40 protein-coding genes (2 of these 40 running past the window's edge) are annotated in these 57,671 nt (G+C 41.3%); 22 read left to right on the plus strand and 18 right to left on the minus strand.

Annotated elements, in window-relative coordinates:
* The 11 genes from SD427_RS12870 to SD427_RS12920 all read left to right on the plus strand — a co-directional run.
* Window positions 1–788, plus strand: partial view of a glycoside hydrolase family 88 protein gene (locus tag SD427_RS12870; protein ID WP_320558209.1) — the 3' portion only. Its footprint begins 466 nt before the window's first position; the window shows 788 of its 1,254 coding nt (coding positions 467–1,254); its start codon lies beyond the left edge, outside the window; it ends in the stop codon at window positions 786–788.
* A gap of 52 nt (window positions 789–840) precedes the next feature.
* Window positions 841–2,484: a glycoside hydrolase 43 family protein gene (locus SD427_RS12875; protein ID WP_320558210.1), complete on the plus strand. Its 1,644-nt coding sequence runs from the start codon at window positions 841–843 to the stop codon at window positions 2,482–2,484.
* Window positions 2,485–2,565: 81 nt separating this feature from the next.
* On the plus strand, window positions 2,566–3,411 hold the full coding sequence (locus tag SD427_RS12880) for a rhamnogalacturonan acetylesterase (protein ID WP_320558211.1): 846 nt from the start codon (window positions 2,566–2,568) through the stop codon (window positions 3,409–3,411).
* 1 nt (window position 3,412) lies between these two features.
* Window positions 3,413–5,080 carry a glycoside hydrolase family 28 protein gene (locus tag SD427_RS12885; protein WP_320558212.1) on the plus strand — a complete coding sequence of 556 codons (1,668 nt, stop codon included), beginning with the start codon at window positions 3,413–3,415 and terminating at the stop codon, window positions 5,078–5,080.
* A 15-nt stretch (window positions 5,081–5,095) separates the two neighbouring features.
* Window positions 5,096–6,004 (plus strand): alpha/beta hydrolase, encoded by a 909-nt coding sequence (locus SD427_RS12890; protein ID WP_320558213.1) that lies wholly within the window; start codon window positions 5,096–5,098, stop codon window positions 6,002–6,004.
* A gap of 74 nt (window positions 6,005–6,078) precedes the next feature.
* On the plus strand, window positions 6,079–7,056 hold the full coding sequence (locus SD427_RS12895; RefSeq protein ID WP_320558214.1) for a pectinesterase family protein: 978 nt from the start codon (window positions 6,079–6,081) through the stop codon (window positions 7,054–7,056).
* A 106-nt stretch (window positions 7,057–7,162) separates the two neighbouring features.
* Window positions 7,163–7,900, plus strand: coding sequence for a rhamnogalacturonan acetylesterase (locus SD427_RS12900; RefSeq protein ID WP_320558215.1), 738 nt, complete (start codon window positions 7,163–7,165; stop codon window positions 7,898–7,900).
* A 133-nt stretch (window positions 7,901–8,033) separates the two neighbouring features.
* Window positions 8,034–8,375, plus strand: a complete 342-nt coding sequence (locus SD427_RS12905) for a cupin domain-containing protein (protein ID WP_320558216.1) — start codon at window positions 8,034–8,036, stop codon at window positions 8,373–8,375.
* A gap of 168 nt (window positions 8,376–8,543) precedes the next feature.
* Window positions 8,544–9,356 (plus strand): alpha/beta hydrolase, encoded by an 813-nt coding sequence (locus SD427_RS12910; RefSeq protein ID WP_320558217.1) that lies wholly within the window; start codon window positions 8,544–8,546, stop codon window positions 9,354–9,356.
* Between the two features lie 203 nt (window positions 9,357–9,559).
* Entirely contained in the window at window positions 9,560–12,034 is a 2,475-nt protein-coding gene (locus tag SD427_RS12915; protein ID WP_320558218.1) for a glycoside hydrolase family 95 protein, read from the plus strand.
* Between the two features lie 250 nt (window positions 12,035–12,284).
* The gene (locus tag SD427_RS12920) at window positions 12,285–13,400 is read left to right on the plus strand and encodes a polysaccharide lyase family 1 protein (RefSeq protein WP_320558219.1); all 1,116 of its coding nucleotides are present in this window, start codon (window positions 12,285–12,287) and stop codon (window positions 13,398–13,400) included.
* A gap of 125 nt (window positions 13,401–13,525) precedes the next feature.
* On the opposite strand, the gene pelA is transcribed toward SD427_RS12920, so the two are convergent.
* A complete protein-coding gene (pelA, locus tag SD427_RS12925; RefSeq protein WP_320558220.1) occupies window positions 13,526–14,554 on the minus strand; it encodes a pectate lyase in 1,029 nt (342 codons plus the stop codon).
* A gap of 5 nt (window positions 14,555–14,559) precedes the next feature.
* Window positions 14,560–15,756 carry a DUF4861 family protein gene (locus SD427_RS12930; RefSeq protein WP_320558221.1) on the minus strand — a complete coding sequence of 399 codons (1,197 nt, stop codon included), beginning with the start codon at window positions 15,754–15,756 and terminating at the stop codon, window positions 14,560–14,562.
* Between the two features lie 388 nt (window positions 15,757–16,144).
* On the opposite strand from SD427_RS12930, the gene SD427_RS12935 reads away from it, so the two are divergent.
* The 9 genes from SD427_RS12935 (at window position 16,145) to SD427_RS12975 (ending at window position 27,262) form a co-directional block, all read left to right on the plus strand.
* Window positions 16,145–17,554, plus strand: coding sequence for a glycoside hydrolase family 28 protein (locus tag SD427_RS12935; protein WP_320558222.1), 1,410 nt, complete (start codon window positions 16,145–16,147; stop codon window positions 17,552–17,554).
* A 13-nt stretch (window positions 17,555–17,567) separates the two neighbouring features.
* Entirely contained in the window at window positions 17,568–21,176 is a 3,609-nt protein-coding gene (locus SD427_RS12940; protein ID WP_320558223.1) for a DUF4450 domain-containing protein, read from the plus strand.
* 9 nt (window positions 21,177–21,185) lie between these two features.
* Entirely contained in the window at window positions 21,186–23,321 is a 2,136-nt protein-coding gene (locus SD427_RS12945) for a hypothetical protein (RefSeq protein WP_320558224.1), read from the plus strand.
* Window positions 23,322–23,746: 425 nt separating this feature from the next.
* Window positions 23,747–24,793 carry a GntR family transcriptional regulator gene (locus SD427_RS12950; protein WP_320558225.1) on the plus strand — a complete coding sequence of 349 codons (1,047 nt, stop codon included), beginning with the start codon at window positions 23,747–23,749 and terminating at the stop codon, window positions 24,791–24,793.
* Window positions 24,794–24,935: 142 nt separating this feature from the next.
* On the plus strand, window positions 24,936–25,379 hold the full coding sequence (locus SD427_RS12955) for a nuclear transport factor 2 family protein (RefSeq protein WP_320558226.1): 444 nt from the start codon (window positions 24,936–24,938) through the stop codon (window positions 25,377–25,379).
* Window positions 25,380–25,520: 141 nt separating this feature from the next.
* Window positions 25,521–25,979, plus strand: coding sequence for a hypothetical protein (locus SD427_RS12960; RefSeq protein WP_320558227.1), 459 nt, complete (start codon window positions 25,521–25,523; stop codon window positions 25,977–25,979).
* A 294-nt stretch (window positions 25,980–26,273) separates the two neighbouring features.
* A complete protein-coding gene (locus SD427_RS12965) occupies window positions 26,274–26,534 on the plus strand; it encodes a hypothetical protein (protein WP_320558228.1) in 261 nt (86 codons plus the stop codon).
* Window positions 26,535–26,561: 27 nt separating this feature from the next.
* On the plus strand, window positions 26,562–26,915 hold the full coding sequence (locus SD427_RS12970; protein WP_320558229.1) for a hypothetical protein: 354 nt from the start codon (window positions 26,562–26,564) through the stop codon (window positions 26,913–26,915).
* The gene (locus SD427_RS12975) at window positions 26,915–27,262 is read left to right on the plus strand and encodes a hypothetical protein (protein ID WP_320558230.1); all 348 of its coding nucleotides are present in this window, start codon (window positions 26,915–26,917) and stop codon (window positions 27,260–27,262) included. Before SD427_RS12970 ends, SD427_RS12975 begins: the two co-directional genes overlap by 1 nt.
* A gap of 10 nt (window positions 27,263–27,272) precedes the next feature.
* On the opposite strand, the gene SD427_RS12980 is transcribed toward SD427_RS12975, so the two are convergent.
* The 16 genes from SD427_RS12980 to SD427_RS13055 form a co-directional block, all read right to left on the minus strand.
* Entirely contained in the window at window positions 27,273–28,424 is a 1,152-nt protein-coding gene (locus SD427_RS12980; RefSeq protein WP_320558231.1) for an alpha-hydroxy acid oxidase, read from the minus strand.
* Window positions 28,425–28,427: 3 nt separating this feature from the next.
* Window positions 28,428–29,816 carry an FGGY-family carbohydrate kinase gene (locus tag SD427_RS12985; protein WP_320558232.1) on the minus strand — a complete coding sequence of 463 codons (1,389 nt, stop codon included), beginning with the start codon at window positions 29,814–29,816 and terminating at the stop codon, window positions 28,428–28,430.
* 579 nt (window positions 29,817–30,395) lie between these two features.
* Window positions 30,396–31,676: a TIM barrel protein gene (locus tag SD427_RS12990; protein WP_320558233.1), complete on the minus strand. Its 1,281-nt coding sequence runs from the start codon at window positions 31,674–31,676 to the stop codon at window positions 30,396–30,398.
* 201 nt (window positions 31,677–31,877) lie between these two features.
* Window positions 31,878–33,980, minus strand: a complete 2,103-nt coding sequence (locus SD427_RS12995; RefSeq protein ID WP_320558234.1) for a bifunctional aldolase/short-chain dehydrogenase — start codon at window positions 33,978–33,980, stop codon at window positions 31,878–31,880.
* Window positions 33,981–34,175: 195 nt separating this feature from the next.
* Entirely contained in the window at window positions 34,176–36,239 is a 2,064-nt protein-coding gene (locus SD427_RS13000; RefSeq protein ID WP_320558235.1) for a RagB/SusD family nutrient uptake outer membrane protein, read from the minus strand.
* An 18-nt stretch (window positions 36,240–36,257) separates the two neighbouring features.
* Window positions 36,258–39,302, minus strand: coding sequence for a SusC/RagA family TonB-linked outer membrane protein (locus tag SD427_RS13005; RefSeq protein ID WP_320558236.1), 3,045 nt, complete (start codon window positions 39,300–39,302; stop codon window positions 36,258–36,260).
* A gap of 331 nt (window positions 39,303–39,633) precedes the next feature.
* Window positions 39,634–40,722: an L-rhamnose/proton symporter RhaT gene (gene rhaT, locus SD427_RS13010; RefSeq protein ID WP_320558237.1), complete on the minus strand. Its 1,089-nt coding sequence runs from the start codon at window positions 40,720–40,722 to the stop codon at window positions 39,634–39,636.
* A gap of 451 nt (window positions 40,723–41,173) precedes the next feature.
* Complete coding sequence (locus SD427_RS13015) at window positions 41,174–42,337, minus strand: glycoside hydrolase family 88 protein (protein WP_320558238.1); 1,164 nt, start codon at window positions 42,335–42,337, stop codon at window positions 41,174–41,176.
* Between the two features lie 9 nt (window positions 42,338–42,346).
* Window positions 42,347–43,123, minus strand: a complete 777-nt coding sequence (locus SD427_RS13020; protein WP_320558239.1) for a rhamnogalacturonan acetylesterase — start codon at window positions 43,121–43,123, stop codon at window positions 42,347–42,349.
* A gap of 8 nt (window positions 43,124–43,131) precedes the next feature.
* Window positions 43,132–45,012 (minus strand): rhamnogalacturonan lyase, encoded by a 1,881-nt coding sequence (locus SD427_RS13025; protein WP_320558241.1) that lies wholly within the window; start codon window positions 45,010–45,012, stop codon window positions 43,132–43,134.
* Between the two features lie 263 nt (window positions 45,013–45,275).
* Complete coding sequence (locus SD427_RS13030) at window positions 45,276–46,079, minus strand: DUF4350 domain-containing protein (protein WP_320558242.1); 804 nt, start codon at window positions 46,077–46,079, stop codon at window positions 45,276–45,278.
* A 9-nt stretch (window positions 46,080–46,088) separates the two neighbouring features.
* Window positions 46,089–48,866 carry a glycosyl hydrolase gene (locus tag SD427_RS13035; RefSeq protein WP_320558243.1) on the minus strand — a complete coding sequence of 926 codons (2,778 nt, stop codon included), beginning with the start codon at window positions 48,864–48,866 and terminating at the stop codon, window positions 46,089–46,091.
* An 88-nt stretch (window positions 48,867–48,954) separates the two neighbouring features.
* Entirely contained in the window at window positions 48,955–50,277 is a 1,323-nt protein-coding gene (locus SD427_RS13040; protein ID WP_320558244.1) for a rhamnogalacturonan acetylesterase, read from the minus strand.
* 1 nt (window position 50,278) lies between these two features.
* Window positions 50,279–53,134, minus strand: coding sequence for a glycoside hydrolase family 2 protein (locus SD427_RS13045; protein WP_320558245.1), 2,856 nt, complete (start codon window positions 53,132–53,134; stop codon window positions 50,279–50,281).
* Entirely contained in the window at window positions 53,131–54,510 is a 1,380-nt protein-coding gene (locus SD427_RS13050) for a glycoside hydrolase family 28 protein (protein ID WP_320558246.1), read from the minus strand. The genes SD427_RS13045 and SD427_RS13050 overlap by 4 nt, the downstream gene beginning before the upstream one ends.
* A gap of 487 nt (window positions 54,511–54,997) precedes the next feature.
* Complete coding sequence (locus SD427_RS13055; RefSeq protein ID WP_027388074.1) at window positions 54,998–55,189, minus strand: cold-shock protein; 192 nt, start codon at window positions 55,187–55,189, stop codon at window positions 54,998–55,000.
* A gap of 516 nt (window positions 55,190–55,705) precedes the next feature.
* On the opposite strand from SD427_RS13055, the gene SD427_RS13060 reads away from it, so the two are divergent.
* Together SD427_RS13060 and SD427_RS13065 are read left to right on the plus strand one after the other, a co-directional pair.
* Window positions 55,706–56,203 carry a T9SS type A sorting domain-containing protein gene (locus SD427_RS13060; protein ID WP_320558247.1) on the plus strand — a complete coding sequence of 166 codons (498 nt, stop codon included), beginning with the start codon at window positions 55,706–55,708 and terminating at the stop codon, window positions 56,201–56,203.
* Window positions 56,200–57,671, plus strand: the 5' portion of a protein-coding gene (locus SD427_RS13065) for a carbohydrate-binding domain-containing protein (protein ID WP_320558248.1). 778 nt of this gene lie beyond the right edge of the window; the window shows 1,472 of its 2,250 coding nt (coding positions 1–1,472); the start codon lies at window positions 56,200–56,202; its stop codon lies off the right edge, out of view. Before SD427_RS13060 ends, SD427_RS13065 begins: the two co-directional genes overlap by 4 nt.

Here is a 57,671-nt window from a genome sequence, read left to right on the forward strand (position 1 = left end):
GTTTACAGATTGATGGGCAGCCGAGAACCAACGAAGGCTCTTTCTGGCACAAGAAAATATACCCTAATCAGGTCTGGCTGGACGGGCTTTATATGGGGATGCCTTTCTACACACACTATACAAAAGATTTCACCAAAGGTACAGATGCTCAAAAAGCATATGACGATATTGTTTTCCAGTTTGATTCTGTTCAGAAAAATCTTTTAGACAAAAAAACCGGGTTGCTGTATCACGCCTGGGATGAAAGTAAAAAAGAAGCATGGGCCGATAAAGAAACCGGACTTTCACCGAATTTCTGGGGCAGGGCAATGGGCTGGTACGGGATGGCCATGGTAGACGTTCTGGATTACCTGCCTGAAGACCACCCGGGAAGAGCAAGATTAATTTCTTATATAAAATCTTACGCAGATGCTGTGATTAAAGTTCAGGATAAAAAATCCGGTCTCTGGTACCAGGTCCTGGATAAGCCGCTGACCAATGGCAATTATGAAGAAGCCACTGCATCAGCAATGTTTGTGTATACCATGATCAAATCGGTAAACAAAGGATATTTGCCCGCCTCTTATAAAACTCCCGCTAAAAAAGGCTACGACGGAATCATTAAACATTTAATTACCGTTGACAAAAACGGTGTGGTAAACTTAAATAAATGCTGCGCGGTCGCAGGCTTAGGCGGAAAACCTTACCGGGACGGCTCTTACGAATATTATGTAAACGAAGAAATCCGTTCCAACGACGGAAAAGGAACAGGGCCGTTTATCCTGGCAAGCTTGGAATTTGAAAAATAAAACTGAGCACTGCCACCTTATTCCTATTACCTAAACAATGAACCCGGATTTTATGAAGACAAAAAACATTTTAAATATACTTTCAATCACCGTTTTTTCAATTGCATCAAATTATTTAAATGCACAGGAAAAGAACTACGTTTCCGAAGTCTGGACCGCCGACCAGGGAAAAAATTACAGAAACCCTGTTCTGTATGCCGATTATTCTGATCCTGACGCCATCCGTGTCGGTAACGATTATTATATGACGGCTTCAAGCTTCAACGAAGCTCCGGGACTGCCCGTTCTTCATTCAAAAGATATGGTCAGCTGGAAACTGGTGAATTATGCCCTTCCGGATGTTCTTCCGAATGAACATTTTTCCACACCAAGAAGAGGTGACGGGGTTTGGGCACCGAGCATCCGATTCCACAAAGGTGAATTCTATATCTATTGGGGAGATCCCGATTTCGGAATTTACATGGTGAAAACCAAAGATCCGATGGGAGCCTGGGAAAAGCCTGTTCTGGTAATGGAAGGAAAAGGCCTGATCGATTCCTGCCCGTTCTGGGATGAAGACGGACAAGCCTATCTGGTTCATGGCTGGGCAGGCAGCCGTGCCGGCGTAAAAAGTATTTTATCCATTAATAAAATGAATCCTGAAGGGACCAAAGTTCTGGATAAAGGCACGCATGTTTTCGATGGTCATGAGGCCCATCCTACGGTTGAAGGCCCTAAAATGTACAAGAGAAACGGTTACTATTATATTTTTGCCCCTGCCGGCGGTGTGGCAACAGGCTGGCAGCTGGTGTTGAGGTCAAAAGATATATACGGTCCTTACGAAGAAAAAGTGGTGCTGGAACAGGGCTCAACAAAAATCAACGGTCCGCATCAGGGAGCCTGGGTAGATACGCCTTCCGGTGAAGATTGGTTTTACCATTTCCAGGATGTTGATGCAGGCGGAAGAATTGTTCACCTACAGCCGGTGAAATGGGAAAAAGACTGGCCGGTCATCGGAATCGATAACAATAAAAACGGCATCGGGGAACCGGTACTAACCTATAAAAAACCAAATGTCGGACAGTCCTATCCTATTGTAACCCCTCCTGAAACAGATGAATTTGACGGTGAAAAATTAGGTTTGCAATGGCAGTGGAGCGCCAATGAAAATATTGTCTGGTCATCCAAACTTCCCGGACAGAAATTTTTAAGATTATTTTCGATGAAAGTTCCTGAAGGCGAGAAAAACCTCTGGAACGTCCCGAATTTATTAACCCAGAAATTCCCGGCTCCGGTTTTTGCAGCTTCCACAAAGGTTAAATTGATACCAGAAGATGCCAAAGAAGGAAAAACCGCAGGACTTTTGGTCATGGGATTGGATCATGAATCCATCGTCATTACCAATAAACCGGATGGATTTTATTTACAGTTAAGAAGAGCCGAAAAAGCAGATAAAGGCGGCGAAGAAAAGATTTTGTTTGAAACAAAATTAAAAGGGAACGAAGCCTATCTGAAAGTAAACGTGAACGAACCGAATGGCTTGTGCCGGTTCAGCTACAGTGAAGACGGAAAAAATTTCACAAAAGTGGGCGAAGTCTTTCAGGCAAAACCCGGAAAATGGATCGGCGCTAAAGTGGGCTTATATTCTGTAAGCACACAAAAAGCAAACCGTGGCGGTTATGCGGATTTTGACTGGTTCAGAATTACTAAAAATTAACTTCTATTGAAAATCTGGAACCCTGACAAGGTTTGAAAACCCGTCAGATTCATTAAAATGGAGTATAATCCCTCATCATTAATGACAAAAAAATTACAGAAGACCGTTTTATTTTTATTCGCTGTTTGGCTGTTATCTGCCTGTCAGTCACAGAACAATGCTCAAAAGGCAGCGGCAAAACACAGTAAAAAAGTCACGCATATTTACCTTATCGGAGATTCCACGATGGCGGATTATACCGGAGATTACGAGCCCGGAAAAGATTATATGAAAGTCCGCTATCCGATTACCGGTTGGGGACAGGTTTTCCAGCCGTTTTTTGTGAAAGACAGCCTGGCTTCTTTGAAGCCTGCGATTACAACAGATTATGTTGCGATTATCGACAGAGCGCACGGCGGAAGAAGTACCCGGACTTTTTTTCAGGAAGGGAGATGGCGGTATGTCTTTGAACATCTGCAGCCAGGCGATTATGTGATGATGCAGTTCGGGCATAACGACGGCTCCGAAAAACATACGGAACGGTATGTAAATATTCAGGGATATAAAGAATTTTTACGGCTGTTTGTAACGCAGACCATACAAAAAGGAGGAAATCCCATCATCCTGACGCCGGTTGCCCGAAATTACCCTTGGAAAGACGGGAAACTGGAAAATGTGCATGGGGAATATGCACAGGCTCCCATTGATATAGCCAAAGAAATGAATGTCCCCTATATTGATTTAAATACATCATCCATGGCATATTTTACCAAAAAAGGACAGGATTTCACAACAAACCATTACTTTATGAATTTCCCGGAGAATGTTTACGAAGCCTATCCCAAGGGGCAAAAAGACAACACGCATTTTCAGCCGGAAGGTGCAAAAGCAGTAGCGTCACTTGTTTATCAGGAATTAAAAAAAATAATTAAAACTCAGAACAAATAAAATGAAAAAGTCTCTTACCATAATAGGTTTAGCAGCAGCGATGATGTTTTCGGGGCAGCTGTATGCCCAGAACCTGGATATTTATAAAAACATTGAGTTTAAAATGCCTCAGGTCACTGAAACTTCTTTTGCAGCCAATACCGTTTCCATCACACAATATGGCGGTGTGGCAGGCGGAAACATAAAAAATACGGCGGCCTTCAAAAAAGCAATTGAAGACCTTTCCAAAAAAGGAGGCGGAAAACTGGTCGTTCCGAGAGGAATGTGGCTTACAGGCCCGATCGAGTTGAAAAGCAACATCAATCTTCATGTGGAAGAAGGGGCTTTTATCGTTTTCAGTAAGGACAAAAATGATTATCCTCTGGTGGATGTCAGTTTTGAAGGATTAAATACCATCCGTTGCCAGTCTCCGATCTCAGCAAAAAATGCAACCAATATTGCCATTACCGGAAAAGGCGTCATCGACGGAAGCGGTGATGCGTGGAGAGCCATCAAAAAAAGCAAGGTTTCAGAATCTGAATGGAAGGAAATCGTAAAATCCGGCGGCATTGTATCTGCCGATGGTAAGAATTGGTATCCTTCCGAAAGCTATAAAAAGGGATTTGAAAGCAGTTCCAGCTTCAATGTTCCTGATAAAATTTCTAAAGAAGAACTGACGACAGTTAAAGATTTCCTCCGTCCGGTAATGGTAAGCCTCGTAGGTTGCAACCAAGTATTGCTGGATGGCCCGACTTTCCAGAATTCACCGGCCTGGAACCTTCACCCGCTGATGTGTACAAATGTCATCTTAAGAAATCTGACAGTCAGAAATCCCTGGTTTTCACAAAACGGCGATGGCGTAGACCTGGAATCCTGTAAAAATGTGTTGATTTATGACAATACGTTCGATGTAGGTGACGATGCCATCTGTATTAAATCCGGAAAAGATAAAGACGGCAGAAAAAGAAATATGCCTACTGAGAATGTCATCATCAAAAACAATGTGGTGTATCACGGCCACGGAGGCTTTGTCATCGGAAGCGAAATGTCCGGAGGAGCGAGAAACATTCATGTTTCAGACTGTACTTTTATCGGAACGGATATCGGGCTCCGTTTCAAGACCACCCGTGGAAGAGGCGGAATTGTTGAAAATATCTACATTAAAAATATTGATATGATCAACATCCCGACACAGGTTATCGGATTTAACATGTTCTATGAAGGAGCATCTCCGGTTCTGGAAGACGGACAGAAACAGGAAGGGAACAAAGCTCCTGAAAAAGTATATCCTGTAACCGAGGAAACTCCGGTTTTCAGAAATATTTTCTTTAAAAACATCAATGCCGTTAATTCTTATGAGGCAATCACCTTATTCGGTCTGGCAGAAATGAACCTTAAAAATATTGTGATTGAAGATTCTCAGTTTGACACCAAAAAAGCAATGACCATTGTTGATGCAGATGGAATCCAACTGAAAAATGTAAAGCTGAAATATACTGAGGGAACAGGAGCAACGGTTTACAACAGCAAAAACATCAACCTTTCAACGGTAAAATTTGAATCTGCAAACAAGCCGTCCGTTAAGGTATTAGGAAATAAAACGGGAACCGTTTTGCTGCCGAAAGAAATTACGTCTGATAAAAGCGCGCTTTCTATCGGTGCAGAAGTTGCTAAAAATGCAGTTAAATAATAATTCCGTAAACGAATGATTTTTAACATAAAACATACTTATATTTCTATTTTTTTTATGGGGACTATGGCATTCGGACAGGTAAACCGGCCGAATGCCACTCCTTATACAAATGAAGCGACATATGAGAAACTAAAGAAAAAACATCCTTTTATCACTCCGATAAACCGGCCGGTCCCGCAAAACATCGGGATTGATAAAAATGTGGAATATACCAACGTTAACGGACTCTCATTAAGATCGGATGTATATTATCCCAGTGACCGATCAAAAAAATATCCGGGAATTGCCATGGTTCACGGAGGCGGCTGGATTTCGGGAAGCAGGGAAAATGAGAAGTTTATGGCGATGGAACTGGCTTCAAAAGGCTACGTTGCCATTGCGGTCGGTTACCGGCTGGCTGATGCTGCAGAATATCCTGCCGGAGTCGAAGATGTTGAAACTGCTGTTAAGTGGTTAAGGAAAAACCACAAAAAATATTCGCTGGATAAAAGGAAAATCGCTGTTTTGGGCGAGTCTGCGGGAGCCCAGATGGCAACTTTGGTGGGTGTGAAGAAAAGGAATAAAATTCAGGTCATCGTTAATGTAGACGGTATTGTTTCATTTATCCATCCCGAAGCCGAAGAAAGCACGTATGCTGCCTATTGGCTGGGCGGCGACAGAACAGTCAACCTAAAAAACTGGACGGAAGCTTCACCGCTGGAATATGTGGATAAGCATACGCCTCCTACCCTTTTCATCAACAGTTCCCAGCCCCGTTTCCATGCCGGAAGAGATGATATGATGAAAAAACTGAAGAGCTATAATATCCCGACGGAGTTTCATGAAATCAAAGATACCCCGCACTCATTCTGGTCTGCGGAACCCTGGTTCACAGAAACACTGAATTATACGGTGGATTTTTTAGATAAGGTTTTGAAATAAACTCAAGACTAAGACTGAGGCTAAGGTTAAGTTTAAGTTTAAGTTTAAGTTTAAGATCAAATTAAAGCATTTTTATGAGAAAAATATTTTTAATTCTCTTCATTTCGGTTGCTCAGTTTCTGTTTGCAGGAAATAATCCCTACATAAAAATTACCGTGGCCAAAGACGGAAGCGGTGATTTTACATCGGTTCAGAAAGCAATCAATTCAGTACGGGATTTAGGTCCGGCGGAAGCATTGATTTCCATTAAATCAGGCACGTATAATGAAAAAGTAGTCATCCCTTCTTCAAAACATAAAATTACCTTAGAAGGCGAAAATAAAGACAACACCATTATCACCAACAATGATTTTTCAGGGAAATTAAATGCGTTTAATGAAAAAATGACGACCTTCAATTCTTACACGGTATTGGTGATGGGCGATGATATTAAAATCAGCAATCTGACCATTCAAAATGGTTCGTGCAACGAAGGCCAGGCGGTTTCTCTCCACGTAGAAGGCGACCGTTTTATGATTAAAAATTCAAAGATCCTCGGATGTCAGGATACAGTATATTCAGCAACCAGCCACAGCAGGCAGTATTTTGAAAACTGCTATATTGAAGGAACAACCGATTTTATCTTCGGGCAGGCAACGGTTGTCTTTAAAAGCTGTACAATCAAAAGCTTAGCCGATTCTTACATTACCGCAGCGGCAACCGAAGCCGACAAAAAGTATGGTTTTGTTTTTTTTGACTGTAAACTTATTGCCAAAGAGGGCATTACAAAAGTTTATTTGGGAAGACCCTGGAGGCCTTACGCCAAAACCGTGTTCATCAACACCGAAATAGGAAAACATATCCTTCCTGAAGGCTGGAATCCATGGAAAGGCGACAAAATGTTCCCTGATAAGGAAAAAACCGCTTATTACGCAGAATCCGGAAGCAAAGGGGATGGCGGAAATATTTCAAAACGGGTAAGCTGGTCACACCAGCTTACAAAAAAAGAACTGAAAAATTATACCATCGGTAAAATTTTTGCTGACTGGAACCCTGTTAACAGCAATAAATAAGCAGCCGGTAGCGGGTGACTTGATTTCGATCACAGTTAAACCGATGCGAGCAAAGAAGCATTAAGAAAACCAAAGCTTCAAAGAACTAATAAAAATCAAATTTACAATGAACAGAAAATTAACCGTACTGTTTTTATTTTTATCAATAATCATAGGTGCACAAAAAAAGCCTACCCTGTTTTTGATCGGTGATTCTACCATGTCGAATAAAGAAAATCCGGATAAGAATCCTGAACATGGCTGGGGGCAGGTATTGCCGCAGTTTATGACTTCAGGTATAGAAATTCAGAATCATGCCATGAACGGGAGAAGCTCAAAAAGTTTCAGAACGGAAGGAAGATGGGACAAAGTGGAAAAACAGTTGAAAAAAGGGGATTTCGTGATTATTCAGTTTGGCCACAACGACCAGAAACTGAAAGATTCTACAAAATTTACCAACCCTTATACGCAATACAGGGCCAATCTGGAAAGATATGTGAATGAAGCAAGGGCAAAAGGGGCAACGCCCATTCTGATGACTTCAATTACCAGGAGAAACTTTAATGAAAACGGTGTCCTTATTGATACCCATAAAGAATATCCGCTGGTCGTAAGAATGGTTGCCGATGACCTAAAAGTCCCTTTTGTGGATATGCAGCTGCTGACTGAACAGATGGAAATTGCTTACGGCCCGGAAAAATCAAAAATGCTGCATCTTTACTTTAAGGCAGGGGAAAACCCGTATTATTCCAAGGACAAGGCAGATGATACCCATTTGTCTAAACTCGGAGCAGAAACGGTTGCAAAACTGGCTTTAAAAGATCTCAAAACCCTTAAAACAGGATTAGAGAAATATATTAAATAAGAATTCTATAGATTCCAACAGACCATACGAAATCTTCATGGATTCAAAAAGATCTGTGCAATTTGCAGGAGAATAAATCTCGCAAAGCGGCGGCGGAAGCTACCGTCACAATCAAATTTAATTAAATAAAAATATGAATTTCAAAAAAGAACCGTTCTTCGACGGCAATTCCGAATGGGAAGATTTAGGAGGCGGAGTATCAAGACAATTTGTAGGGTACAACTCACAGGTAATGATGGTAATCGTGAAATTTGAGAAAGATGCCATCGGAGCCCTGCATCAGCATTTCCATTCGCAGATCACCTATGTTGCTTCAGGAAAATTTGAAGTGACTGTTGATGGTGAAGTTAAAATACTTCAGCAGGGCGACGGATTTTTTGCCCAGCCTAATATTTTCCATGGTGTAAAATGTCTGGAAGAAGGACAGCTGATTGATGCATTCACACCGGTTAGAGAAGATTTTCTTAAGGATTGATCTCTTTCTCCTGCTAAACTTAATGTCCTGACCTGACAGGTCGGGCAAATATCCCTACAGTAATTAAAAAATCAACAGGCCATGCGGAAATCTGTCTTCATTTTAATAATTTTTATTTTCACTCAATTTTCGGCTCAGGAAAAAATCCTTGTCTGGCCAAAAGGCGAAATGCCGAATTCAAAAGGATTATCCTTAAAAACCGAAGAAAAAGACGGCCGGATTGTACAGATAAAAGAAACCGAACTTTTTGCTTTTTTACCTCCCAAAGAAGACAGAAAACAGATGTCGGTCATCATCATTCCCGGTGGCGGATATTATAAGCTCACTTATGATCTGAACGGTTTCCAGATTGCAAAATGGTTCAATACCTTAGGGATTTCTGCTTTCGTTTTGAATTACAGGCTGCCGATTTCCCCTGATGTCAAGCAAAGGGAACTGGCTCCGCTACAGGACATCCAGGCGGCTGTAAAATACATCAGAAAAAATGCCGGGCAGTATGGCATTTCGCCCGAGCAGGTCGGCGTAATCGGAACTTCCGCAGGCGGGCATCTGGCTGCCATGGCAAGCAATATCCCTACAGACTATACCGGCCTAAAAGGCGATTGGGCAACCATTCCTACTATTCCGGATTTTGCGATTCTGGTCTCTCCGGTGATCGATCTTGGGGAATTTGCGCATGTGGGAAGCCGCAACAGCCTGCTGGGTGAAAATGCCTCCCCGGAAAAAATCAAAGAATATTCCATGCAGAACCGGGTGACGGAGAAAACACCGCCTACCCTTCTGGTTCATGCACAAAATGATAAAACGGTCCCCGTGATGAACAGCATCCTTTATTATCAGGCCATGACAGAAAACAAAGTAAAAGGAGCCTTATTTATTTTCCCTGAAGGAGAACATAAGATCGGAATCATGAATAAAACCGGACTTACAGACCACTGGAAAACATTATGTTCAGACTGGCTGAAAACAATAATTAAATAAAATAATAATTCTGAATTGGGTTAAAAAATGTTGATGTAACAGCGTCACTTCGAGTAGATTTTTGAAAAAAATCGTATCGAGAAGTTGAGTTTAAGCAAACTTCTCGATACATTTTTCCTTTTTTCATAATGAAAAACACTCGAAGTGACAGCAGTTTTCATATCATAATTTCAGGATAATATTTCACTTTTAAAAAAATAAAAATGCTGAAACGCATTCAACATACAATACTTTTACTGGCTTGCGGAACTGTAATTTCGGTTTCAGTGCAGGCACAGCAGCATTTACAATTAACCTACGGCAAACCCGCGGAAAACTGGAATGAAGCTTTGCCCATCGGGAACGGAAAATTAGGGGCCATGGTTTTCGGCGGCGTTTCACAGGAACACCTTCAGCTGAACGAAGAAACCATCTGGGCCGGAGGACCGGGAAACAATGTTCCGAAAAACACCTTCGACAGCATTCAGAAAATCAGGAAACTGCTGAATGACGGCCAATTTGAAGAAGCGCAAAAACTTTCCAACACGACCTACCCAAGGGCTGCCCCGAAAGACTTGGATTACGGAATGCCGTATCAGACGATGGGCGATCTGTTTCTCGATTTCAAAGGCCATGAAAATTTTAAAAACTACAAACGGACTTTGGATATTGAAAAAGCGGTAAGCACGGTTTCTTATGAAGTCAACGGTACGAAGTTTAAACGTGAGTTTTTTACTTCTTTTGTAGACAATGTGGTGGTCATCAGACTATCATCCGGGAAACCAAACAGTTTGAATTTCTCGGTCAGCGCCTCTTCTCCACATCTGAAGAAATCTGTTTTTACAGAGAAAAACCAGTTGATTATCAATGGTACAGGTGGTTCAGCTGATCATAAAACCGGGGAAATCAATTTCAGAACAGTGGCCGTGCCTGTTATAAAAGGAGGAAAATTAACCTCAACAGAAGATCAGCTTGAAATTTCCGGAGCGGATGAAGTGGTAATATATGTTTCTATTGCCACCAATTTCAAAAAATACAATGACCTTTCGGGAAACCCTTACGCAAGGGTATCTGAATATTTACAAGCTGCTTCAGATAAAAAATATGATGCCGGATTAAAAGCGCACATTGAGAAATACCAGGAATATTTTAAACGGGTGAGCCTGGATTTAGGGACTTCGGATCAGGCGGATAAGGCCACGGATATCAGAATTAAAGAATTCAGAAGTACCAATGATCCCGATTTGGTGGCTTTGTATTTCCAGTTTGGCCGTTACCTTTTGATTTCTTCATCGCAACCGGGAACACAGCCTGCCAATCTCCAGGGCATCTGGAATTATCAGTTAAATCCTGCCTGGGACAGCAAATATACCGTTAACATCAATACAGAAATGAATTACTGGCCGGCGGAAAATACGAATTTGAGCGAAATGCATGAGCCGTTGTTCGATATGATTCAGGATCTGTCGGTAACAGGACAGGAATCTGCACGGGAAATGTATCATGCAAGAGGCTGGAATATGCACCACAATACCGATTTATGGAGAATCACAGGAATTGTAGACGGCGGTTTCTACGGAATGTGGCCGATGGGCGGCGCATGGCTCACACAGCATCTCTGGAATCACTATCTGTATACCGGAGATAAAATTTTCCTGAAAAAAAATTATGGTGTTTTGAAAGGAGCTGCATTATTCTACCTGGATGTTCTTCAGCAGGACCCTTCCCAGAAATACTTGGTCGTGTCGCCTTCCATGTCGCCGGAAAACACGTATATGAAAGGAGTCGGAATTACTGCGGGAACAACAATGGATAACCAGCTGGTTTTTGATGTTTTTAATAATTTCATCAATGCTTCAGAAGTTCTTAACGAGGATCGAAGTCTTTCGGATGAAATAAAATTGGCTTTAGACAGGCTTCCGCCCATGCAGATCGGGCAGCATGCCCAGTTGCAGGAATGGCTGAAAGACAGGGACCGTACCGATGATAAGCACAGGCATATTTCTCATCTGTACGGATTGTTTCCTTCGGGACAGATTTCACCGTTCAGAAATCCTGATGCAGCGGAAGCCGCAAAAAATTCCATGACGTACCGGGGTGACAAATCCACCGGCTGGTCGATGGGCTGGAAAGTGAACTGGTGGGCAAGACTGCTTGACGGAAACAGAGCTTTTAAATTAATTTCAGATCAGCTGTCTCCCGCTCCGATGGAAGCAAAAGGCCAGGCCGGAGGAACCTATCCTAATTTACTCGACGCACATCCGCCGTTTCAGATTGACGGGAACTTCGGCTGTACTTCCGGAATTGCAGAAATGTTACTGCAGAGTTATGACGGTTATCTTTATCTTTTACCGGCACTTCCGGATGCTTTGCCAAACGGTTCCGTAAAAGGGCTAAAAGCAAGGGGTGGTTTTGAAATAGATATTGAATGGAAAAATGCCAGGCTCACGAAATTTACAGTGAAATCTAAATTGGGAGGAAATGCCCGAATTAAAATCGCTAAAGGGATCCGCCTCAGATCTGAAACAAAAATAAACACTGCACAGGGCAAAAACCCAAATGAATATTATCAGGTCAATGCCATTAAAACGCCATTAGTTTCCGGCCAAGCTGAGCTGAAAGGTTTTGCCGTTCCGGAAACGCAGACTTTTGATTTTGTTACCAAAAAGAACAGTACGTATACTTTTAAAGTAAAATAACAAATTATCCAAATAACCTCAACATAAAGCTTTTCCTCAGCGGGAGGCTTTTCTTTTGTAAACCGGTATGAAATAAAACGTATCAGGTATGATGCAGAGCATACCATATTTTATAAATTACATAATATGCAATCGGTTTAACTTATTAAATATTCAACATTATAATTATGTAAACATATATATGGTAAAATATAAAAGTATTTTATATTTATTATGTAATTTCATAGTTCACAAATAACAAGTTACAATTATGAAAAACACCATTAAAGCCGTTTTCTGTACCGTAGCCTTGGGCACGGTTTTCGCCATGGCCGGATGTGGGCAGGAAGACCTTAAAAACCAGTCAGCGGAAAATGCAATTGAGGGCAATCTCAAAAATTCGATGGCAGCGAGAACGGTTGTGCCTTTGGCCAACTGTACAGCTCCGGGATGGGCTTCGCTGAACGGCGGGACAACCGGCGGCGGGACGGCTGCCGAAACAACGGTTACCAATTACGCACAATTAAAAGCAGCTATTGAAAACACAGCTGTAAAAGTGATTAAAGTAACCGGGACAATCACAATTTCTGCCCGATTATCTCTTCAGGATCAAACCGGAAAAACAATTTACGGGACAAGCGGAGCCAAGTTAATTTCTACTGATCAGACCAAGGATGGTTCAGGAATCATCAATATTAAAAGATGCAACAATATTGTAGTCAGAAACCTCATTTTTGAAGGACCGGGTGCTTACGATACGGACGGTTGGGACAATGCGATCCTGGATGACTGCAGAAATGTCTGGATTGACCATTGTGAATTCCGGGATGGCGTAGACGGTAACTTCGACATTAAAAACAAATCTGATTATGTTACGGTTTCCTATACGAAATTCCACTACTTAAAAGCTCCGAAACCGGGAGGATCAGGCGGAACGGATGACCACCGGTTCTCAAACCTCATCGGTTCAAGCGACGGCGCCACTGCGGATGCCGGAAAACTGAACGTGACTTTCGTTCGTTGCTGGTGGGCTCCGGGATGTAAAGAGCGCATGCCGAGAGTAAGATTCGGTAAAATCCATATCCTGAACAGCTATTTCAACAGTTCTGCAAGCAATAAATGTATCGCAGCAGGAGTGCAGGCCAATATTCTGGTGGAAAGAAACGTATTTGAAAACGTAAAAGAACCGATTAACCTGATGACTGGTTTTACCGCGGTAACACAGACAGGAAACAGCTTTATTAATGTAACCGGCAATACAGCAGGAAGCGGTACGGCATTTACGCCTTCTTATACCATTGTAAAACTGGCGGTGGGCGATGTGAAAGCAGATGTAACGGCAAATGCAGGCGCAACATTAACGGGAAATATATGTAACACGCTTTAAATCAAGCATAAACATATATCAATAACAGGAAAGACTGAGAAATTCTCAGTCTTTTTTCCTGCAGATGCATAGTTTAACAATTTTTACTGAATGTTTATCTAACTTTCCTATGAATCTGAAATCAACTATTGATCAGAAATTTTATTTTTTTCCAGCCACTTCGGATATTCCTTGTTGATAAGCTTTCCGGCAAAGTCGCCATACCAGCTGTATCCGTTTCTCCGTTCCTCGGAAACATCATAATAGTTATATTTTACGCTTCCGTCACGGTCTCCGAAAAGAGGTTTGTTGGTTACAATGTCATAAAACCTTGCCCAGATGACAGAATTTTTATCTTCTGCCAATACCCTTACCGTTTTGCCGTTCTGTTTAGCCACATTATAGCTGTAGCCTTCAATGTCATGGGCAGCAAACCACCGTACAGCAGACTTTACCGACTTTTCAATTTCGGGAGTAACGGCAGGCTGCATCATCAGAAACCTTACGATGCCTACCGATTCTGCAGTGGCAAGGGAAACAGGCTCGAAAGCTCTGGCCTTATCGGGCTGAAGGGTAACTTCGTTGTACTGATCGCCCCAGATCGAAGGAACCCCGTTCTGTAAAACCTGGGTTTTCAGGATACATTCAATGCCTTTCTGTACGGCAGTTTTTGATTTTTCCTTTAATTTAGGGTCAACGGCCTCAAAACCGTTTTTTCCTTCCGCTACCTGGTAGAGAACCGTCAGCGCATTGATCATCGCATTATCATTATACGTCACCTGCTTTCTGTACAATCCTGTATTCGGGTAATACTGGGGGAAGCCTCCGTTTTCATACTGCATCTGCAGAAGATAGCGGATCCCTTTTTCTGCAGACTTCAGATAATCCGGATTTTTTGTTTCAGCATACGCTTTTATCAAAGCATTAATTTCCCTTGAAGTGGCATTGTTGTCGATGGTGGCATGATCATCGCCTGTGGATTTTATCTTTCTCAGAAGCGTTTTATCAACCGGCAGGTCGTAATTCACTACCGATTTGTCTTCCAGCTGCTTGCCCCAGCCTCCGACCGGAAGCTGATACAAAAGCATTTTTTCAGCAAGCGTATCTTTTTTTATCTGAGCGGATAGATTAACGGCTGCCAATCCTAAAGCCAGTGTATAGAGTTTTAATTTCATCTTGATTATTTAATTTTTACCGACAGAGGATTTGCAATGATCTGAGCTTGTTTCTGCAGCATCTTTTCCCAGTCTTCCTGTGTCTGGACTTCTCCGGCTTTCTGCCATGCAAACCCTGCATAATACGTCAGCTTTTTCTGAGGTTTTGTTACAACCAGAAGGTTACTCTGATCCGGAGTTTCAGATTTGAAGGCAACAGACTTTTCAACAATGCCGGGATCTGCAACCACTCCTTCCCCAACAAAAGCATCATCAATTTTCTCCCAGTGCAGGTAATATCCGTTTGTGTCATTCAGTTTGGTAAGCCCTTCGTTTTTATGCAGACTGATGCCTACTGTATAATTCGGGACCGGTTTCTGTGCTTCAAATTGAGATTCAAACTTGGAAAAATGAGAACCTAAATCCAGTGAAATCCGTTTTGTTTCTTTCACTCCGAATTCACTCCACGGACTGTACGTTAATTCAAAAACTGTTCTCAGCGGGCCTTCGGCAATGGTTTTGGAACTTACGAAATTCTGTGAAACCTGCAGTTGATCATTCACCCAGATCCCGACCCCTCCCGTTCCGCGGCTGTCGCCTACATGATAAGGATCGTAGCCCTCGCCTCTTGTGTCTTTGTGGTAATACACAGGATCGGTAAGATACCCCTTATACCATTTATTGATAACCGGCTGGTCTGTCCTTTTCAGCCAGATATCAACTCCACTGGAAAGTGTGCTCCCTTTTACGCCTGCCAATGCTTCTTTTTGGCCTTTCGGGCCGTATACCCTGAATGCCACCTTATCATTTTCCCATGTGTAATCATCGGCTCTTTCCGGGACTAATCTTGAATAGGTTGAAATCCTGCTTTCAGGAACCTGGTTTTTTGCATCTGCAAATAAAGTATAAATATTTGTTTTTTTTGCGTCAATATGTACCTGAAAAAGCAACTCATCATTTTTACCGTCGCTATCGTAATCGATCCACTGAAGCGAAAGCGGATTTCCGTTGCCGTCATTTATCCTGAGGGCTGCTTCATTGTTCTTTTTTAGGAAGGATTTTAAATCTGAAACCGGAATGGCAACCACTTCACTCCTCGAAAAATCCAGATTATTTTTTACCTGAACTGAAGTTTGAGCAGATAAAAAGTTTATACTTATGCAACCGATTGCACAAATTACTCTGATAATTGATTTTTTAACGATCACCATATTTTGTTTCATTAATTAATGTATCAAAAATATAAATAATATGATAATTAAATCCATTAATTTTTATAAAATAACGCCGATACATCATACATTATACATTTTATTAATATTTATCAGTCTTCACACTGTTTATATACATAATATATTCAGCTTTTTGTTTGGATTGCAAAAATTGCAAGATGTTAATCATGTTTAATAAAAAAGCTTAAATAATATATTCATCAGGGATCTAACACATTTAATACCTTTGAAATCATGCAATCGATTATCTTTACTATTGATGATTCATCTAAAGTACAGACAGTGCAGGATAATTTTTTATTCCGATTGGTTTAGATTGCGATGAACAAAGGAATTAATTAAAGACAGACTCTCTTACACTAAACAATTTGCAGACTTTATGAAAAAGCTTACCTTGATTCTCCTCGTATTTTCACTGTCCATAACGCTATCGGCTCAGTATAAACCATGGACTTCCGCAAAACAGCCTTTAAAAGAAATCAAAGCATTAAAAAAACAGATTAAAAAGCCTGAATTCAGAAATGCTGATTATCTGATAACGGATTTCGGAGCTGTGGGCGACGGGAAAACAAAAAATACGAAAGCTTTCAAAAAAGCCATTGAAAAATGCAGCGCAGAAGGCGGCGGAAGGGTTGTTGTTCCCAACGGAATTTTCCTGACAGGGGCCATTTATTTAAAATCCAATGTCAATCTGCATGTAAGTGAAGGAGCAACTGTTTTATTCAGCCAGAACAGCAATGACTACCCTATCGTTTTTACGCGTTGGGAAGGAATGGAGTGTATGAATTATTCATCTTTAATTTATGCATACGAGGAAGAAAATATCGCCGTAACCGGGAAAGGGACGCTGGACGGAAATTCCGATAACGACAACTGGTGGTTCTGGTGCGGGGCAACAAAATACGGATATAACGAATCCCGCCCGGGCAGACAGAATCCGGCCCGTGCCAAGCTTCATGAATACATGGCGCAGAGAAAGCCTGCCAGGGAAAGGATTTTCGGGGACGGGTATTATCTGAGACCGAACTTCGTTCAGCCTTATAAATCTAAAAACTTTTATATGGCAGACGTTCTGGTAAAAAATTCCCCGATGTGGAACCTGAACCCTGTTCTGTGTGAGAATGTTCTGATTGAAAGGGTAAAAGTCATCAGCCACGGACCGAACAACGACGGTTTCGATCCTGAAGCCTGTAAAAATGTGTGGATCAAAGATTCTTATTTTGATACCGGAGATGACTGCATTGCCATCAAATCCGGAAGAGACGAAGACGGAAGAGATATCGGCAGGCCTGCCGAAAACCACATTATTGAAAACTGTGAAATGAAAGACGGCCACGGCGGAGTCGTTATCGGAAGCGAAATTGCAGGCGGAGCGAAAAATATTTATGCTGTAGGGAACCTGATGGACAGTAAAAATCTTGACCGCGCTTTAAGAATCAAAACCAGCTCAAGCCGCGGCGGAACCATTGAAAATGTATTTTTTTACAATACAAAGGTCGGGGCTTATCAAGAAGCCGCAGTGCGTTTCAATATGCATTATGAAAAGCCGGGGAACCATATCCCGACCATCAGGAATATCTGGGTTGAAAATTTAACCGTAGAAAAAGGCGGAAAATATGCAGTATTCTCTGACGCTTACGAATCTTCTCCCGTAACAGACTTTACAATGATTAATGCTAAAATGGTTGGTGTCCAGATCCCTTATAAAGTGGATTATCTGAAAAATGTGACCCTAAAAAATGTAACCGTTAACGGACAGCCATTAACTGAGTTAAAACCAAAACGATAACCATAACCATAAAATGCGGAGAACATCCATTTTCGCCGGACTGATTATTCTATCGGCATTTTCACACTCGTTTTCCCAGTCGAAACACTGGCAGAACAGCGAGCGTGAACTGCATTATAAAGAAGATAAAGGCGATTTTTTATTGGTTAACGGAAAATACCGGTTCAACCGCGCGCTGTATGGCGATAACCGTGCTTCACGTGTGGAAGCCGGAGATTTGCCGGAATTTGCATTGTATCTTCCGGGCATGGGCGGCAACCTCCAGTTCGTGATTCAGAAAGGGAACTCAATCAAGAAATTAATTCAGGCTGATCAAATTGAAACCCGCTACCGGCCGGGTTCCATGCTGTATGAAATCAAAGACCCGGTTCTTGGAACCGGAAGTTTAAAACTGACCGTTCTGGCACAGGCTAATGAAGAAGGCCTGGTTTTAAAAATGGAAACGGTCAATATAGATTCTTCAGCAAAAATCTATGCGGTTTACGGCGGTGCAAGCGGAACAGCGTTCAGCAGAAACGGCGACATCGGCGCAGACCCGGAATCCGGATTTTACCTGTTGCCGGAATATTGTCTGAACAATCAGTTTCAATTAAACAAAAATCAGTTTCAACTCAATTATTTAAATAAGAAAAAAGAAACTCAAACCGTTTACGGAAGTTTTTCAAATGTCAGTTCATTACAGCAAACCGATGCGACGACTTTAGAAAAATTGGCTGAGTTTACTCAAAATAAAACAGACAAATCTCCGATTGTTTACGCCTCTTATTCTTCACAAAAAAATCCGGTTTATATTCAGGTTGCCAAAGGGAAATCAGACCAGAATTTTTCGGATGAAGCGTTGAAGAACATTTTTGAAGAAGCTGAAAAATCCCGTTTGATGTTAACAAACCGGATTCAACTTAAAACTCCGGATGCGGATTTAACTCAATTCGGAGCTAATTTAGCGGTTGCCGCAGACGGAATCTGGGAAAGCCCGACCTTCCTTCACGGCGCCGTGGCCTGGAGAATGCGGCTGAATGCGTGGCGCGGCGCTTACACAGCCGATGCTCTGAGCTGGCACGACCGCGCAAAAGAACATTTTGAAAGTTATGCCAATTCGCAGGTTTTAAAACCGGATTTTGCGCCTGTTGAAATGGACACGATGCGGCACCTTGCCCGTCACGAAGAAAAAATGGGAACTTCAGTTTTCTCAAGCGGCTACATTTCCAGAAACCCGAATGACAACACAAAACCGCACCATTATGATATGAATCTGGTATTTTTTGACCAGATGTTCTCGCATTTCAATTATACGGGCGATCAAGCGTTTCTCAAAAAAATGTGGCCGGCGATGGTTCGCCATATGGACTGGGAAAAACGGAATTTCAAACGAGGTGACCTGTATGATGCCTATGCAGCGATCTGGGCAAGCGATGCGCTGCAGTATTCCGGCGGAAAAGTGACGCATACTTCGGCCTATAATTACAGAGCCAACTGTGAAATGGCAAAACTGGCAAAAATTATTGGTGAAAATCCGCAACCTTATGATCAGGAAGCTGATGCGATTTTAAAAGCGATGAAAAACCAGCTCTGGATTAAAGAAAAAGGATATTTTGCGGAATACAAAGATGCTTTGGGAAATCAGACCGTTCACGATCAACCTGGAATATGGTCAATTTACCATGTTTCCGATGCATTTATCCTGAATGAATTTGAGGAGTACCAGAATTTGCAGTACATCAACCATCATACGCCGAAAATTCCGGTGGCGGTAAAAGGAGAACAGGATAAAAACTATTACACGCTTTCCACCACCAACTGGCAGCCTTATGACTGGTCCATTAACAATGTGGCGTTGGCGGAAAATTTACAGACCGCTCTGGCATACTGGCAGGCAGGCAGAACTGAAGATGCGTACCGGCTTTGGAAAGGAAACCTGGTAGAATCGATGTATTACGGCATCAGCCCGGGGAATTTTGAACAGCTTTCGCATTACGATGCATTCCGTGGAGAACTGTACCGCGATTTTGCCGACCCGATTGGCGTGGCCTCAAGAACGTTGACGGAAGGACTTTTCGGGGTCTATCCCAATTTACTGGAGAATAGAATCAGCATCAAACCCGGATTTCCGAAAGACTGGAATTCTGCAGAACTAAAACTTCCGGACTGGGAATACCGGTTTACGAGAACTTCCAAGAGAACCGAATATCTGTTTAAATCAAAACATCAGGATCCGGTGGCGCTGGAAATGCAGATTCCAGTGAACTATTCCAACCTCAGATCGGTCAAAGTGAATGGAAAAAAAGTCGGTTGGAAAATTAAACCCAATTCCATTCTGCAGCCTTTTGTTCAGTTTGAAACGCCGCAGGGAAAAGATTTTAAAATTGAAATCAAGTATTCCGGAGAAGCACTAAAGAATGAACAGACTGATTATGTTAATTATATTTCTGAAAATCTTCAGCTGAATTTCGATTCAAAAAAGAAAATAAAAAATATCTACGACCCGCAAGGGTTGATTAAAAATCCTCTTCCACCGGAGGGGTGGATTCGACCAAAGGAAGAAGGCGGGGTAGTAACTCACAAGTTTGAACTTAACCAACAAGAAAGGAAAGGAACTTTTTTCGTGGAGGTTGAGCAAGGCGGGACCACCTGGTGGCAGCCGGTAAATGTGGATATCCGTTTTCCTTTGGAAATAAAATGGATGAATAAAAAGATTCAGATTCAATCAAGATCATCCAGTTCAATTAATGGAAAACTATCTATTAATGGTTTTAATCAAAGTTTTTCAGTTCAGAAAAATCACAATACAACCATTGAAATTCCTGCTGATATCTTAAGCAAAGGAACCAATGCTGTTCAACTCGATTACAAGGGAATCAAACAGAATATTGAAATTACGGACTGGAACATTGAAAACCAAGGTAATTTTAACAATATTTCATTAGCATCACAATATAATGAAAAAGTAACTGAGATTTTCAATCAGAAATACCTTTCCCCAAGGCTGGAAGTTTCGACCTTACAATTGCCGTGGCAGGGAATCGGAAACTGGTGCTATCCGTTAATCAATGCTCAGATCGATGACAGCGGATTGATGAACAAAAGAAAAAACGGCAAAGTCGGTTTCCTCGGAATTCCATTTTTAATTGATAAAACGGATAAAAACATTGCGTTTGTGAGCCAATGGGACAACTATCCGGATTCGCTTGAAATTCCGGTTTCGGGAAAAGGAAGGAAAATCTATTTCCTGATGGCAGGTTCCACGAATCCGATGCAGTCGCAGATGGTAAACGGAAAAATTACCGTTCAGTATTCTGACGGTTCCACAAAAGAACTGGAGCTGAAAAACCCAACCAACTGGTGGCCGGTTGAGCAGGATCTGTTTGATGATAATTTTGCTTTTGAAATTCCGGATGATAAAATTCCGTACCGGGTAAAACTGAAAACCGGAGAATTGTACAAAGGCGGGACATTAAGCAACTACTCAAGCATCAAAGGATTTACAGACCGGCAGGTAGACGGCGGTGCTGCAACGATCCTGGATGTACCGATTGACCCAAACAAAGAGTTGAAAACCATAAAACTAACGGCAGTGAGCAACGATGTAGTCATTGGAATAATGAGTGCCACTGTTCTTAAATAAATTTAAAAAATGAAGAAAATTGCAATATATCTGAGCCTTTTCTGTATCGGATTCTCATCCTTACATGCCCAGAAAATCGACCGTAAGAAGGTTGTTCAGCGTCATAATGTAGTCAACACAAAAGCAGATACGCTTTCTACTCTGACAGTCGGTAACGGGAAATTTGCCTATACGGTAGACATTACCGGAATGCAGTCGTTCCCGGAGTATTACAAAAACGGTGTTTCATTGGGAACCCAGTCTGAATGGGGCTGGAACAGTTTTCCAAATATGCAGAATTATACATTTGAGGAGACTTTAAAAGTCTATGATTTCAATAATGACGGGCGTAAGGCCTTATATAGTGTGCAGCTGAAAGAGCCGGAACGAAACAAAGGAGCCGTTGAATATTATCGGGTCAACCAACACCGCCTGCAATTGGGGAACATCGGGATTGAAATGCTTACGAAAGACGGCCGGAAAGCAAAAATCTCAGATTTGACGAACGTTAATCAGAAAATTGACTTGTGGACGGGAATTGTCACCAGCGAATTTTCTTTGGAAGGAACTCCGGTAAAAGTATGGACGGCATCTTTTCAGAATTCAGATAAAATAGGAGTGAAAATTGAATCGGACTTGATTTCTCAAAACAGGTTAAAGGTTTTCGCCCGCTATCCATCTCCGACCGGACAGTTTCTGGATGATGCGGCTTTTTACGGAAATGAAAATGACCATTCCACAAAAATCGTTTCTTCGCAATCTACGCAGGGACTGATTCAGCATACGCTGCAAAGCACGGATTATTTTACGCAGTTTAACTTTACGGAAGGCAAACTTCGTGAAGCCGGAAAACATTACTTTGTGTATGAGCCTTCTTCCAAAAATAAGACGCTGGAGCTGAGCGTTGAATTTTCTGCAAAACAACCGAAAAGCAGCAGGACTTTATTTGCCGATGCAGAGAAAGAAAGCAGTTCAGGATGGAAAAATTTCTGGGAAAGCGGTGCTGCCGTTGATTTTGAAGGAAGTACAGACCCGAGGGCCAATGAGCTTGAACGAAGAGTTGTCTTATCAGAATATTTAACCAAAGTACAGTGCGGAGGAAGCAATCCGCCGCAGGAAACGGGCCTAACCTTCAACAGCTGGTACGGAAAGCCGCATACCGAAATGCACTGGTGGCACGGCGTTCATTATGCTTTATGGGGAAGGCCTGAAATTCTGGAAAAGCAACTGGATTATTATTTCAGAACATTTGACAAAGCAAAAAAATTAGCGGAAAGGCAAGGCTACAAAGGCGTACGATGGATTAAAATGTCCGATAACGAAGGAAATGAAAGTCCGTCTTCCGTTGCTGCCTTCCTGATCTGGGAACAACCGCATATCATTTATATGACCGAACTTCTGTACCGCAACAGCAAGGATAGAAAAGTGCTGGAAAAATATAAAGATTTAATCTTTGCCACAGCAGATTTTATGGCGGATTTTGCGACTTACGACAAAGAAAAAAAACGTTATAACCTGGGGAAAGGCGTCATTCCTGCACAGGAAGTTTTCCCGGCGAAAGATACGTACAATCCTACTTATGAAGTAGCGTATTGGGACTGGGCACTGAAGACGGCTCAGCAATGGAAAGAAAGACTGGGACAGCCAAGGGATAAAAAATGGGACGATGTCATCAGTAAACTGGCTCCGCTTCCGGTTCAGGATGGCGTTTATTTATCGACAGAATCAGCGAAAGACTCATTTACCTATCCAAAATGGATGACTGACCACCCTGCTGTTCTGGGTGCGTTGGGAATGGTTCCCGAATCTCCGAAACTGGACAAAAAAACAATGAAAAACACGCTGGATATCGTTTGGGAACGATGGAACTGGGAGCATACCTGGGGCTGGGACTTCCCGATGACGGCAATGAACGCAGCACGACTCGGACTTCCGAATAAAGCTTTGGATGCTTTGTTTATGAATATCCAAACCAACACCTATCTGAAAAACGGACATAACTTCCAGGATAAGAGACTTCGTATTTACCTTCCCGGAAACGGCGGCGTTTTGACAACTGTTGCCATGATGCTTGAAGGCTGGGACAGCTCAACCGGACAATTCCCCGGTTTCCCGAAAGACGGCAGCTGGAAAATAAAAGCGGAAGGATTTAAAAAAATGCCTTAAACAATTTCACATTCATATAGTTTTTTTAAAGTCTGTTCTGAAAAGGGCAGGCTTTTTTGTTCGGATTTCCGGATTAAAGCCCTATTTATCCATAGTAACAGAGTAATGAAAATCAGCTGGTAATATTATTTTATACATTTTAAACAACCATTCACTAAGGTTATACTAAATCGTAAGAACGCAACGTTTATCTAAAACTAAGTCCTGAATCTGTAACTTCACTTGCAAAACCGGTGTTTTCATCAATATTAAGCGGATATCAGAAAAAAACCATAACATATTGAAAACAAAATTCTTATCCACGTAATTCCAATTAAACAAAGTTATGTATCATATAACATAAATTTTTGTAACTTGTCTTCACTCATTATACGGTCTTGTTAACAGATTTTTTAACTGAAACAACATCTCCCATCTAAAATATCATGTCAGATACACTTGAAATCAATATCAACGAAAACTCCAGGGTTCCGAAATACAAACAGATTGTAGATTCTATTCTGAACGGAATTGACGGAGGAAAAATAAAAATCGGGGAAAAAATCCCTTCCATCAATGAACTGAGCGAATCCTGCTTCCTTTCCAGGGATACGGTGGAAAAAGCTTATAAAGAACTTCGGAGAAGACAGATCATCGAATCTGTAAAAGGAAAAGGATATTATATTTCCCGGATTAATAAAAACGACATCATCAATATTTTTTTCCTGATCAATAAGCCGAGTACCTACAAAATGATGATCTACAATTATTTCGTCAATGCAATCGGTACCAAAGGCAATGTTGAGATGTACATTTACCATTGTGACGAAACGCTTTTCATCAATGCCCTGAAAAAAAACCTCGGCGGATTTGATTATTACGTCGTGATGCCGCATTTCCGGGACGAGCAGTCTAAGCATACGAGTTCCACCCAGGAAGTCCTGGATATGATTGAGCAGATCCCTAAGAACAAGCTGCTGTTGCTTGACAACACAAAACCCAATATTTCAGGGGAATACGGGTCTATTTTCCAGGATTTTGAACATGATATCTACAATGCGCTGGAAGAAGGCCTGGAGAAAATCAGGAAGTATGAGAAAATCATTCTGGTGTATCCGGACAAATCCATTCATCCATACCCTTTCCGTATTGTACGCGGCTTTGAGAAATTCTGCAAGGATTTTAAACTTGATTATGAGATTCTTGATGAGATTTATCCGGACATGGAATTGCAGGACAAAGATATTTTTATCACCATCCGGGAACGCGACCTGGTGAATCTGGTAAAGCAGATCAGGCAGAAAAATCTTGTGTTGGGCAAAGACATCGGAATCATTTCCTACAATGAAACGCCACTTAAGGAATTGCTTGGAATTACGGTGATTACGACTGATTTTAAAGCCATGGGAGAATCTGCCGCCTACATGATCCTTAAAAATAAAAAAGAACAGGTAAACAATGTCTTTAAATTCATCCAGAGGGACTCTTTATAAATTAAATTTTTTTCGGATAAATTGAGCAATCGATTGCACTAAATTTATTGACTCTGATTTGAAAATTTATCAAGGTGCAGTTTACAGAATGATCGAATGTATAAGATGTATAAAAATATATAAAGTTTAAAAAATATTTATTATGATTAAGAAATTAGTTTTTGCCGTGGGTTTTCTGATGGTAATTGCCGTATCCGGACAGAAAAAGAATGACCAGGAATTGGTAGCGGATGCTGCCGAAAAGCTGAGATCCGCCATGGTAAGCGGAGACCGGTCATCCCTTGAATCTCTTATTTTACCGGAGTTAACATACGGACATTCCGGTGGGCACATTGATGACGCTAAAGAATTTGTCGAAAAATTAGCAAGCAAAAAATCAGATTTCCTAACCATTGATATTACTAATCAGACTGTCCATATTGTCGGGAAGACAGCGATTGTGCGCCATCATTTTTATGCCACCACGGCTGACATGGGAAAAGCGCCGGGCGATGTGACGCTGGATACCGTACTGGTCTGGGTAAAAGTAAAAAAAGACTGGAAGTTACTGGCCAGGCAGGCGGTGAAATCGGAGAAGAAAAAGTAACTTATCAAGATGATTATTAATATAAATTCAAAGAGATAAATTTCGCAATTTCTTTTTATGTAAATACGTATATGAAAGTTTCAATATTTTTTTCCTCTGAACAGATTTTTTATTTTTGAAAAGGATATAAAATTTTAAAGCATGTCAGACATATATTTTTTTAGAAGTTTTGACGAGAAGGACATTGATTTGACAATAAATAATTTGATAATTAATACGCCCTACTATTTTGACGAAAATGAAGCAAAAAGTTTTGTAAATGATCTTATTTCATCTGTTGATAAAGTTTATTGTGTAGAGGTTAACAATACATTATGCTTAATAGCTGGATTTAAAAATGAAATTAAAAATAATAAAGCAATAGCATACATTGAATTATTGTATGAATTTTTTGAATATAAATTTTTGCAAGATTATTATGAAGATTTTTTCATAAAATCTATTATTCCAAAAATTAAAACTCAAAGAATTTTATCAAAATGTACAGCTGAAAACTATCATAGATTTGTGAATAATGGATTTAAAATTATTCGATATAAAAAAGACTATAAATGGACTGAAACATACAAAGCAGATTTATTCTTAATGGAATTTAAATGAAAACTAAATTGAAATATTTCTGTGGTAAAACAGTCTAATTTTTTTCTAATCGTTTTTGGTAAATTATATTTTCAATAAGTAAAAAGTTCTAGTATTTTTATACTTAACAAAAAATATTTTACGATAATTCAGATAAACCTACTTCACTCTGAAGCTCTGCAAATCTTCCGGCTTCTCACAACAAACTTTTCCACCAATTGGCCGGATTTCATTTCAAACCATTTTATTAGGATGATCACCAATTATATTTGAATGGAATTAAAATTGTAAATTAGCTAATCAGATATCAATGTTATGCAGAGAAGGTCAAACAGAAGAAACAGAAGAAAAATCATTGAAAGAGTGAAGGATCGAAGAATCGTTATTGAGTTTGCAAAAGATGCTTCATCAAATGCTAAACGTTCTTCAAAAGCATTAGATATATCTTATGATATTATAAAAGATGGTGCAATTTTTAAAGTATACGATAATAATATGATAAAAACTGCTAACTTAAAAAAGATTGATTCAAAAAGATCAAATCTGAAAAAAGGGAGTATCATATGTCTAAAGTGAAGAGATTAAGAATTTTTGCAGGTCCCAATGGGTTCAGGAAAATCTACATTATTTGATTCATTTAAAGTAAATCACAATTCAGGAATTTTTATAAATTCAGATCTGGTTGAAAAGGAAATATCAGAAAAAGGCTTCATTGATTTGAAGTCTTTTTGTTTAGAACTGACGCAAAATGATTTATTGTTATTTTTTGAAAATACAGATACCAGATCATTATTAAAAAAATCAGAACAATCAGGGTTAAAAATTGACATTGAGATAAAAGAAAATATTATTGTAAACAAATCCCGAAATACTCATAGTTATGTGGCTACTTTAATAACATCTTTTATACGAGGACATTTGCTTAAAAATCAAGATCTTTTTCATTTGAATCAGTAATGAGCCATGTTTCAAAACTTAATGAAATTGAAGAAGCCAAGAAATTGGGCTATAAAATTTATCTCTATTTTATTTGTCTGGATTCTCCGAAAATAAATATTTCAAAAGTTAGAAACAGAGTAATGAAAGGAGGACACGATGTGAATGCTCAAAAAATTGTATCAAGATATCAAAGTACATTAGAAAACCTGCTGCCGGCTCTTCGGCTCGCTGACCGAGCATATCTTTTTGATAATTCAAATGAAATGGTACTGATTGCAGAATCATATGATCAGGAACTAAAAATAAAGATCGACCCAGAAAAATTTCCAAACTGGTTTATCGAATATTTCATTAACAGAATTTGACTTTCCCCAGTTACTTCACCCTGAAATTCTGCAGTTCCTCCGGCGTATCACAACAAACCTGCTCCATGACCTGTCTGAACTGCATTTTAAGCATTTCGATAATATGGTCGCCGCCTTTGTTGCCTAAGGCTCCCACAGCATACATAAATGTGCGTCCCATAAAGGTAAATTCGGCACCGCAGCTTAACGCACGGGCAACATCCGGACCGGTTCTGACGCCGCTGTCCATCATAATCTTGATCTGCCCTTTGTACTTTTCGCTGATTTCTTTCACCACGGCAATCGTAGATTCCCCGGCATCCAGCTGCCTTCCGCCATGATTGGAGATGATCATCCCATCAAATCCCAAACGTACTGCTTCAGCCGCATCTTCATCGGAAGCAACGCCTTTAATCACCAGCTTCCCTTTCCATTGATCACGGATGGCTTTGATCCTATCTGAATTTAACCTGCCGGAAAATGTAGCGTTCATGAACTGTCCCAACTGCTTCACGTTCATGTTTTTGTCCATGTATTTTTCCATGGTCTTAAAACTGGGAACGCCGTGTTTCAATATTTCCAGGCACCATTCCGGTCTTGCCAACGCCTGGGAAACATTTCTGAAATTCAGCTGCGGCGGCATGGCCAGGCCATTCCTGATTTCTTTTGCCCGGTATCCGAACGTCGGAACATCTGCCAAAACAACGAGTACATCATAACCTGAAGCATCACAACGGTCGAGAATATCATTCCGAAGCCATTCTTCTCTCGGATGGTACAGCTGATACCAGGCTTTTCCTTCCGTTAATTCAGCAATTCTTTCAATACTGCTGGTTGTTACCGTACTTAAAATAAAAGGAATGTTATGCTTAAAAGCTGCTTTTGCTAAAATTTCCGGAGCATTCGGCCACATCAGTCCCTGTAAACCAACGGGAGAAATCCCGAATGGTGCAGAATATTTCACGCCGAACAATTCCGTTTCCATATTGGCTTCCGCATAGTTGTTGTTCAGGTAGCGCGGACGAAGCAGGACATCTCTCAGTTCGTTTGTATTACGGTCCCGGTTGATATTTTCATTGCAACCGCCATCCAGGTATTCGAAAGCAAAACGGGGCATTTTTTTCTTGGCTCTTTCAATTAAAAGTTCAAGGGAAGCATAATTGGTATCAAATGGAAATGCCATGTTTTATAAATTAAGAATTAAGGGTTGAAGCACTTTCATCTGATAATGCTGCTGTAAAAAAGTTTCGTCTATTTTCTTGTTGGAAATTACCATGGATGCGCCCAAAGCCGATCCTAATGGGGAATGTGTTGACATCACGTTGTAGTGCTGGAAATGGTGGGACATCAGTTTCATAAAGACATCGTTGTCCGTAAAACCGCCGTCGATATAAATGTTTTTGATCTCTGAATTCCCGATGGCATTGGCAATGGTATGGATCTGCAAATCCATCAGTTCAATCATCAGCTGATGGTACGCTTCTTCAAAAGTCGCGAACGAGTTTAAATCAGTTGCCGTAATCATTTTACGCTTCAGAATAATACCTTCAAAACGGAAATAGATATTCTTGTTTTTCATAAGGCGCAGGTACAGGTCCTGATCAAACTGTACTTCCCTGTGGAACCCGTATTCTTTTCCGTAATAGGCACACAGTTTTTCAACCTGGATTTTGTATTCATTGCCCATGAAAAAACGGGATGCTTTCACGCGTTTACCGTCAATCCGCATGTAATTCAGGCAGTTGTTTTCGATATCTTCATCCGTCAGGCTTTCGTCATTAAAAGGATTTAAAGAAATACTCCATGTCCCGGTTGAGAGCAATAAAAACGGTTCTTTTTTGCTTAAAATATAAGGCAGCAATGCGGAAGAACTGTCATGGATTCCGACCCCGATCTTCATTTTTTTATTTCTGTAAGAGGTATTGATGCTCGCAGAAGTCGGAACAATGGGTCCCAGCAAAGCATCGATCCCTTCTTCGTATACCCAGTCGTGATAATCTGCTTTATCGTAATCCCATAAATTGGTGTGGCAGCCGATTGACGTAAATTCCGACACACAAATCCCTGTAAAAAGATAAGATAAATACTGAGGCAGATGAAGGCTGTACCGGATTTTTTTAAAAACTTCCGGATGTTTGTATTTCAGCCAGAACAGCTGCAACCCGGAATTAAGCATGCCTGTCTGGGGCGATGCCGTTTCACGGGCAATTTTCAGCTTGTTTCCGTGTTTTTCGTAAAACAGGTCGAGGATTTCCTGATCCATCGGCTTTGTGTAGTTGTACAAAGGGGTCAGAACATTCCCTTTGTGGTCCAGGTGTACAAAGCTGGCTCCGTAGGTGGAAAAATTAATGGCTTTTACATCAAAATTTTCATCTTCAAGCATGGCATTAAAATTATCCTTGATCCAGTTCTGCAGTGCGGCAAGATCTTCAGCAGGGTAACCATCTTCATCGGCAGTAAGAGGAAGCTCGGTATATTCCCGCACAACTTCTTTGTAGTTTTTATCAAATAAGAAAAACTTTTTATTGGTTTTCCCAATATCAAATACAATGGTTACCTTCTTTTTTTTGGACATTCCTGAGATGAATTTAATGATTTATGATAAAATGGTTATTAGTTTTTTTTATGTGATTTACAGAGCCTGCTAATATTTTTAACAGCCCGTTCGTTGCCGTTAAGTTTTGCCGATCCGGATACATAATTAATATATCAGTAAGGGCATTCCGCTTAACAAAGCATGCAAGGTTTCCCATTGCGTTTATTATTTAAATGGTTATTAGTTTTTAAATCTGATTTACAGATCCTGATGTTTTAAGGCAGAATTTACTTAGTTTTTTTCAACAGCATGCCGCTTTTAAGCTTGTAAAGGAGTTGTTGTACTTAATAAAGCACGCAACCGTCCCCCTTATGCAGACTGACTTAAAAAACAACATTTACCTATTGTCTTCCAGACTGTTAAAATAATTTCAAACCCATTAAGGAGTGTTTAGACGGTACGGTGCGGCAAGAAAAAATCCACTGATTCTTACGCGGCAAGCCATGCCTGAAACCATGTTCATCTAAACACTTCAACCTTAATGATAAAAATATAAGGATACTTATAATTAAACTTCCGGTTGCACCCGAACGTTGGAATTATCAAAATTCAGCCGGCTTATAACCCGGTGGCCTTGGTTTCAAAACCTCTTTCGGCAATTAAGTTTTCTCTTACCTTTAAGTTTCTGTAGGCCGCAACAGGATCCAGCGCGGCACCGGTTTTCGCTCTTGCCGCCTGTAATAACGGACGCACATCCGTTCTGTAGGCATTCTGCAAAATTTCCTGCGCGCGGACAACATCATTTTCCAGCTGTGCCGTTTTTAAGGCTTTCTGATCTACCAGAAGTGCCTGTGCATAAGCGATTAAAATAGCTTCCAAAGACTGTAAGAGATCTTCCAACGGATCTTTGATGTTATGGCTCGCATCGATCATCCAGGCCGGATAAGGATTGTTCGGATTGTTTTCCATGCCGTACACCAGCTCATTGAAAATCAGGAATAAGGCATAAGGCTTAATGGAACCTACCGTTAAATCATCATCCCCGTATTTGCTGTCGTTGAAATGGAACCCGCCCAGTTTCCCTTTGTACATCAGGGTGGCAACAATCTGCTCGATATTGGTATTTGGTAAGTGGTGACCTAGGTCTACCAGTGTATATGCTCTTTCACCGCAGGCATTGGCCAGCATAAAGGACGTTCCCCAATCCTGGATGGTGGTCGAATAGAAGTTCGGTTCGTAAGGTTTGTATTCAATAAACAGTTTCCAGTCTTCCGGCATGCCTGCATAGATTTCCTTTAAGCTTTTCTCTGTATTTGACAGAGCGGTCTGGAAATTCAGCTGTCCCGGAAAGCTTGCGCCGTCTGCCAGCCAAACGGTAAGGCTTTTGGAACCCAACTCTTTTCCGATCCTGATCACTTCCTTATTATGCTCTACCGCAAAGGCTCTTGCATCTTCATTCACGGCGTTCAGAGAACCGAATTTATAGGATTGTTTTCCTCCCGGCTGATCCTGGAACGTGTTGGAGTTCATCGCATCAAACAAAAGACCGTGGGCTTCTGCTTTTTCTTTTATGGCTTTGATATCAGTAGGGATATCCCATGGAATATGTAAAGAAACGGCTCCTGCAGAATGTGTTAAGGCATGAATCAGCCCTACATCATCCAGTTTCTGCTCTAAAGAGGAAGGTTCGCCGCCGTACGAAAACCTCCCGAATCTTGTTCCGCCTGCACCTAAAGCCCAGCTTGGAATGGCAACCTGGAAATCAGCGATCTTGTCAACGATTTCAGCAACATCGGCTCCTGATTTTGTTAATTTATTCTGTAGAAAATCAAAGTCTGAATTAAAGTTTTCAACTCCGTTTTTATTATATTGTTCAATACTCTCTTTTCCTATAATCATATTTTGATTTTAATTTTAAAAATTGATTTTTTAACCGTCAAATGATAAGTCTATTTAAACCATTAAGATTTATTAAGTTGTAAGGCTAATTAAGGGAAATAAATCTCTTAAAGCACAAGCTTAAATTGCCTGCATTATTCTTAATGGTTTAAAATTTTATTTAAGATTAAACCGCAATTTAATCATTATCTGTTTTAAAATTTATCTCGGGAAAGCATTGGCCATCCCGCCGTCTACATTGATAATGTTTCCTGTGCTTTTGTCTAAAATAGCCACACAAGCGAAAACTCCGTTGGCAATATCTTCCGGAAGGATGATTTCGTTCAGTAAATTTCTTTTTGCATAGAATGCAGGCAGTTCTTCTACGGTAATCCCGTTTGCTTTTGCCCGGCCTTCTGCCCATGAACCTTCCCAGATTTTGCTGCCTACGATGACCCCGTCAGGATTCACCACATTCACACGGATTTTATCTGCTGCCAGTTCTGCTGCCAGTAATCTGGTCATATGTTGTTGTGCTGCTTTTGCAGTTCCGTAGGCTACGTTATTAGGACCGGCCACCAGGCCGTTTTTACTTGCAATGTTTACGATGTCTCCTCCTAAATTTTGTTTCTTCATAATTTCCACACCGCTTTTCGCCATTAAAAACTGTCCTTTTACCAGCACATTTTCCAATAGGTCCCAGTCTTTTGTGGTGGTATCTTCCAGAGATTTGGAGATTGCCAAACCTGCAGAATGCACGATGATGTCTACTCCGCCGAACGCCAATACCGCTTCTTTGAAAGCATTGGCAATTGCCTCTTCACTGGTTACGTCACAAGGGACTGCAACCGCCTGGTCTTTGCTGTACTTTTCCGTCACAGACTCTACCGCTTCCTGATTAAGGTCTGTAAAAACAACCACAGCGCCTTCCTGAACCATTTTATCGGCAATTGCCTGCCCGATTCCGCCGCCTGCGCCGGTAACGATCGCAACTTTTCTGGACAACGGTTTTTCTTTCGGCATTCTCTGAAGCTTTGCTTCTTCAAGCAGCCAATATTCGATATCGAATGCTTCCTGTCTAGGCAGTGAAGTGTATTCGGAAATTGCTTCCGCGCCGCGCATTACGTTGATGGCATTCACATAAAATTCATTGGCCACACGGGTGGTCTGCTTATCTTTTGAAAAACTGAACATTCCCACTCCCGGATAAATGATGATTACCGGGTTCGGGTCGCGCATTGCCGGGCTGTTCGGATGTCTGCAGGTTTCATAATATTCTTTATATTCCTGTCTGTACTGTTCGAAAAGCGGATTTAATTTTTCAAGGACAGATTTAGCATCAGACAAATCTTCGTTTTTATCCAATGTCAACACCAAAGGCTGGATCTTTGTTCTCAGGAAGTGATCCGGACACGATGTTCCCATAGGTGCCAGACGATCCAGGTCATTGCTGTTAATGTATTCCAGTACTACCTCGCTGTCGGTAAAGTGGCCCACCATTCTGTTTTCAGATGAAGCCAGCCCTCTTAACAAAGGCATTAACTGCGCAGCTTTGTCCTTACGCTCTTCAGCAGGAAGGGATTCCACTTTCTGTCCGCCGAAGACCTGTCCGTTTTTAACGATTTTTTTAGCAATATATTCAGAAGCCGTTTCAATGACTTCCAGGCTGTTCATATAACATTCGTAGGAAGTGTCTCCCCACGTAAACAGTCCGTGGCTTCCTAAAACGATCCCGCGGATTCCCGGGTTATCAGCCAGACATTTTTCCAACTGCAGTCCTAAATCAAAACCGGGACGCTGCCAAGGCACCCAGCCCATGGTGTCTCCCCAGATTTCTTTGGTAATGGCCTCGCTGTCTTTTGCGGCAGCTACTGCAATTAAAGCATCCGGGTGAAGGTGGTCAATATGTTTAAACGGAAGTAAACCATGCAGCGGCGTATCAATAGAAGGGGCTTTGCTGTCCAGATCAAAGATACAGTGGTCAAACAGGCCTACCATTCTGTCTTCGTCTGCCAGACCGCCGTACACATTTTTAAGGTTTCTCAGCCTTTCCGTATATAATCCGGCAATTCCTTTTCTGGTCAGTGTCCCAATGTCACCGCCTGAACCTTTTACCCACATTACCTCAACTTCTTCATTGGTCAACGGGTCTTTTTCAATGGTCTTACAGCTAGTGTTACCTCCACCGTAATTGGTAATTCTTAAGTCTGCTCCTAATATGTTTGAACGGTATAAAAATAAAGCCACCTGGTCATCCCCAAAAGATGCGGCTTTACTTTCGTCCCATAAATAATCTACGTATCTGAATGTTTTTACGTTTTCCATTTGTTTTATTTTTGTTTCTGAATTTTAACCCAAATTTAGACTGTAGCAACTGGTACAGCATCCCGTACTATACTGCTGAACCGATTATTTAAAGATCATTTAACAATGATATTTATCACATTCCGGTTCAGCGGTACGGTCATTAACATAAGGTTAAAATTGATTTAATATTTTGATGTGGTGTTTTAGTACGGGTTAATATCCGGGAAGCTGGGTCAGGTTCGGGTTGTCCACCAGCGGGTGCCCTGCAGAAGCCGCAGCAAAAGGAAGCAGTTCTGTTTTGTTCGGTACAAATCCGTAGAAAAGGCCGTCTCCGTTGCCTTCGATCCAGGTTGGGTACACGCCTCCGTTTTCAAACGCACCGGTTGGTTTTGTATAGATAATATTACCGACTTGAAGCTGGTTAAAGCCTTCAATAAATCCTACGGCCTTTCTGGCGTTCCCGTTAAACGTACTGGTATATGCCTGAAACATATTTGCGGGATACCATTTATCATCGGCTGTTGAAGTCTGTCCGTTTGCCAATGCTATATTTCTAAGCGTCGTCTGATAGGCTGCATATCCTGAAGAATTGGTAGGAACTGCCTGAACCTGTGCAATCTGTGCAGGATCTGTTAAATCGATATAAGTAACTGCCAGAAAAGGATCTCCGTATACCTGCGTATTTTTGTGATATTTGTAAAGTCTGTAAATTGGTGTTGATGCAAACTGACCGGTACGGTTGGATAAATTTTTCATCGTCTGTTTTGTCGCAGCGATTTCACTGGCAAGACGGTTCATCCTGATCAGATCGGTACGAAGCATAAATTCATCTGAGAATTCCCACTTACGCTCCTGAACAATGGCTGATTCAAACGCCTGCTGGCCGCTTGGTACGGCTAATGAACCGATTCCCGCACGGTTTCTTACCTGCTGTAAAGCGGCAATACCCTGAGCCGTTGGCCCGCCGTTTAAATAATTCTGTGTTTCCGCATACATCAACAGGACATCAGCATATCTGATGATCGGAATATTCAGGTTACGTGCATCTGCAGCCTGTGGTTCCACACACCATGAAATCCTGAATTTGCCCGGCATAATACAGGAATACGTAGTTCCTACATCTACCCAGGTGTCAGTTGCTGCACCTGTCCTTAAGAAGTAGATACTGTAAGACGTTGTAGCAACATCCCTTCGTTTATCTGCAGGGTTAAAAGAAAGGTAATAACTTGGAAGGATAAACTGCAGGGCTTTACGGGATCCGTACGTCCCTCCTCTTGAGCCCGGGTGTGCATACACTCCGAATGCCGAATTGGTGTTCGGTCCGTATTCAGCGATGTGCCAGAGCATTTCCTGATTTACCGCTGAGAAATTCCTTCTGTCAAAATTGAACCAAAGCGCTTCAAAGCCGCTTTTGCCGCCCTGTGCCTGTACCAGGCTGTTGGTACCGCCGTTGATTACAGAAGCCGCTGCTGCATCGGCAATCTGGTACAGCTGCTGAACTCTTGCGTTATCCGGACGGCGGGACATGGTGCCTGCAGCTCCGGTATTAAGGTCCCAACGGAGAGAGTATCCTGCTGCATAGAGGGCAATCCTTGCCAAAAGTGCGTTGGTCGACTGCTTGTTCAGTCTTTCCGGTGTCCCGTTGGAAGCCGGCATGTTGCCGATTGATTCCTGGATGTCAGCAATTACCTTATCATAAATTACATCACGTGAAGTACGCTTAGGATACAGTGTACTGGGATCATTGGGATCTGCCTCTTCCAAAGGAATCCAAATGGCAGGCACGTCACCGTACACCCTGATCAGGTTGTAATAGCAAAATGCGCGGATGGCTTTTGCTTCTGCCAGTAATGCATCACGCTTCGGGCTGGCCGGCATATCCGGCAACCTGTCGATCGCGATGTTGGTTCTTTCGATCACTGCATACATGGCGGCATATATCCCGGTCACGGTATTCGGCGTATAGGCATCATACTGATAGTTGGCGATATTGTATTTGGAGTTATTGGTGGTTCCGTCTTCCGCAGAGTGCGTCACCGTATCCCCTGCGCCCAGCTGATAGAACATTTCTGTAGGGACCAGGCCTCTGTAAAGGCCCTGAACAAATGCATCCGCCGTTTCTATATTGGTAAAAACCGATTCTGTATCAGAAGAGTTGTAGGCAGGCTGGTTTAAAAACTCGTCGCTGCAGGAACTGATGCTGAGCCCGCCGATCAGAATAGACGGGATTATGATTAATCTCTTAATGAAATTATGCTTGTTAACTATGTTTTTCATGACTGAAACAATTAAATATTAAAATGTAAGATTGATGCCCAGGACGTAACTTCTGGACCTTGGGAAGGAAGAACTGTCATATCCCGGAGTAACCGCAACACCGCTTGCCGCTGAAACTTCCGGATCATATCCTGAATACCCTGTAATGGTTGCTAAGTTATTAACCGTTGCATAAATACGTGCATTCGTCAGTCTTACCGTGCTTAAAAATTCTTTAGGAAAAGAGTATCCCAGCGTAACTATGGAAACCCTCAGATAAGAACCGTCTTCCACATAATAGGACGAAGGATAGGTAATATTGGCGGTATTGGTATTGCTTAAACTCCAGAGGCTTGAGCCTTCGTTAGGATTAAGTTCTTTTAATCTTTCCAGATTGGTTGTTGCCTGTCCGGTATTAGGATCAATAAGATGATAATAATTATCCCCGAATTCCGAAGGTACGTTCTGAAACACGCCGTAAGGGCTTAAACTCTGTTTGGTTGCATTATAAATATCGCCCCCTACGCTGAATTTCAGGAACACGGCCAGATCAAAGCCTTTGTAAGAAAAATTATTGCTGATTCCTCCGATAAAGTCCGGCGTTCCGTTCCCTATTTTTACCAATTTCCTTGTAAACTGGTCTCCGGCAGCATTATCAGCCGCAAACTTCATGTCTCCCGGCTTCGGCGTTCCGGATGCAGGCTTTACAACACCCGCTTTCAGGATAAATGTCCCGTTCGGCCCCTGGGTAAAGTCATCTGTGGTATAAATCCCCTGATACACATATCCGTACATATCCCCAAGTTCTTCTCCAACATTGGCATAATACGTTACCATACCTGATCTGTTGCCGCCTACGCTGAAAGTTCTGAAAGTTCTGCCTTCATCAAGAGATAATACTTTTGACTTGTTAAATCCGATATTGGCATCCGTAGACCATCTGAAATTTTCAGATTTTAAGTTGACTGAGTTTAAGGTGAATTCCATCCCGGTATTTTTCATAGAACCCACATTCACAAACTGGCTTCTGTATCCCGTAGATGCAGGAAGTACAGTCTCCAGCAACATGCTGCTTACATTGTTATTATAGAATTCACCGGTTAATTTAATCCTGTTGTTGAATAAAGCTAAATCTACCCCTAAGTTTGTAGATCTCATCTCTTCCCACTGAACAATACGGTTACCCAGAACACTGCTTGTCATTAAAGCCAGGTTACCTATTGTATTATTGGAAGGATAGTCGGTTGCCGTTACATTGGTTCTGAATACGTTATTCGGGATGCTGTTATTTCCTACGATTCCATATTCAAATCTGAACTTCAGGTCATTGACATAATTTTCAATCTTAGAATTTTTCCAGAAACCTTCTTCAGAAACCCTCCAGGCCGCAGCTACCGATGGAAATAACCCCCATCTGTTTTCAGGGCCAAATTTTGAGGATCCGTCACGTCTAATCGTCCCCGTTAATAAATAACGGTTATCATAGTTATAATTTACACGAGCAAAATAAGAAAGTAAACTAAGTGAAGACCTGTCTGCAGATTTATCAGCAACGGTAGCATTGGAAACATCATCTAAGCCGTAATTTAAAATCGTTGGGAACCTTATCAGCCTCATGCTGTTGCTTTCATTTTCCTGATAGATAATTTCATTCCCGATCAGCCCGGTAATTTTATGTTTTTCACCTAACGTCGTATTATAAGTCAGGGTATTGGTAATCTGGTAACGGTAGGCTTCAGAATTCCCGATACTTCCATTGATCCCTGTGTTTACCGGATCCGTCAGGAAAGCGCGGGAATTCCTATCTGAAAACGCCGTTGATTTGGTATTCGTCCAGTTATAAGAGCCCGCAGTCCTGAATGTGAAATTTTTCAACAGGTCAAACTCCAAACCTACATTGGCCAGAAATGTCCTGGCACGTCTGTTCTGGGTAGATGCTGCCGTTTCTATATATGGGTTTTCTGTATCAAAACTAGAATCCAAAGCCGAGAAATCAGGGAAAGTCTGCGTATTGAATAACTGGTCCTGGGTAAACAGTGTTCCTCCGGTAATCGGCTGAAGCAATATTTTCTTCATTCCGGAATAAGCACCGCCGCCGTTTGTTGAATTTGAAGTAAACATGGAACTGAAATCCAGACGGATTCCTTTATACAGTTCTGAATTGACGTTGGCACGCAATGAGTTTCTTGTTTCGCTGAAATTCTGCAGCAAGCCGTCCTGTTTGTTATAATTGTAGCTGATGAAGGTCTGGGTCTTATCCGTACCTGCAGAAACACTTACATTATGGTTCTGTGTAACACCCGTTCCTCCCAGCATTTTCTCCTGCCAGTCCAGTGTGGGTGCCGATCCGTATCTGTTGCTGATCCTGCTGTACGCGCCGGTATAAAACCCTGGAGTATCTGTTCCCAGACTGTTGTCAAACACATTGCTCCATTTTGTGGCGCCGCCGCTTAACTGGGCCAGTTCATACTGGTATTTTACATACTGCTCCGCATTGGAAACCATGTCCAGCTTCTTGGAAAGCATGTCAAATGACATAAAAGAGTTATAGCTGATGGTTACCCTCCCTTTTTTTCCGGTTTTTGTTTTGATAACAATAATACCGTTGGAACCACGGGCACCATAGATGGCGATGGCGGAAGCTCCTTTCAGTACATCAATGCTTTCGATATCATTGGGATTGATGATGTTCAGTGCATTATCCAGCTGGAAACCGTCTACGATATATAACGGTTCCGTCCCTTGGGTAATGGAAGCCCCACCACGAATGGTTACGTTTGCCCCGGCGCCCGGTGCACCGCCCGCTGTAACAATATTCAGTCCGGCCGCTCTTCCCTGCAGTGCCTGCAGTGCATTCATTGCCGGTGTTGCCGCCAGGTCTTTTGCAGAAACTGAAGCTACCGATCCCGTCAAGTCTGATTTCTTAACTTTACCGTAACCGATCACTACTACTTCCTCAATATCTTTTACATCCCTTTTCAACGTATCATTCACCGCTTGCTGCCCCCAGACAAAACTTGTCGAAAGCATAAAAGCAGGAAAAACGATTCGCTTTATATTCTTGTGTTTAATTATCAAAGACATATATTAATTTTTATTAGCGTTTAAATATGTCACAATGTACACTGTTAGAAAAGTTCTGGCATCCTGCCATATCCTGCATTATATAATTCATAATTTATCTTAATTATTTACCTACATTTATATTAAAATCGGGAATTTATAATAATTTAAATAAGTATAAACCCATTATATTTAAAATATCATATCGAAATTAAATTACCGGAATGTGGAATTATCTGCTTATTCATTTTACAAAAATATCACTTGTCAGCATAAAAAAGGCACTGAAAAATATCAGTGCCTTACAAAAATTGAACTATATAAATATAAATGAAACTATAAATCATGAAATCTATCTCAGGGAATTTCCGTAGCCCACAATCAGGATAGAAATAAAAATGACAATCATGCCTGCTGTAATGGTCTTTACCGTTTTCTTTGAAACCCCTTTCCATTCTTTAATGATGATTCCCCATAAATTGGCAATGAAAATAATAAATGCCATGTGCAGGATCCATGAGCTTGGGCCATTCCCCATTTTGCTCTCTCCCATTCCGTAGAAAAAGAACTGTAAGAACCACATTGTTCCTGCCAGTGCACAGAAAATAATATTTTTTACAACCGGAACATTTTTCTTGGTATAATCGGTATACGATTTATTTTTAAAAGCCAGGTACAGGCATCCGATCAGATTGACGGCCATCCCGCCCCAAAGCACAACAACGTACGTTACATTATTCTGAAAGAGGAATTCCCCCTGGTCCGGATTGGCGAGCTTCCATGCTTCATTGGCTACATTGGCCATCGGTTTTCCGGCTTCCAACCCGAAATTAAAACAGGCACTCAGCACTCCCGATATGATGGAAACAATTAATCCCAGCCCAAACTTGTACTCCGTTTTTACTGAAGTTCCGTGAGGATCCGTGGATTCGGTCTGCAGTTCTTTTTCCTTCATCATCCCTGCTTTTCCGCTGATGATGATTCCTATAACGCATACAAAAAGCCCCAGCAAGACAAACTGTCCCCATGGATTTGACATCATGAGACCGATATTATCTTTTCCCGATTGCGGAGAAAATTCATAAAAAACCGAAGGGACCAATGACCCGAAAACCATACAAAGCCCCAGGATAATGCTGCTTCCCAAAGCCACGCCTAAATAACGCACACCCAGGCCATATGTGAAACCGCCGATTCCCCAGAGTGCCCCGAACAGAAACGTCAGTCCCAAGATGGATGAACTTTCATTCCGGATAATTTCCCAGAAACCGGGAATGGTAAGAAAAGCGGCCAGGGGCGGAACAATAATCCATGAAAAAACACCGCCGATCAGCCAATAGGTTTCCCAGGACCATCCCTTTACTTTTTTATATGGCAGATAAAAGCTCCCCGAAGAAAAGCCTCCCAGAAAATGAAAAAAAACCCCTAACAGTGCATTCATAATTATCGTATTGGTTGAATTTGAAAATTAGTAAGATGTAATCGATTGCGCATCTTGTAGTGTCATGTAAAAGATTTTGAAAAAATAATAAAATTAAAAGTAATCCGCAAGGGTTGTTTAAACTGTATTCTAAGAAGCTTATATAAAGATCATTTATTTTAAAATTATTTTGATCCTTAACCTTCACTTACTGTACTTTACAGAAAACAAAAACCTAACGGGTTTTAAAAACCCGTTAGGTTTGAGTGTTATATAACTTATCCGGAAAATGTACAGTTTACTAACTATATAAAATACTGTTAATTATTATAACACATACAATTTAACCATTAAGGCGGTGGAAGATTTCAAGAAATTAAGTTTAGCTTCGCTTTAGCATTTTATTTTTAAAATGCTGAATTTCCTGATCCATCTTAAGCACTTGGTATTCTTAATAGTTTAAACATCAATTCTATTTTAATTTATAAACCTCGCTTCCCGCAAGCAGTAAACAGCCTAAGCCATAATCTTCAAAGTCAGGTTCTTTGCTTACAGAAAGCGGCTGCCCGTCTTTCGGTTCTTTTCCGGTTCCCTGTACCCAGCCCAGGAAACCATTCGGCTGCACGGAATCTTTTGCAATCGCATTCCATGCTTTAGCCACAACGGGTAAATAGGTATCCCTGTCGATCAATCCGTTATTGATTCCGTACGCCATTCCGTACACAAACAAAGCAGTTCCCGTCATTTCTTTGCCACCAAAGTTGGTCGGGTCGTGCAGGCTTACATTCCAGAACCCGTCTTCCCTTTGAACCGGAAGTAAAGCTGCCAGTAAATCTTTATAATCCTGTAAGTATTCCTGGTAATGAGGATCGGATTTCGGAGTGTCCTGAAGCGTTTTCGCCAAAGCGGCCACTACCCAGCCGTTTCCGCGGCTCCAGTAACAGTCTTCGCCATTGGGTTCTTTATAAGGCGGCACAAAGCTTTTGTCTCTCCACCAGATTTTGTCTGCCTGGTTGTACAAGCCGTTTCCTCCGTGTTTGTATTTTGTATAGGCATACATCTCGTAATTTTTATCAAAATACTTCTGCTCACCGGTAATCCGGCCCAGTTTCGTGAAAATCGGCATGGACATCTGTAGGGCATCGATCCACCACCAGTCATCCACTTTATCAGTGGCAATCATACTGTCCATGGCAGCTTTTACGTTTTTAATTCTTTCCGGATGCTTTCTTCCGTCAATTTCATAAAGATCAATGTAGGTTTGTCCGCAGGCCTGATGGTCAGCATTCCGGGTATAGGTTCCGCGCATCAGATCCCATTTATGATGAACTGCCCAGGACATCGCATAATCGTAATATTCTTTTTTCGGATCTACCTTGTACAATGCCATTAATCCTTCATAATACACTGCACGGGTCCAAAGGTTGCTCGGCCACACTTTTTTGCCGACAATATCTTTCCCGGTATCCGGCCACTTGTTCATGAAATACTGATTGGCCCTTCTCGAAACTTCCAGCACCTCTTTTCTGTCCGGAATTTCAACTTTGCCTGCCGTACTTTGTTTCTGAACCGAGCAGGAGGATAAAGCTGCCATGACGAAGGCAAAAATGCCGCTTTTAATCAATGATCTTTTCATATCTTTTATTTACTTTATATAATTTTTCAGTTCACAGTTTTTCAGCTGCTTAATTCCTTTTACCACCAGTTCTGCATTCAGGACCGCTCCTGCTTCGTTGGTATGGGTATGGTCTTTCGGGAAGAAAGCTTTTACTTTTTCAATACCCATCTCCTCATATGTATTGATGACCATGGCATTTAAATCAATGAAATAAGCACCGGTTTGCCCGGCGACTTCCCGGGCCCAGATCCCGTATTGATCTTTTTCAATTTTTCCTTTTCCGCTAAATTTGTTTCTGGGAACCGGCGAAACAATAATGGGGACTGCACCTTTGGATTTGGCTTCATATGCATATTTTCTCATATAATGCCCGTATGTATAAACCGTCTCATTCACTTTACGAATCGGGTTATAAATGTCTTTCGATTCTTCTCCGATGCCTTTTATTGTTCCTCTTGCCCTTAAAGTATCGGCAAGTTCGCCGCCGTCATTATGGCCGAACTGCATCAAAACATAATCCCCTTTTTTAATAGTTTTCATAATGGAATCCCAACGGCCTTCCGTCAGGAAAGTCCTGCTGCTTCTGCCACCCTTTGCGTGGTTCTGAATTTCAATTTTTGTACTGTCTAAGAAAAGATTCATAAAACTTCCCCAGCCCCAAAGTGAGTCTGAACCTTTGCCCGAACCATTTTGAACCGTGGAATCCCCTATGATATAAACAACCGGTTTATCCTGAAGTTTCTGAAATGACGCTCCGATCAGGATGACCAAAACAACAATGGGAATAATGAATTTGATTTTCATTGATGACTTTATTTTTTGGGAGTTATCGTTTTAATATAGGGTTTCGGCATTTCCTTAATTGATTCGTCCAGATAATAATCGGTATGCGGCGGCTGATTGTACCCGACATTCTGCCACACAATGCTCAAACGGTACTGCGGATTATGCATCAGCGTATACAATCTGTGTTTTGTAGGAACGGTTGTTGAAAAAATTCTCAGTTCCTGATTATCGGCAGTTCTGTACATCACTTCTTCACGCCAGTCTCCGAATAAATCAGCAACCAATGCGGGATTTTTTTTGGTTCCGTTGTTGGATTCACACTGAAAATTTCTGGCATCAAAAACCAAATCTGATTTTTCTTTCTTCCAGTCCCATTTTGAAACATTGGTTCCATCCAGAATTTCGCTTAAAAAATCGCCGTCCCAATAAATCCCCATATTAGCGGGTGGATTTTTATCACTGATTTTCTTTCCTTTGGTATCATATATCCCTTTCAGTCCGGCTCCGGCTGCCCAGGATTCCGAACCTTCGTAGCGGGGATCAATATTCAACGACAAACCTCTTCCCGGTCCCTGAAATTTTCCTTGTTTGCTGTAAACGGTAGACGGTAATTTCCATAAAACTGTTCCGGTTTTCCCGTCTCTGAAATGCGCTCCTGCATCATCAAAACGTTCCTGGATATCGAAAATTTCGAGTCCGGGATTTGACGGATCAAGATCACCGACGTGCAGCGCATCACCGTGGCCGAAACCTGTGCTGTTTAACACCTTTCCGTTATCATCAACCGTCATTGCCCCATATACAATTTCGTCTTTTCCGTCATTGTCAACGTCCGCAATCGTCAAATTATGATTTCCCTGTCCGCGGTATTTTTTATTTTCTTCTGAACTTTCGGTATCAAAAAGCCATCGCAAGCTCAGTTTCTTATCTTTGTAATCCCAGGCTGCAATCGCCGTTCTGGTATAATACCCTCTGGACATAATCACACTGGGTGTTTTGCCGTCCAGATAAGCAACGGCTCCCAGAAACCTGTCGAGCCGGTTTCCTTTGGCGTCGCCCCACGTTTCGGTCATCTGTTCAGCCGTTGGATTCAAACTGCCTGCAAACCTTGGCACCTGATAATCCACGGTGTGAATTTCTGCTCCGGTTTCTCCGTCAAAGACAGTCATAAATTCCGGACCGGAAAGAACCATTCCGTTTTCGTTGACATAATTTTTTATCGGGTTGCCAATGAATTTCCCTCGTCCGTCTTTGCTCCCGTCGGCAGTTTTCATTACGATTTCCGCTTTTCCGTCCTGGTCTAAATCATAGACTAAAAACTGCGTATAATGCGCTCCCTCTCTAATGTTTTTACCTAAATTTATTTCCCACAAAAGCTTTCCATCCATTTTGTAAGCCTGAATAATTGGCGGGTCGGTTTCTCCTTTCTGGCTGTTGTCTTTCGACCTTCCGGTCTGATGCAGGATGATTTCATATTCGCCATCGCCATCCAAATCTGCGACTGAAGCGTCATTGGGCGTATAACCCTGAGGCGTTTTCAACGGAATTGAAAAATAAGGTTTTTGATTGGCAACATATTGTGCAGAATCCATATCTACCGATTGATCTTGTGTATTCGATTTTACGAAATAGGTATAATTCTTTGTCTTGTCGGCTGTTTTATCTAAAAAATTGGTTTCGTTTGAAAGTGGCTTTGCATTCAGCTTTTTGGTTACATTATTTTCAGTCCGGTACAAATCAAAATGGGTATTTTGAGCTTCTGTTCCGAGCAAACGCCAACTCACAAAAATGCCTGAATCTGAAGGTGCGGCAACGATTCCTCTTTTCAGATATTCCATTTGTCGTTGTGCAGAGAGGAGTTCAGAAAGAAGAATTGCGCCTAAAATAAATTTGAATTTTACATTCATAATTCTTTGATTTTATAAGTTTTGGCTAATGCCGATTTCTTATTTTGATTTGTTTGTATCCTTGTCAAGGTTTCAAACCTTGACAAGGATTTTACCGTTGAATCGCTCGCAGCCCGACTTGAGCGGAAATCCTTTTTTGCTTAGACTTCAAGTTCTCTTTAAACTGAAACCGTCTGCAAAAAAGATTGGGAGCGGAAGGCGGATAAAGCTGCCCAGATAAAATTTACCGAAACTGCTCCAACCGGTTGTACTTCCTGACTTAGTTATTTCCTGGAAGCCTGCTGTAACAGCCACTTCACCCATTCTTCTGTTCCCTGATAATTGGTAAAATCTGCGGGTAACTTTTTGCCGTCGATATATTCGTTGTAGCACCAAGGATCTCCCAATGCGAAAACCGTCCCTTTACCGAATTTTGCAACGGCTGCGATGTTCTTTCCTTCTGCAGACAACAGCTCTTTTGCCGAATTTTTCACCGAAATCGTCGCCACTTCTTTCATGTATAATTTTTGCTCAGAGAAGATCTCGTTGCCGGCCGGAACCATTACTTTTCCCTGCTCAAATTCTCTTTTCTGAACTCTATTGTAGCTGTCTTCGTTAAAATGGATCCCAAATTCCTGCGCCAACTTATTGAAATTTTCAAACTCGGAATTTCCTTTATCGTTGCTCATTAAAACCAGAACACCGCCTTTTTCAACCCATTTTACCAGATTTTTTATAGATTTTGCATCGATCAGATTCGCTTTACCACCATAAGCTTCTTTGTCGATATCAGCATCTACGATGATGTAAATATTGGCATTTTTCAAGTCCCTTTTGGTCGGAGCAGTGGTCAGCGTACTAATTTCCGCACCTTGTCTGGTAAAGATTTCTCCCAGTAAAGAAAACCCACCGTTGCTGGTATCGTTCCAGGTATAATGCCAGGATTCCAGGACTTTGGTTTCCTTATTTTCCTTTTTCTCGTTGTTGAAAAAGTTGTCTAAGACCACTTTGGGTTTCTGCTGGGCATTGGAAAAACTGAAGGTCAGCAAAGTTCCTAATGCAAATGTTTTTATAATATTTTTAGTCATAATAAATTTTTATTTTGAATAATAAATTGGGATTAATTGGATTTCGCCATCCAGACCTGAAGGCTGAACTTTCCAGTTAGATGCATCGAAAGGTTTATAGTTAATGTTCACAAAGTTGATTTCATGATAATTTCTCCATTCGATTTTATTCTGATCCATATAACGGATTCGGTTTGCCATCAGATTACTTACTTCAATCTGAATCGTATTTTTTCCTTTTTTAAGATATTTCCCGACATTGATTTCAAACGGAATGCTCCAGACGATTCCGGCCTCTTTTCCGTTGACGATCACTGCTGCACTTTCATAAAGTTTATCGAACTTCAAAAGATAATCGTCTGCTTTATTTTTCTTTAAATTCAAAGTCGTGGCGTACACTCCGGTTCCCGAAAAGCTTTGTGTCTGTGCATCTTCTGTAAAATTCGTCCAAGGCTGAAGTTTCGTCAACGTTCTGGGTTTAGGGAGTTCAGGACCGCCTTCTTTGAAAGATAAGTGCCAAGATTGGCTTAAAACAATCGGTGCTTCGGTTTTTTCAGTATATTTCCACTTTGCCACAGAATTATCTGCCGTTTCAGAAGCTTTTACAATTAAAGATTCCCCGGATTTCAATTGAATTTTCACTGAATTATCCTGAGTTTCGGCAAGCCCGTAATCCCCGTTTTCAGGATTCATTAGAACCACCTGCTTCCCAACGAAATTCAGCGGAATATTCTGATTGATTTCCTTGGAAGTATGGTTGACAATGTAATAATATTTCCCGCCATCGAATCGTCTCCTAACGAATTTTAAACCTGTGTCGGTCAGTCTTTCTCTTTCGATTTTTAAATATTCCAAAGCTTTTGCAACATCAGAGCTCAAAACAATTTTTCCTTTTCCGACGTTGGCGAATTTCATACTTCCGGCCTGGTTTTGAAACGGAATCTGATTCCATAAAAATTTCAGCTGCGTTCTTATTTTCTCCACTTCAAAGTTTCCGGGAATATCTTTAGGCTCGTTCTGGAAAATGACGAAAGCTCCGTTTTGAGCCAAATCCAGAATGTTTTTTAAGGTAGATTCCGGCAGATAAGTCAGTTCAGGAATAATTAAAACCTCATAAGCTGAGCCTTCTTTAGAAACCTGAATTTTTTGGTTTTCCGATCTTGATTCACCAATCATTTTATCCGAAATCATATCCAGAGAATAACCCATTTTACTGAGCTTATTCATATTTTCGTACATCGGAGTCGGTACTAACCACTTTTTAACATTATGAACTTTGAACGCTACATCATTCCCTTTCGGGCTTGCCCACTGGTCATAAACCGGCCAGTATATCAACAGTTCGTTATCTGATTTTCCGCTTTGCAAAACAGATTGCGTACGTTCGATGTATGAATTTAATCCTTTCAGATGCGGCCACAAACTGTTTTCAGGAACGAAATTTACGGACGCATAAAACAACCATCCCGGAAACTGCACATGCGCCGGCGTATACGTCGTACCGTGGTAAAAAACGTGGTTGATTCCCGATAAAAACACCTGCTCCACTTCCGGTTTCGCCTGTGACCACGAGGTTTTGAAATGTTCAGTGAGCCAGGTAAAGGTTTCATTGGAAGTTAATTTTTTGCCGGTTACATTCGACGCCGATGATGCGAATTTCAGCATATTGAAATCCGGCATATCGGATTTCTGAATATCCGCAGTATCTCTCTTCAAACCCGGAATCTCAAAAATCGAACTTCCGAAGGTTTCAGATTCAGGAATATCTACCGCAGCGTACAAATCCAGTAGATTTCCAGGCGAACCGTGTGCCTGGTTGGTGTTTTTTGAGTTTTTGGAATGCGCCCAGTTGGTGAAATCTCTGGTGAAATGATTTAAAATCAATTCACTCAACGTTTCCCGGTAATCCGATTTTACCCTTCCTGCAATTTCATTTTCCTCTTTGCCCACCAGATATCTGATGTACGGACTCAAATCATAGCCCCGTCTTTTTTTGAATTCACTCAAAAAATCCGGCGTCCAGTCAGCGTTGTAGACTTCATAACTGTCATTGAAAAAAGAACGGATTCCGTAGTTGGAATTTCCAAATGCTTTATCAAAAGTTTTCAGATAATCTTTCGTTGCTTCCGGCGAAAAATGGTCTAAAGTGTACCCTTCTCCACCCGGTGCGGCACGTTTTACTTTCTGTAAGGTTTTACCAGTGAAAACTGCATAGATGATCCATTTCCCTGAACTTGGTTTCCAGTTTAAAATACCATCACCATTAACTTTATCCGTTAAAACAACCGCTTCGTTTTTTTCATTGTAGGCTGTTACAATATCTAATTTTACGGTTTTTAAATCCTTCTGTTTTTCATCTTTTAAAACAATTTTTTCTGAAAATTTCTCTCCTGAAGAAATCGTGTACGTCTGAACAATCATTTTTGTCGCAGCATCCTGTTCAACCACTTGCGGGCCACCGATGGGCCAACCGGTCCCGACCGCCATATCAACGCCCATATTCAGGCTTTTTGCTTTGCCAGTAGTAAACTTCAGCATTCTCATCCATTCCGGAGAAAGGTAATTTAGGTATTGTTTTTCAAAACCTTTTGCTCCGTAAATCGGTACGATTTCCACGCCTCCGAAACCGGCTTTATTTAAAACAGTCAGTTGTTTGTCCAGGCCCTTTTCGTCCACGGCATTTCCCATCCACCACCAGCGGGTCCACGGTTTAGCGGTCTCTGTGGTTTTGGGCCACGGGTTTTGTGCGGAAAGATTTCCGAAGGCAAAACAGAGGAGACTGAGGCTGACTATATTTTTAATTTTCATTTTGTTCATTTTTCAATCGGGTTTCACCCGATGCTATTCATATTGAACCGCTTCGCGGTTCTCTAAACTTCATTTTTAATGCTGATTTTCAGTTCCCATCCGGTTTTAATGATTCCATAAAAACAGATTCCGGCCAATGGAACTTTTCAACAGGATCAGGTGTATTCGGGTTAAAATTTTTATAGTTTTCTGAAATGTATTTCTTTAAAGATAAGTTTTGATCAACAATGGATTTCACGACACATTGTGCCAATTCGTATGCACCGTACGTGTTGAAATGCGTATCATCAGCCAAAGCCGTCGGTTGATTAGGATAGGCGTTTGCCGGATAATGGACAAATGCTTTCTTTGCTGCTTCAGGTCCCATTGCCTCAAACAGGGTTTTGCTCATCGCATTAAGATCGATTAAATCAACATTTTCCTCCTTTGCAATTTCACGCATTGCATCAGGAAAATCATCCAACGTATTGACGATCTTGTTATTTTTATCAAAAACCCGACGGTTCATTGAAGTGACCAAAACCGGAACTGCGCCCAATTCTCTGGCTTTCGCAATCCATTCTTTCAAGCGTTTTCTGTACCCGGATTTCATGCTGTTGCCCGCTTTCTGGTCATTGTGCCCAAACTGGATCAGAAGGTAATCGCCTTTCTTTATTTTATTCCATATTTTATCAATTCGGTGGCGGTCTTCAAAAGCTTTCAGCGTTTCCCCGCTTTCGGCGTAATTGGCAATCACCACTTCATTCGGAACGAAAAAATACGGCAGCATCTGCCCCCAGGATGCCCAAGGTTCGTACTGCGCATCCACAACCGTTGAATCGCCGGTCAGATAAATCGTTTTCGCCGTTTTGTTGGGTTGAATGATGACTGAACACACTTTCGGAGCTTTGCCATTAAATTCAATTGTCAGCAAATTGTCCCAGTGCAGATATTTTCGTTCTCTTGGTTTCAGTTTTACAATTCCGATCTGAGCCCCGATCTGATTACGGATAATGCTGTCTTTGACGTGAACGGTGATTTGTTTTTCGATGATTTCGCCCTTTTTTGTTTTGACATCATTCAGCATCAGACGGCGGTTTTCTACCCGGACAGTTGTTTCAGATGTTCCTTTGGAGTCGCCGAGATTTAATGTAATATTATAGTTTCCTTCCGGAATAACAACTGAAAAATAGAAGGGCTTTTCACTCGTAATAAAATCGCCCGTCAAAGCATTTCCGCCATGGTCAACAGATTTCAAACCGGAAATATGCATAAATCCGTAACCGGTTTTCTGATCAAATTTCGATGTAGATGTAATGGGAATATATCCCTTTTCGGTTCTGTCTGTACCAAAATCAAACTTAAAAGCCGTCTGTTGCGCGAATAGAAACGAACCTAAGAAAAGCATTAAAAACTGTATACTTTTCTGCATCTTAATCTGTTAAAATATTTTCTTTCGGCATGGTAAACTGCTTGTTTTCATCACCAAAATCCGGCAGACCAAAACAGAAATACAAGGTTCTTCTGAATGTTCCGTTCAGATGACTGGGTTCACTTTCAGGGCCCAAAGTCGAAGTGTCATTATTAATATTAAATGCCAGAACAGTTCCCAGTGGCGGAATCGTATCGAGAAAAGAAATATTTCCTGTCGGCAGCTTGGGATAACCTTCGGCACCGTAAATTCCGTAAAAATCAAATAGCCTGACGAACATTTTTTCTTCTTTGGTTCCCACCGTTATTTTTCCTTCCGCCGTATTCAACTGCAACCACGAAACATCATCGAAATAGCCTTTGAATTCAGGATAAATCCAAGGTGAAAAACCGGTTCGGGTTGAGTTTCTCAGATTCTGCCATACATTGTACGCCTGTCCCTGAGTTCGGTTTTTCCAAACGTGATACGGACCTTTGCCGAGCCATTTTGCACTGATGACATAATTTTCAGGATAATCAAAACTTACGCCTGCAAACTGATAATCTCCGGCAAGCGAATATTCATAATTCAATTCCAGAATTCCGTTTGGATTCAGTTTCCAGACTGCTTTTTTTCCGTCTTTGTACGAAATTTGGATAACCTGATTCTGTCCTTCTGCAAAAGTTTTTATGTTTGATAATTCTGTTTTTCCGTTAATAAAAACAGGTCCGTTCCGGAAGGTCATTTTTTTACCTTTTTTATCTAAAATGACAGACTTTAATAATCCATCTTTTTTTCCGAATGAAAATTCTTTTTCGTCTGATTTTAAAATAAACAATGAATCATTTTCGATGACTGAGACCGGAAATTCTTTGATGAATGAGTTCGAAAACTGTTTTGAAATCTCATCATTGGATTTAATTCTCCAGGTCCACGTGTAAATTTTTTTTCCGAAAGAATCAGTTGCAGTAAGCATTAATGCGTCACTTGCTTTCCGGTCTTGAGGAAGTTTTAATGTAATATTTCCTTTTTCCGTCGGTTTAATATCCGGAGATTTTGCTTTTCCATTTTGAAGTACATCCAATCCGGATTCTGATGAAAATGGTCTTTTAAATTTGACCAGTTTCCATTCAAACAGGCATTCATTCAAGTTGGTAAAATGATATCGGTTCTCAACAGGAATGGTTCCGTTAAAATCATCCGGCAATGTTTTCAAACCTATTTTTACCGGACTGTAAATTTCCCGGATGGCATAAAAACTTCCTTCTTTTTCACGATGCGGGCCCAATACTCCATCCGGAGCGTTGATTGCGTTCACATCAATTTGATTATTAAAATCCGTTCTTACCAAACCCTCGTCTGCGAACGCCCATAGAAAACCACCCGCACCTTTTTTGGAATTCCAGTGAAGTTCCCAGTAATCGGCCAGAGAAGTTCCGCCACCGCCATCGTCCTGCGCGTGCAGAAACTCGGTCGGCATATAAATATTTTCGCCTTCGAGGATTTTTTTGGTGCTGTAATAATCTTCGTAATGATTGCAGTCGATTCCGTTGAAAGCATTTCCAGGCTTGTGATGCGCATGAATAACGGGACGGTTTGATAAATCGTATTTTGAATATTCTGTATCCAGATCAAAATTATGTCCGCCTTCATTTCCATTGCTCCAGAAAATAATGGACGGATGATTCGCATCTCTCATCACCATTTCTCTCACGAGCTTTTTGCCAACTTCCGTGCTGTATTTTTTCTGCCATCCCGCCAGTTCATCCAGAACATATAGGCCCAACGAATCGCACATCTGAAGAAAGGATTTATTCGGTGGATAATGCGAACAGCGGACGGCATTCATATTCATTTCCTTGATGAGCTGAACGTCCATCAAATCGATATTTTTATTGACTGCTCTTCCGGTTTCAGGCCACCAGACATGACGGTTGATGCCTTTCATTTTGATTTTGGTCCCATTGACGTAAATACCGTCGCCTTTTCTGACTTCAATCGTCCGGAAACCAAATTTTTCTTCGGTCTGGAATATTTTTTTCCTGTTTTTATCAAGACTGAATTTCACCCTATATAAATTGGGTGTTTCGGCTGTCCAGAGTTTCGGATTTTTAACGGAGCATTGAATCTGTTTTAAAGTATCTCCTTTCTGAATCTGAATCTGCGATTCGGCAACCCGCATATTTTCAGCATCGAAGATTTCAACTTTTAAACTATTCACCGTCTGAATTCCTTTCAAATGGATATTCGAGCGGAAAATTCCATCGGCTTTGGCATCGATTGATGTTGATGAGATATTTTCTTTTGGAACGGCTTCCAGATAAACCGGCCTGAAAATACCTCCCAAAACCCAGTAATCAGCCAGGCGTTCTGCATTGTTGACCGATTTATCAGCAGACATTTTGGAAACTTTGACCTCAAGAAGATTTTCTTTTTCGAAGATTAATTTGTCGGAAATATCATATTTAAATTCATAAAAAGCACCCTGATGAATTGCTCCGGCCGATTTACCATTAATTTTCACTTCGGTATCGGTCATCGAACCTTCGAAAACGATGTTAACTGACTTTCCTTTCCACGAATTCGGAACCGAAAATTTGTGTTTGTACAAACCTACTTCATCATTAAACTTAAAATTCCTGCCGTAGGTGACATAATCCCGCCCGTAGTTGTACGAGCCGAAGCCCTGCTGTTCCCACTGTGACGGCACCTGAATTTTATCCCAGCTTCCCGATTTCCGTCCGCCGGTTATCCAAAAGTCCCATTCTTTCGTATGCTCAGAATCTGTCCCGCTCAGGAATTGGATTTCCTTAGACTGAGCATGCAGAAACTGTGAGCAAAAGCATAAAAGAACGAATATTTTGGGAAAACAACTCATTTAGCAGCAGTGTCGGAATCGTCTTTTTTATCGTAAGATTGCATCAGAGAAGCAACCTGCGTTACATTAATATTCTTCTGCTTCAAATTCTGAATATACTTCAAATTTTCCATTTCAGGTTTTAAAGCTTTGATTTTAAAGTTTTCAAAAGTGAAATCCTTCAAATCATATAAGTCCGATTTTTCAACAGAGTACGCCGTTTCACAACTGATGTCGATATTTTTTATGGTGATATTGTTTGCCAAACCTTTTTTAGGTCTTTCTTCGCCTTTTAAATCAAAAAACTGGTTCCATCCTTTTACATACAGGAATGTTTTTACGTTTCCGGTAATGTTATCAACAGTGAGATATTCGTAGTGCTGGGGCGTGTCAGGACGCATTTTCAGGTGTAACAATCTTGAAGCATCTTTTACTTTAGAATTGCGGAGAATCACATTGTAATTGTGAATCGATTCGCTTCCGCAGGTCAAAACGCTATGACAGAATCCGAAGCTGTTGTCTTCGATCAGGATGTTTCTGTTTTCTCCGTTGTTCGGGTCTTTATCGGCTTTCGGGCCTTTTCCGCCTTTCAGAGCAATCGCGTCGTCATTGACTGACATGTAGCAGTTTTTGATCAGAAAATTGGTACAGGCATCAATGTCAACCGCGTCAGTACTTGGTGCTTTTACGGGCTCTTTCGGTGCAAGAATGGTCAGATTTAACAATTTAACGAAATCACTTTTATAGTAATGGGTACTCCAGAACGGCGAATTTTTAATGGTAATTCCTTCAATTTGAACGTTTTTGGAATTTGAAACGTAGATAATCCTGGGTCTCATTTCGTCCATATTGGTGCATTTAGGATTCCATTCTCTTCTTTTCCAGAATGATTTCCAGAAGCGGAGCCCGTTTCCGTCCAGCATTCCTTTTCCGGAAATTGTGAAACCATCCAATCCGTCTGCATTGATCAGGGCCGGAAAATATTTTACGGTCTGACCTTCCATACGGGTTGTCACTACCGGAAAATCGTTGATATCATCGCTCCCTTTTAATTTGGCCCCGGTTTCCAGATGCAAATGCGTTCCCTGTTTGAAGAAAACCGAGCTGATGAGGAATGTTCCTTTCGGCACAATGATAACGCCGCCGCCGTTTTTAGCCGCCAGATCGATCAATGCCTGAAGCTGTTTAGTCTGAAGAACGGTACTGTCATTCTTCATTCCATTGTCTGTAAGGATGTATTTTTTGCCTAATTTATTGATATCTGTGGGCTTATTTTCTTTAAACCATTTTGGGATTGACGTTCCGTCCGGAAATTTATCCTGGCTTTTCAGTGTTGATGAAAAGAAGAAAAGCATAAAAGAGGACAGAAGGAAAGCTGCTATATTTTGAAATTTCATAATCTTTTTCAGGAAGTTCTGAATTTATTCTAATTAATACAATTAATAAAAATAAAAATATGCATTTTGTGTGCTTGCAGTATCCTGCTCTTTCATGTTGGAGTTATTAAGTTTTGGTTTACTTCCGGTGCTTCAGCTCGGTAGCCGGTCAGGATAATTCAATACCTTTAATTCCTATTCCAGTCCGGAATTTTACAGTGAAAATCTAAAATATTTATAAAAGAGATCATTCAGAACGTTTAAGAGGCAGGTTTGTGCTGAATATTTTTGATGACTGTGAGTCACCATATGTTTAATACAGAACAGCTGATCAGCTTTTTATTGAGTATTCTGAATTTTAAAGAAACATAATGTTATGCTGCCTGATAAATACAGAAGCCATACCATAATTACGATAAGAAAATGCTTGCAGAGCTCCTTGACAATAAAAAAAGAGCAGATAATTGCTTATCTGCTCTCCTATAGCTTATATGGTTGTTAACCTAAGTTACGCTATCTTAACGTTAACGGCGTTAACCCCTTTGTTTCCATTTTGTAAATCGAATGTTACGACATCGTTTTCACGGATCTCATCCACTAAACCTGAAGTATGTACGAAAACATCCTGTCCACCTGTTGATGGTGTAATAAAACCAAATCCTTTGGCATCGTTAAAGAATTTTACTGTTCCTTGTTGCATTGTATATGTATTAAAAAATTATTGTATTCTGTTGTATAGGACCCATATCCCTGTGCCTTGATTTGATTCAAATCAAAACGATAATAAATTTTTGAGAGAAAAATATGGATGTGTGGAATTTAAGAGTGAAAATCGAACTTCTTAAAAGAGTGCATCTAAAAATTAATGACAAAATTGAGCGTCTGTATCAGCAAAAAAGAAAAATAAATAATATTCAGTTTTTAGATTTGCTCAGGCAGCAGCCTTATTATTTTACAAATATAAGGGAAATAAACGGGCTGTGCAAATTTAATTTGGTTATGACGATATAAATACATCCTAAACTGATACTGCCACCCTGCTCTTCATCTCAATAATTCCAGGTCTGTTTAAAACCAGACAGTTTCATTGGGAGCTCTGTAATTACGGGTAAATAATATGTACTTCAGTTTCACCGACACATTTTCACCGTTTACCTCAAATTATTTTCTTTTGATCAGGTAAAATTTATTTTTGAACGAATAAATCAATTTAACAATGAGAATAATTCCGCTTTTCAGTAAGATAATGTTCTTGCTTGTATTCTTGCCTGCCGCGTATTGCCTGGCACAGACAACCCTGAAGGTTTCCTATTATACAGGATCAACACAGGATTATACCATCACTACGAGTGGTAAGCTTTACTTCTCCGGAAATAATCTGCTGGTAAAAACGTCAGGCTCTGCAGCCGATGTATCCATCCCGACCGGAATCATCAAAAAAATTACTTTTTCGTCATCAGTGCTTGCTGTTCAGGAAACAGGGACAGGAACAGATAATGACCTGATAAAATTATATCCTAACCCTTCTGCAGAGTTCATCAGGATTACATCTGATGAGAAGGAAGCATTAAAAGTAAAAATATTTTCTGCCGAAGGAAGGCTTGTCCTGAACGGGACATTCCAGCACGGTGAAGATATTGATATCAGCAGCCTGAAAACCGGGTTCTACCTCGTTCAGGTTAATAACAACACCATAAAACTGATCAAAAAATGAGAAGGCTTTTTTACATTTTAACTGTTACACTGTTATCTTTTGGAATAAAGGCGCAAAACACCCTGATCGCCCATAATTCTGGAAACGTCATGTTTGCTTCTCCCACGGCCTCAGTAGACAGCATCAGGTTCGATACCAGTGATGCCAGGTTTCACCTCAGCGGAAGTACGGCAAGTTTAAACCTGCCAAAAACCACCGTCGACAGTCTGACGTTCTCCGCTACGGCAGTGAACCTGACTAAAATCTACATTATTTACAAAGGTTCGGAGAACGCCACCATTATCAATCCTTATTCCGGCCAGGGGGTGGACATTACGGCAACCGGAGGAACGGTAAACGTCGTTTCCACTTCCACCGTCAATAATCTGGAATACAATTTACTGGGAACCAGCCCCACGGGAAGCCTGACAGTGAACTCAGCCCTTCCGGCAACATTTGTGATGAACAATCTGAATTTAACCAACGCCTCTGGTGCAGCCATCAGCATTACCGGCGGGCAGGCTCATACGTTTACCCTTCAGCATGGTACTGTAAACTCAGTAACGGACGGCTCTGCAAGCACAAAAAACGGGGCTTTGCAGACCGACGGCAAAATCATTTTTACGGGAACAGGAACGTTAAACATCAAAGGGATCAAAAAGCACGGAATCTCCACTTCTTCCGGAATTGAAGTACAGAATGGCAACCTCAAAGTAACTTCTGCCGCTTCGGACGGCTTTCATTCAGAGGGATATACCATGAGCAACGGAACCGTAAATATTACAGCAACCGGAGACGCCGTTGATGCAGGAGATGCTGCCGTTTCGGTTTCCGGGGGCACCATTACCGCTACGCTGGCCTCTGCAGACGTAAAGGCGATCAAAACAGGCACTTCTACCATCGCCATCTCCGGCGGAACCCTCAACCTTACCCTTACCGGCGCCCAGTCCAAGGCCATCAGTGCCAAAGGAAATATCACATTCGACGGCGGAAATATTACTGCCAGCCTTTCCGGGGCTGCCGTTCTTACGGCGTCGGGCAGCGGCTATGACCCATCTTATTCTACAGCTATAAAAACCGATGCTGCCGTCACCATCAACAACGGAACATTCAATATTACTTTGGCCTCTACCGCTAACGGAGGAAAGGGGATCTCAGCAGGACAAAATATTACGGTGAACAACGGAAACATCAGCATCACAACGGCTGGGAATGGTGCTGCGTATACCAATGCCAGCGGAGTCCTGGACTCTTATTCATCTTCTGCAATAACAACAGACGGAAACCTGCTGATCAACGCCGGTTCGGTAACAACAATCAGTTCCGGAACAGGAGGAAAAGGACTGAAAGCCGACGGGACTGTTGTCATCGGGAGCACGACGGGAATTCCTATGCTGAATATCAAGACTACAGGAGCACGGTTCCTGGTTTCCGGAACCGATTACAGCCATCCGAAAACGCTGGTGGCTACCGGGGCAATTACGATCAA

Source organism: Chryseobacterium sp. JJR-5R (assembly GCF_034047335.1).
In the GTDB taxonomy this organism is placed as follows: Bacteria; Bacteroidota; Bacteroidia; order Flavobacteriales; family Weeksellaceae; genus Chryseobacterium.

Excerpts from the sequence above, each read along its gene's own strand:
- SD427_RS12875 (WP_320558210.1), top strand. The coding sequence starts at position 841 with ATGAAGACAAAAAACATTTTAAATATACTTTCAATCACCGTTTTTTCA.
- SD427_RS12880 (WP_320558211.1), top strand. The coding sequence starts at position 2,566 with ATGACAAAAAAATTACAGAAGACCGTTTTATTTTTATTCGCTGTTTGG.
- SD427_RS12885 (WP_320558212.1), top strand. The coding sequence starts at position 3,413 with ATGAAAAAGTCTCTTACCATAATAGGTTTAGCAGCAGCGATGATGTTT.
- SD427_RS12890 (WP_320558213.1), top strand. The coding sequence starts at position 5,096 with ATGATTTTTAACATAAAACATACTTATATTTCTATTTTTTTTATGGGG.
- SD427_RS12895 (WP_320558214.1), top strand. The coding sequence starts at position 6,079 with ATGAGAAAAATATTTTTAATTCTCTTCATTTCGGTTGCTCAGTTTCTG.
- SD427_RS12900 (WP_320558215.1), top strand. The coding sequence starts at position 7,163 with ATGAACAGAAAATTAACCGTACTGTTTTTATTTTTATCAATAATCATA.
- SD427_RS12905 (WP_320558216.1), top strand. The coding sequence starts at position 8,034 with ATGAATTTCAAAAAAGAACCGTTCTTCGACGGCAATTCCGAATGGGAA.
- SD427_RS12910 (WP_320558217.1), top strand. The coding sequence starts at position 8,544 with ATGCCGAATTCAAAAGGATTATCCTTAAAAACCGAAGAAAAAGACGGC.
- SD427_RS12915 (WP_320558218.1), top strand. The coding sequence starts at position 9,560 with ATGCTGAAACGCATTCAACATACAATACTTTTACTGGCTTGCGGAACT.
- SD427_RS12920 (WP_320558219.1), top strand. The coding sequence starts at position 12,285 with ATGAAAAACACCATTAAAGCCGTTTTCTGTACCGTAGCCTTGGGCACG.
- pelA (WP_320558220.1), bottom strand. The coding sequence starts at position 14,554 with ATGAAATTAAAACTCTATACACTGGCTTTAGGATTGGCAGCCGTTAAT.
- SD427_RS12930 (WP_320558221.1), bottom strand. The coding sequence starts at position 15,756 with ATGAAACAAAATATGGTGATCGTTAAAAAATCAATTATCAGAGTAATT.
- SD427_RS12935 (WP_320558222.1), top strand. The coding sequence starts at position 16,145 with ATGAAAAAGCTTACCTTGATTCTCCTCGTATTTTCACTGTCCATAACG.
- SD427_RS12940 (WP_320558223.1), top strand. The coding sequence starts at position 17,568 with ATGCGGAGAACATCCATTTTCGCCGGACTGATTATTCTATCGGCATTT.
- SD427_RS12945 (WP_320558224.1), top strand. The coding sequence starts at position 21,186 with ATGAAGAAAATTGCAATATATCTGAGCCTTTTCTGTATCGGATTCTCA.
- SD427_RS12950 (WP_320558225.1), top strand. The coding sequence starts at position 23,747 with ATGTCAGATACACTTGAAATCAATATCAACGAAAACTCCAGGGTTCCG.
- SD427_RS12955 (WP_320558226.1), top strand. The coding sequence starts at position 24,936 with ATGATTAAGAAATTAGTTTTTGCCGTGGGTTTTCTGATGGTAATTGCC.
- SD427_RS12960 (WP_320558227.1), top strand. The coding sequence starts at position 25,521 with ATGTCAGACATATATTTTTTTAGAAGTTTTGACGAGAAGGACATTGAT.
- SD427_RS12965 (WP_320558228.1), top strand. The coding sequence starts at position 26,274 with ATGCAGAGAAGGTCAAACAGAAGAAACAGAAGAAAAATCATTGAAAGA.
- SD427_RS12970 (WP_320558229.1), top strand. The coding sequence starts at position 26,562 with ATGGGTTCAGGAAAATCTACATTATTTGATTCATTTAAAGTAAATCAC.
- SD427_RS12975 (WP_320558230.1), top strand. The coding sequence starts at position 26,915 with ATGAGCCATGTTTCAAAACTTAATGAAATTGAAGAAGCCAAGAAATTG.
- SD427_RS12980 (WP_320558231.1), bottom strand. The coding sequence starts at position 28,424 with ATGGCATTTCCATTTGATACCAATTATGCTTCCCTTGAACTTTTAATT.
- SD427_RS12985 (WP_320558232.1), bottom strand. The coding sequence starts at position 29,816 with ATGTCCAAAAAAAAGAAGGTAACCATTGTATTTGATATTGGGAAAACC.
- SD427_RS12990 (WP_320558233.1), bottom strand. The coding sequence starts at position 31,676 with ATGATTATAGGAAAAGAGAGTATTGAACAATATAATAAAAACGGAGTT.
- SD427_RS12995 (WP_320558234.1), bottom strand. The coding sequence starts at position 33,980 with ATGGAAAACGTAAAAACATTCAGATACGTAGATTATTTATGGGACGAA.
- SD427_RS13000 (WP_320558235.1), bottom strand. The coding sequence starts at position 36,239 with ATGAAAAACATAGTTAACAAGCATAATTTCATTAAGAGATTAATCATA.
- SD427_RS13005 (WP_320558236.1), bottom strand. The coding sequence starts at position 39,302 with ATGTCTTTGATAATTAAACACAAGAATATAAAGCGAATCGTTTTTCCT.
- rhaT (WP_320558237.1), bottom strand. The coding sequence starts at position 40,722 with ATGAATGCACTGTTAGGGGTTTTTTTTCATTTTCTGGGAGGCTTTTCT.
- SD427_RS13015 (WP_320558238.1), bottom strand. The coding sequence starts at position 42,337 with ATGAAAAGATCATTGATTAAAAGCGGCATTTTTGCCTTCGTCATGGCA.
- SD427_RS13020 (WP_320558239.1), bottom strand. The coding sequence starts at position 43,123 with ATGAAAATCAAATTCATTATTCCCATTGTTGTTTTGGTCATCCTGATC.
- SD427_RS13025 (WP_320558241.1), bottom strand. The coding sequence starts at position 45,012 with ATGAATGTAAAATTCAAATTTATTTTAGGCGCAATTCTTCTTTCTGAA.
- SD427_RS13030 (WP_320558242.1), bottom strand. The coding sequence starts at position 46,079 with ATGACTAAAAATATTATAAAAACATTTGCATTAGGAACTTTGCTGACC.
- SD427_RS13035 (WP_320558243.1), bottom strand. The coding sequence starts at position 48,866 with ATGAAAATTAAAAATATAGTCAGCCTCAGTCTCCTCTGTTTTGCCTTC.
- SD427_RS13040 (WP_320558244.1), bottom strand. The coding sequence starts at position 50,277 with ATGCAGAAAAGTATACAGTTTTTAATGCTTTTCTTAGGTTCGTTTCTA.
- SD427_RS13045 (WP_320558245.1), bottom strand. The coding sequence starts at position 53,134 with ATGAGTTGTTTTCCCAAAATATTCGTTCTTTTATGCTTTTGCTCACAG.
- SD427_RS13050 (WP_320558246.1), bottom strand. The coding sequence starts at position 54,510 with ATGAAATTTCAAAATATAGCAGCTTTCCTTCTGTCCTCTTTTATGCTT.
- SD427_RS13055 (WP_027388074.1), bottom strand. The coding sequence starts at position 55,189 with ATGCAACAAGGAACAGTAAAATTCTTTAACGATGCCAAAGGATTTGGT.
- SD427_RS13060 (WP_320558247.1), top strand. The coding sequence starts at position 55,706 with ATGAGAATAATTCCGCTTTTCAGTAAGATAATGTTCTTGCTTGTATTC.